This window comes from Enterococcus sp. AZ103 (assembly GCF_051714685.1).
GTDB classification, from domain to species: Bacteria; Bacillota; Bacilli; order Lactobacillales; family Enterococcaceae; genus Enterococcus_A; species Enterococcus_A alishanensis.
Window position 1 is genome coordinate 1149867 of sequence record NZ_JBIOSI010000001.1, and the last position, 57671, is coordinate 1207537.

The window sequence follows — 57671 nt, forward strand, 5'->3', positions numbered from 1 at the left end:
GAAAAGCATAATGATTTAGAAAAATATGCCGACTCTGCCAAAGATTTGTTAGCTACTTATTCACCAGAAGAATTAACTGAATTGCTACTTAAAGTGATGGCTAAAGATCCATCCGATGCTGTTCCAGTTAAAATTACACCAGAACGTCCATTACCAGCCAATAAAAAAGGCGGTGGTGGAAACTATCGTGGCAAACGCAACAATAGTGGTGGTAATCGTAACCGCGGTGGCGGCAGTGGTGGTGGCAACAAAGAAAACTACCGTAAAGATCGCAAAGATGGTTTCAAAGACCGCGATCGCAAAAATAAAAATTATTCAAATCGCAAACCTAAAAGCAACAATAATCGTCCCAACGATAAAAAACGTGGCTTTGTGATTCGAACAAATAACGATTAATCAAGAAGCTGTGCCATTTATTTGGCACAGTTTTTTTTATATAAGTGACACTTTTGTCATAAGTTCAGATTAATTTTGCTAGGAGATTTAATTTGAGGTAAAATGAAACATAGTATTTTAAAGAGTTTTTATGACAGACTAGTGATAACCAGTTAGAAAGGTTAGAATAAATGATTAAAGGTATTGGTATTGATGCTGTCGAATTAGCAAGAATTGAAAAAATTATTGAACGACGGCCGCATTTTATTTCACGAATTTTAACACCAGGAGAAATCGAATTATTTGATGCCCACATTAAACAACGCCAAGTTGAATTTCTGGCCGGTCGTTATGCTTGTAAAGAAGCTTTTTCAAAAGCTTGGGGAACAGGGATTGGTGAAATCAGTTTTCAAGATTTAGAAATTTTAAGAAATCAAAAAGGCTCCCCGATCTTTACTAAATCTCCCCATCCTTTGGATCAAGTCTTTGTGACGTTGACTCATACTGAAGAGATTGCGATTGCGCAAGTTTTATTGGAGAGATAGAAAGAAGGTCAAACAATATGGTAGTCACCTATCATCGGCCAACACGGGCAATTATTCACCGTAAGGCAATTTTTGAAAATATAAAAAAAGAAGTCAAACGATTACCAGCAGGAACCGAGATGTTTGCGGTAGTTAAAGCCAATGGCTACGGACACGGTGCGGTTCCAGTGGCTCAGTCAGCACTGGCAGCTGGCGCGGCAGGTTTTTGTGTCGCAACTTTAGATGAGGCAATTGAATTAAGAGAATCGGGCATTATTGAACCGATCTTAATTTTAAGTGTAGTTTTTCCTAGTTATTTATCGGTGGTTTTAGATTACGATCTATCGATTACCGTAGCGACTAAAGAATGGTTAGTGGATGCTCAAGATATATTAGAAACTTTTGGTGAAAACCATCCTGTTAAAATACATCTAAAAGTTGATAGCGGCATGGGAAGAATTGGTTTTCGTGAAGAGCCTGATTTAAAAGAAGCCATCGACTTGCTAGAATCTTCTGATAAAATGGAATGGGAAGGTATTTTTACTCATTTTGCGACTGCTGATGAAGTTGATCAAAGCTATTTAAAAAAACAAGCCAGTCGTTTTAAAACAATGCTAGAAAATTTAACAAAAATGCCTCGTTACATCCACGCTAGTAACAGTGCCACCACTTTATGGCATGAGGATGAAATGTTGGGTAATGTCATTCGCTATGGGGTAGCAATGTATGGATTAAATCCTTCTGGTGATGTTTTAACGGAACCTTATCATTTGAATCCAGCTTTAGAATTAATTTCTGAAGTGATTCAAGTCAAAGAGTTACCAAAAGATGAAGGTATCGGTTATGGTAAAACATATACGACAAAAGAAAGTGAATGGATTGGTACAGTTCCAATTGGATATGCCGATGGTTGGGTCCGCAAAATGCAAGGATTTTCATTGTTGGTAGATGGTCAAGCTTGCGAAATTGTCGGTCGGGTGTGTATGGATCAATTAATGATTCGTTTGCCAAAGAAATATCCAGTGGGTACAAAAGTAACGTTAATTGGTAAAAATGGCGGTAAAGAAATTACCATGCAACAAGTTGCCGATTATTTAGAAACGATTCATTACGAGGTTGCTTGTCTGCTTTCAGAACGTGTACCGAGGATGTATCGAGAATAGGGGGTTAGGGTTAATGGTTAAACGCGGCGACATTTATTTTGCTGACTTGTCTCCAGTAGTCGGTTCAGAGCAAGGCGGCATTCGTCCAGTATTAGTTATTCAAAATAATTTAGGCAATCATTTTAGTCCGACAATTATTGTCGCGGCAATTACTGCAAAAATGGCTAAACCAAAATTGCCAACACATATCGGCATTGAATCGGATGGTACAGGCATTGAAAGAGATTCAGTCATCTTATTAGAGCAGATTCGGACAATTGATAAATGTCGATTGAAGGAAAAAGTATGTCACTTGGAAAAAGAAGTGATGGAAGAAGTCGATGCAGCATTAAGAATCAGTGTCGGTATTGAAACAATGACAGTTTTACCATAAGAATATATACATAGTTTAAAATAGTGAGATAAAGGAGGGTTTATGTGAAAAATTTATTGAAAACTTCAGCTCAGCGACGCATTTCAATTATTGGTATTTTACGAGATTTTCATGATTGGCAAGATCCTAATCTACTGGCAAATTTATTAGATTGTACACCGAAAACGATTTTGACTGACGTCGATGCGATTAATAGTGATTGGGGCGACAAAATCGGGATTGAATATTCTAAAGCAAAAGGCATTCGTTTGGACAGTACGATGCAAAATAAGATTCGCCCATTGGCCCATGATATCATGGAGGAATCTGAAAGTTTCCAATTTTTAGAAAAAGTATACTTTGAACCGGAACAAGATGCTGAATACTGGATGCGAGAACTATTCGTCAGTGAAGCGACTTTTTATCGAATGATTCGCCAAATTGATGATGTTTTAGAAAAACGAGATTTGGTATTGGAACGCAAACCATTTCGCATTACTGCTAAAGATGAGCGTTGGGTCCGAATTTTTTACACACAAGTTTTTATTGAAAAATATGGCTTGGATAAATTTCCTTTTGACCTAGATATGCTGAAAGTTCTAGATTTTGTTACGGCAGCAAGCGAGACTTTTAATGTGCATTTAAGTGATCGCAAAAAAATGGAGTATGGATTCTTGGCAGCCGTTGGAATTATTCGAACAGCACAAGGCTTTTATAATCAAAACAAAGAAGTATTCACCGATGAAGTAATGTCAGCACTAGAACCACTACGTCCTTTAGCCGAAGCAGCGATCGCAGATTCTCGTTATCATACTGACGATAATTGGTATACAGAGGTCAGCCACTCACTCTTTTTAGATTACTTTATCACTTGTCACGATGGTGGCAGTATGAAAAAAGATGCAGATGCTTTTGTTAATCAATTAGTCGAATTTTTTGGCACACCAATTAGTGAACAAAGCCGCACGAAAATTGTGCAAAGCTTTGCTCAGATAAAGCGCTCTTACGATATATATCCCCATAGTCGAATGATTTTATTTAATGACGATGCTTTCTTTTCAAGAACCGCACAAAACTATTATCCTCACTTTTCAAAATTGGTTCAGCAGTTACTGAGTGACTTAGAAAAAAATACCATTTTTCCATGGTTCACTAGTTTTTATTTTAAAATTTTACGGGTCGTCTTTACCGATTGGGGAGAATTGACCCATCATCTAGATGTTTATGCTACCAAAGCCAAAATTTTAGTGGTTAGCGATTCTGGTAATGAACATGGGCAAATGGTGATGGAATTAATCAAAAGCCGTTTTTATTATCGGGTAGAGCTAAATTTATATGAAGGTTCTGTTTGGGAATTTGCGGAAGAATTGGCAAAAGCTGAAAAATACGATTTAGTTGTTACAAATTTTGTAGTGAAGGATTATCCTTATGAAAATAGCTTGATGGTAGATGATTTTTTAACAGAAGTTGACTTTGAGCAGATTAATGAAGTGATTAAACAGGTGAAATAGCAACAATATTAAAACCGATTATCAATATTATTTAACACTGTAACAAATGGAAATTGATCATAGTCAGAAACCATAAAAATAAAAGGCTTTACAAACATCGAACTGTTTGTAAAGTCTTTTATTTATTCTGCGGGTAATATAACTTCGATATCATTTTCTAAGCAAGCTTTTTCAAGATCTAACGGTAATTTTGCATCGGTTATCAAGACATCTATTTGATTTAATGTTAAAGCTTCACAAAAGAAAGCTGTTGAAAATTTTGAACTATCTACTAATAAAATCGTTTTTGCTGTTTTTTTGTGGAAACTCTTTTTGACTAACGCTTCTGACTCAGTCAAATCGGTGATGCCATGAGTATTTATTCCTTTGCAAGATAAAAAGAGTAAGTCGGCATTGTGTTCTTCAATATATCTTAAAGCGTGATAGCCATTTACACTGGATCTTTTAGAATAGACTTCACCACCCGTTGAAAAAATTCGATTATTGGTTTCTTCAGATAACATGTGAGCAGTCAACAATCCGTTAGTTACAATGGTGAGATTATTGAAATAGCTTAATTTTTGCGCTAAGTAAAAGCAAGTGCTGCTGGAATCTAAGAAAATAATTTGATTTTCAGAAATATAATCCAGTGCCAGTGCAGCGACGATTGCTTTTTTGTCGCCATTATCTAAATTGGTGACGGAAATAGGCCGTTCAAGATGGGCATCTTTTACATAAAAAGCACCTCCGTTGACTCGCTCGACATCTCCTCTTTTTTCTAACTGAGTTAGATCTCTCCGAATAGTTGCTTCACTGGAAAAAAATTGTTTGGCTAAGGAAGAAACAGTTTGAAATTTCTTTTTCGCTAAAACGTCTAGTATTTCTTCTTGTCTTTTGTGTAATTTCATCCGCTAGACCTCTTTTTAAACTATTATCCCAAACCACTTGTTCAATATCAATCAAATAAGCAAATAAAAATGCTCGAATAGCAACTTTACGGGAGGATATTGTTTATATGTTTGCAAAGGATATACTTTATTTGTAAATAAAATTTTGGAGGTAGATACGATGCTTTATACGATGAAAGACTTATTAAAGGTGGCAAAGGAGAATAAATTTGCCGTTCCAGCATTTAATATCAGCAGTTTTGATATTTTAAAATCGATTATTGAAACGGCTGAAGAAACAAATTCTCCGGTGATTTTAGAAATTCATCCGTTGGAGATTGATTATGTTGGCGATAATTTTGTTTCAGTAGTTCAAGAATATGCTTTAAGAAGTCAAGTTCCTGTGGTTATTCATTTAGATCATGGTGCTGATATAGAAAATGTGACACGAGCAATTAAAAATGGTTATACATCTGTGATGATTGATGCTTCCCATGATTCACTTGAAGACAATATTGCAATTACGAAAAAAGTTGTTGAGATGGCGCATTCAGTTAATGTTTCAGTAGAAGCTGAAATTGGAACGATCGGAAATAATGGTAGCTCTGAAGGTGGCAGTTCTGAAATTATTTATACTGATCCAGAACAAGCAATTTATTTTGTGAAAGAAACTGGCATCGATACATTAGCGGTAGCAATAGGGACGGCCCATGGTTTATATCCAAAAGACGTAACGCCAAAATTAAATATTCAATTGTTAAAAGAACTAAATCAAAAACTGGATATTCCATTTGTTTTACATGGTGGATCAGGAAACCCTGACGCAGAAGTTTCTGAATCAGTGAAATACGGGGTTGCAAAAGTAAATATTTCTAGCGACGTCAAAAGTGCTTTCTTTGCTGAATTAAGTAAACAGTTGGTAGAGAATCCAGATGTTTATGAACCATTTGAGGTTTATACTTCTGCCAATGAAGCAGCTAAAAAAGTTGTGAAACATAAATTTACGGTGATGAATACAATTGGTGCAGCAAAATATTATAAATAATCTATGGAGAAGTCTTTTTGCAAAGAGACTTCTTTTTTTGCTCCAAAATGTTCGTAATCGAAAAAATGACCACGCTTTCTTGATTGCCATTCAACATTCGCGCCGTATATTGATTGGCAATGAACAAATATATAAAATCAAACTAGATAAAAACAAGGAGGATTTAAAATAATGCAGAATGAATTTTGGTTTATCGTAGGTAGTGTTGAATTTTACGGCGAAGAAGCCTTATCACATGTTCGCGCTCATGCTGAAGAAATGGTTGATTATTGGAACAGTAATCAAGTTTTTGAATTTCCTGTGAAATTAAAAGAATTAGGTATTTCCTCCAGTAATATTGAGAATCTTGTATTAGAAGCCAATTATCGAAAAGAAGTCAAAGGTGTCATTTTTTGGATGCATACTTTCTCTCCAGCTAAATCTTGGGTGAAAGGCTTAAAAAAATTGCAAAAGCCAATGTTGCATTTAGCTACTCAATATAATGAAGAATTGCCATGGCAAACAATTGATATGGATTTTATGAATTTAAATCAAAGTGCCCATGGTGACCGCGAATTTTCTTTTATCAATAAAAGGTTAGACATGAAAAATAAAATTGTTGTCGGTTATTGGCAGGATGAAACAGTGATTGAACAAATCAATTGTTGGATGAACTTAGCAGAAACGACGGCTGTTTCTGAAAATATTAGAATTGCTCGTTTTGGTGATAATATGCGAAATGTTGCGGACACTGAAGGGGATAAAGTTTCTGCTTTAATCGATCTTGGTTGGGAAGTTGATTATTACGGTGTCGGTGATTTAGTTGCTGAGATGGAGCAAGTATCAACAGCAGAAATCGATCAAGTATATCAAGAATATTTAACAGAATATGAAATATCTGATGAAAATAAGCAGTCTGAATTTTTTGAAGAACATACAAAAGAGCAAGCTAAAATGGAAATTGCTTTAGAAAAATTTCTTATTAAAAATAATTATCAAGGATTTACTTCAAATTTTGAAGATTTACATGGTTTGAAACAATTACCTGGTCTGGCTGTTCAACGATTGATGGTCAAAGGATACGGATTTGCTGGCGAAGGTGATTGGAAAACTGCTGCTTTGACATATTTACTTAAACATTTAGCAAAAAACAATCAAACAGGATTTATGGAAGATTATACTTATAACCTCAATAAAAATAACGAATACATTATGGGAGCCCACATGTTAGAAGTGGATCCAGTGTTAGCAAATGAAAAACCAATTTTGGAAGTGGCACCTTTAGGAATTGGCGGCAAGGAAGACCCTGCTAGATTAGTTTTTGGTGGAAAGGCAGGTTCGGGAACAGTCACTTGCATGATTCACAATGGAAATGAATACGAAATAATTATAAACAAGATTGAAGCAATTAATTGTAAAGCAGCTGATTCCCCTAATTTACCTGTAGCTTGTGTTTTGTGGAAACCATTACCAGATTTCAGCCAAGGAGTTCGAAAATGGTTAGAAGCAGGTGGTGGTCATCATACAGTTTATTCTTTAGCTTTAAATGCAGAGCAAATTACTGACTTATGTGATTTGCTAAATCTTAAATGGACGCTGATTAAATAAAACTGACTAAATAAACGAAGGAGCATGGCAAAATGAAAATTGGTATTGGATCAGATAGTAACGGCATCGCTTATCGTGATGATTTATTAAAATTTGTGAATGAATTAGGACACGAGGCAGAAGTTGTCTTGTTACAAGAAAATGAAGATTATCCAGATGTGGCTGTCGCATCAGGAAAGAAAATATTAAATCAAGAGTTTGATCGTGGCATTTTAATTTGTGGTACTGGGATTGGCATGGCAATTGCCGCAAATAAAGTCCCTGGCATCCGTGCGGCGAATATTACTGATGCTTACTCGGCTGAAAGAGCGGAGTTGAGTAATCATGCACAAATCATTACTTTTGGGCAACAAGTTTTAGGTTTTAATCTAGTAAAAGAATTAGTAAAAATCAATCTAGGTGAAACATTTGTCGATGGTCGATCAACACCAAAAATTGAACGCATCATGACTTATGAAAAAGAATTAAAAAAATATTACGGTTAGCGGGATTAATTAATGACAACATTATGATTGCGTCGTTTAAGAAACCGGTATCAGATGACGGTGACTAATAAATATATCGGTCTGTTGATTGTAAAAAAATTGATATCAATCTGAAAGGATTATCGTTATGAAAAAAATAATGAATCATCCAGAAAACCTTGTGGCTGAAATGATTGAGGGAATTGTTTTATCTTTTCCCTCCGCTTACGAGCGCATTAATGATCAAAATGCGCTGCGTTATATTAACAGAAACGAAAAAAAAGTGAGTATCGTAGTTGGCGGTGGTAGTGGGCATGAACCAATGTTTTTCGGCTTTTTAGGAAAAGGTTTGGCGGATGCAGTAGCTATCGGAAATATGTTTACGGCACCAAATCCGTTGTTAGTTGTTGAAACAGCTAAAGCAGTCGACAATGGTGCAGGGATTCTTTTTCTATATGGTAATCATTCTGGCGATCTTTTAAATTTTGGTATGGCAACTGATTTATTGAGACTTGACGGTGTTGAAGTTGAAAATATCGTCGTTTCTGATGACATCGGCTCTTCCGATAATATGAATAAACAAGAGCGACGGGGCGTTGCTGGAATTGTTTTTGTCATAAAAATTTTAGGTGCCGCAGCTGAAAGAGGTTACAGCTTTTTAGAATGTTTACGTATCGGAAAAAAAGTCAATCAGCGACTTTATTCGTTAGGTGTTGGAATTAATCCGGGCATCAATCCATTGACTGGAAAACCTAATTTTGAAATAGCTGAAGATAAATTGGAATTTGGGATTGGTGTCCACGGTGAACCAGGAAAAAATCTAATCGATCTAATGTCGGCAGAAGAATTAAGCCGGTTGATTGTACAGAATCTTGGAAAAAATGAGGCTTTTAAAGAAAATGCCAAGATTGGAATTTTAATAAATGGGTTAGGTTCGTTCACTTTGATGGAAGAATTGTTGATTTCAAGAACCATTCTTCAAGAAACGCAAAAGATGGGCTTATCAATTGTTGATGTAGTCATTGGAAATTATTTCACGACCAATGATATGAATGGATTTTCGGTTTCAATTCTTGAGATGGATGATGAATTGATTGATCTATACCACGATGACTATTCGATGCCTTTTCAACAAATTGGAGGCAAAAAATGAAAACGATAACAATTAACCAATTAAAAGACATGCAGATATCCGTGGCAGATACAATTATTGAAAATCGAGAATATCTTGGTGAAATTGATCGGAAAATTGGCGATGGCGATCATGGAGAAGGGATGTATGTTGGGTTTTCAGCGGTAAAAAAGATGCTAGCACAAAATAAAAAGTATGAGACGGTTAGTGATTTTTATAAAGACATGGGCATGGCTCTCTTGTCTTCAATGGGCGGAGCTTCCGGCGTTCTTTTTGCCAGTATTTATATTTCTTTAGCAGAAGAAACAAAAGATGCGACACAATTAGAAGTGAATCAACTAATCAAAGGCTATAAAAAAGCGGTTGAATGTATAAAAAAACGTGGGGGTGCCTCAGCGGGCGATAAAACGATGGTTGATGCGTTAGAACCGGCAGTTAAGGCGATGGAAAAGAATTTTTCAAGAGAAGCTGATTTTGTGACGATTCTATCGACGGCAACCACGGCTGCTGAAACGGGGGTTTTGGCGACCAAAGAAATGGTTTCAAAACATGGACGCTCAAAAAATCTCTACGAAAGAACATTAGGCTTTCAAGATGCCGGAGCTACTTCGGTCGCATTAATTTTCGCGACAATGTTGGAATATGTTAGCGAGGTGGAAAATAATCGTGAGTAAGATTTATCTAGGCACTAATCTGAAAATGTTTAAAGGTTATCAAGAAACGCTTGAATACATTAAAAGGGTGAATGAAATCACCCAAAATATTTCCTCGGACATTCAAGTATTTGTGATCCCTTCTTTTTTAACAATTCGTGAAGCTATCGAAAAAACACAACAAAAAAATTGTTGGATTGGTTCGCAAAATATGGCTAGTATAGCAGAAGGTGCGTATACCGGCGAAATTTCGCCAAAACAATTAAAAGAAATTGGCGTCACCATCAATGAATTAGGACATTCGGAAAGAAGACAATTTTTTGGCGAAACCGATCAAGAGTTAGCTAAGAAAGTTAAAGCTTCCGTCGATTTAAAGATGCGTCCACTTTTATGTGTTGGTGAAAATGCATTGGAAAAAGACAGCAATGCTAGCTCTGCCACTGTCTTACGACAATTACAAATTGGTTTGGCAAAACTGACTGTTGAAGAACTAAAAAATGTCATGATTGCTTATGAGCCAGTCTGGGCCATCGGTGAAAATGGTGTACCAGCTGAACCAACGTATGTGGAAGAAATCCATCAAGTAATGCGTGATTGTTTAATGACTTTGGCTGGAGAAATCGGACAGGAAATTCCGTTGCTCTATGGCGGCAGTGTGAATTTAGCGAATTACCAAGAGCTTTTATCTAAAAAAAATGTCGATGGTTTATTTATTGGTCGAACAGCTTGGGAAATTGAAAAATTTAAAGAAATTATTTTATTCGCAAATAAAAATTATGTTTAAAACATAAGGAGGAAAAAAGATGGAATTACATGAAATGACCAGTCAAAAGCTTATTTTAGTCAATCAAAAATTGATCAGTAAAGAGGCAATCTTGAAGGAAATGATCGAGTTGTTTTTTGCTCAAGGAATTGTCGCTGATAAAAAAGCTTTTTTGGATTCAGTCCTGCAAAGAGAAGAAGAATCTGCTACCCGGATGGAAAATGGTTTAGCAATTCCCCACGGAAAAAGTTCAGCAGTTTTAAAACCAGCTTTTGCGGTGATGACTTTAGAAAACCCTTTGACAAATTCTGCTTGGGAATCTGTCAATCAAGAAAATCAAGTTGAAACTATTTTTCTTTTAGCAGTACCGGCAGATAAAGCTGGCAGCACTCATTTAAAATTACTTTCTGAATTATCTGTTCAATTAATGGATCCAAATTTTATCCAATCGATTCATCGAGCAACAACAGCGCAAGGAGTTTACACGATTCTACAAGATCGCGATCAAAAAAAATCTGAAGAAGATGCGGAACCAGTGGTTGCTACGGATAAATTTATTGTCGGTGTAACTGCCTGCACGACGGGTATCGCCCATACGTATATGGCTGCCGAAGCTTTGGAAGAAGCTGGAAAAAAATTAGGCGTCAAAGTGCATATTGAAAAGCAAGGTGCCAGTGGCATTGAAGATAGGTTAACCAAGGAAATGATTGCCCAAGCGGACGGCGTAATTTTTGCGGTAGATACTAACGTAAAAGAAAAAGAACGTTTTGCCGACAAACCTTTTGTTGAAGTAAAAGTTGCGGTGCCGTTAAAAAAAGCCGAATCATTATTAACGGAAGTTTTAGAAAATCCGCAAGGTAAAGTTAAAATTGCCAACAAAGTCACGGACTCCAGTAACGAGTCACAAGAAGAGAGAAAAGGCATCTATACGCACTTTATGACTGGTGTTAATTTTATGTTACCGTTTGTCATTGCCGGTGGAATTATCACAGCGTTAAGTTTTGCATTTGGGATTGAAGCCAGTGATCCAACGAGTGCATCTTATAATGTTTTAGCTGCTGCTTTAAATGAAATCGGTGGCGGAACAGCTTTAGCTTTAATGGTACCAATTTTAGCTGGTGGGGTAGCTTATTCCATTGCCGGACGTCCCGGGATTGCACCAGGTGTGATTGGCGGAATGTTAGCAAGTACAAGTGGCGCAGGATTTTTAGGCGGATTAGTCGGCGGGATGTTCGCTGGTTATCTGACAGCTTTTATTGTAAAACATTTAAAAGTACCAAAATCAATTCAAGCGTTATCAAATCTAATTATTGTCCCGTTACTTTCAGTTTTAATCACCGGACTAGTAATGAAATTTTTAATTGGTCAACCAATTGCAGCCTTAATGAATTTCCTTAATGATTGGTTAAATTCATTAGGTACAACGAATGGCGTACTATTTGGCATATTAATTGGCTGCTTCATGGCGTTTGACATGGGTGGACCGTTAAATAAAGCAATGGCAACATTTGCGATGGGGATGATGGCTAATGGTGTGTACGAACCAATTGCCGCTTGTATGGTGGCAGGAATGACGCCGCCGTTAGGAATTGCTTTGGCAACTGTTTTATTCAAAAAGAAATTCTCGCAAAAAGAAAGAGAAGCAGGAATGTCTTGTTGGATTATGGGTGCGTCATATATTACTGAAGGCGCAATTCCTTTTGCAGTCGCAAATCCCTTCCGAATCATTCCGAGTTTGATGGCGGGTTCAGCAGTCGCGGCAGCTATTTCAATTACTGCAGGTTGTGCTTCAAGAGCACCACATGGTGGAATTTGGGTAATGTTTATTCCAGGTGTAATGAATAATTTATTGATGTATATTGTTGCAATTGTTGCTGGTACGGTTGTAACCGGATTATTAGTAGGATTAGTCACAAAAAATCCTAACAAAGTATAAAAAATAAGTTAAACGATTACCGTAAAAATAAATTCTGTTTATCATAAACTATTCTTCTAAAATTGAAGGGTAGTTTTTTATTTTGTAATTTCTTATTTTAGAGGGAAAATATTAGAATTATGGGCAATAAAAATTTATACTAGGTAAGAAAGTATAATTATTATTTTGAAAGGAAGTGAAGGAATGCTGAAAAAACTATTAGCCAATGTTGGAGAGTATAAAAAACAATCGTTATTAACGCCGTTATATACCTTTGGTGAAGTCTTGATGGATGTAATAATGCCCTTAATTATGGCGGCTTTAATCGACCAAGGAATTCAAAAAAGTAATAGCGGGAAAATACTTGAATTTGGTGGACTTTTATTTGTTTGTGCTATTTTTGCTTTATTTTCGGGAACTTTAGGCGCTCGTTCGGCTGCCAAAGCGTCAGCGGGTTTTGCTAAAAATTTACGCCATACCTTGTTTGAAAGAATTCAAGGCTTTTCATTTTCCAATATTGACCGTTTTTCTGGCTCCAGTTTGATTACACGGATGACCACCGATGTCACCAATGTTCAAAATGCCTATCAAATGATTATTCGAATCTTGGTGCGTTCACCCTTGATTTTGATTTTCTCTTTGATTATGACATTTTATATTAACCGTGATTTATCATTGATTTATGTAGTGGTGGTACCGATTCTAGGGATTGGTTTAGGAATTATTGTCCATTTTGCCCATCCAATTTTTATGAAAGTGTTTCGTACATACGATCGGTTAAATCAAGTGGTTAATGAAAATTTACAAGGCATTCGAGTTGTAAAAGCTTATGTGCGAGAAGATTTTGAAGAAAAGAAATTTAGCGATGTTTCTCAAACGGTTTATAACAATTTTTCGAAAGCGCAAACGATTGTAGCTTTTAATATGCCGTTATTACAAATGGCGATTTACACTTGTATGTTGTTGCTTTCTTGGTTTGGTGCTCGTTTTATTGTAGATGATAGCTCATTTTCTACAGGTGAACTAGTGAGTATGTTCAACTATACGATGCAAATTTTGATGAGTTTAATGATGTTATCAATGACATTTGTTCAATTGATGACGGCGCGTTCTTCTGCTGAACGGATTACCGAAGTGTTGGATGAAGAAAGTGATTTGAAAAATGGTGCCAATCCATTGATGAGTGTCTCAGATGGTTCGGTCGTTTTTAAAGATGTCTGCTTCAGTTATCAAGATGACATGGATAAGCTAGTTTTAGAAAATATTAATTTATCGATTCAATCGGGTGAAGTAATCGGGATCGTCGGTGGAACCGGAAGTTCAAAATCTTCTTTGGTTCAATTAATTCCACGGCTGTATGATGTAACTCAGGGACAGGTCTTAGTTGGCGGAAATGACGTACGGGATTATGATTTGGAAACCTTACGAGATCAAGTTGGCATGGTTCTGCAAAACAATGTTTTATTCTCTGGTACAATTTATGAAAACTTACGCTGGGGAAATCCTCAAGCAACAGATGAAGAGGTCCAAGCTGCAGCTAAAGTTGCCCAAGCCGATGAATTTATCAATGAATTTCCTGATGGCTATAATACGATGATTTCTGAAGGTGGGAATAATGTTTCTGGTGGACAAAAACAGCGTTTGACAATCGCTAGAGCGTTACTGAAAAAACCAAAAATTTTGATTTTGGATGATTCTACTAGCGCAGTAGATACTAAAACAGATCGTGCGATTCGTGATGGCTTGGAAAAAGAAATTCCCGGGACTACTACCTTTATTATTTCTCAACGGATCAGCTCAATTCAAGATGCCAATCGAATCATTGTGCTGGACGACGGTAAGATAAATGGCGTTGGTACCCATGATGAATTGATGGGAAACAATCAAATCTATCAAGAAGTCTTTAATTCTCAAGAGAAAGGGTTTGGTGAAGCACATGAAGAATAAAAAAATGCCCACTAACCCGATGAAAACTTTAAAGCGCTTGTTAGGTATTATGATCAAGCAATATAAATTCCGTTTAATGATTGTTTTTGTCATGATTTTATTTAGTGCTTTTGCTAATGTGCGGGGCTCATTATTCTTACGAGTAGTTATTGACGATTACATCACACCATTGATTGGTTCGAGCAATCCTGATTTTAGTGGTTTGTTAAAAGCAATTTTGACGATGGCTAGTATTTATGTGGTTGGAATTCTAGGAACTTTAGGATACAACTTAATCATGGTGCGGGTTTCTGAAGGTACGCAAAAGAAAATTCGGGATGAGATGTTTGATAAGTTGGAGCAATTACCGTTAAATTATTTTGATTCCAACTCTGACGGCGATATTATGAGTCATTTTACCAATGATACTGATACCTTACGACAAATGATCTCACAAAGTATCCCCAATTTACTGACCGCTTTAGTGACTTTTATTTCTGTCTTTGTTGCGATGATCAGTTTGAGCATTCCATTGACAATATTTGTGATGATTTCAGTTACTGCCATGATGTTTATGATTCGTTTTATTTCTCAAAGAAGTGGGCGTTTCTTTGGTGCGCAGCAAAAAAATATTGGTCTCGTTAATGGTTATATTGAAGAAATGATGCATGGTCAAAAAGTGGTTAAAGTATTTAATCACGAAGCCGCTTCGATTGCTGAATTTGATGAAATTAATGAAAAACTCAAAGAAAGTGCGACAGATGCCAACAGTAATGCCAATATGTTAATGCCCATTATGATGAACTTATTAAATATCCAATATGTTTTGGTAGCAATTATTGGTGGCTTACTAGCGGTTTACAATGTATCTATTTTGACAGTAGGGATGATTGCTTCTTTCTTACAATTAAGTCGTTCATTAAACGGTCCTATCAGCCAAATTTCCCAACAAATTAATTTCGTTATTATGGCGTTAGCTGGTGCGGATCGGATTTTTGAATTGATGGATGAACAGCCAGAAACAGATGATGGTTACGTTACTTTAGTAAACGCCAAAGAAGAAAACGGTGTGATTACTGAAACTACTGATCGGACTGGTATGTGGGCGTGGAAACATCCTCATGAAGACGGCACGATTACTTATATAAAGTTAACTGGTGATGTCCGCTTTGAAAATGTTGACTTTAGTTATGATGGTAAACATGTTGTCTTGCATGATATTAATTTATATGCAGAGCCAGGACAAAAAGTTGCTTTTGTTGGAGCAACGGGTGCTGGTAAGACGACAATTACTAATTTAATCAATCGTTTTTACGATATTCAAGATGGAAAAATCCGTTATGATGGCATCAATATCAAAAAAATCAAAAAAAATTCACTACGAGGCTCTTTAGGAATGGTTTTACAAGATACACATTTATTTACCGGGAGTATCAAAGAAAATATTCGTTACGGTCGTTTAGCAGCGACTGATGAAGAAGTCTATGCAGCTGCAAAATTATCAAATGCTGATATGTTTATTAAACATTTGCCGCAAAAATACGACACGATCATTACAGGTGATGGTGAAGGCTTGTCACAAGGGCAACGCCAATTATTAGCAATTGCTCGCGCTGCAATTGCAGATCCGCCAGTAATGATTATGGATGAAGCGACTTCTAGTATTGATACGCGAACAGAAAGTATCGTTCAATCTGGAATGGATCGATTAATGGAAGGTCGCACCGTTTTCGTGATTGCCCATCGCTTATCTACTATTCAAAATTCTGATGTGATTATGGTAATGGATCACGGTCAAATCATTGAACGGGGAGATCATGACAGCTTATTAGCCGAACATGGGTTATACTATCAACTATACACAGGTAAAGTTGAACTGGATTAAATAAAAAGACAAGACACTGTGTAGTTGCTGCATGGTGTTTTTGTCATTTAAAGAAAGGATGAATCAAATGAAAAGATTTGCAATCAAAGATTATGGAAAAGCTGCTGATGTATTTGAAGAAATTGAGGCGAGTTCCCGAGAAGTTGATGCTACCCATGTCAGAGTGGAAGTGAAAGCTTTTGGCGTAAATCCTTATGATGTGTCGGTTCGTTTAGGAAATATGAAAAGTTTCCGTCCTTTGAAATTTCCTTATGTCTTAGGCAATGATTCGGCTGGGATTGTGACAGAAATTGGTGCAGATATCAAAAATGTGGCGGTAGGAGATGCAGTCATTGCACATTCTGTCGGAGGTGCTAATGGTGAAGAATTAGTTTTACCAGGACATAAATTAATTAAAAAACCTGAAAAAATGTCATTTGCACAAGCTGCTGGTTTTGTGACACCATGGATTACGGCATACAACATGGTGACTCATTTATTAGGAAATCAAATTGGTGAAACAGTCATGGTACAAGGCGCTTCAGGTTCAGTTGGCTCTTTATTGGTTCAATTATTAAAAGCCAACGGTAAAAAAGTTTTGGCAACTGCGTCAAGTCGAAATGAGGCTTATGTGCGTGAATTAGGGGCAGATGAATTTTCTGCTTACGACAAAGAAGATGCCGGTGAAAGATTTGCTGAGACAGCTGACACTGTGATTGACGGAACAAAGGGTGGTCGTAGCAGTGCTTCAGGTGTGAAAATTATGAAAACTGGCGGCAATTATGTGGCCTTAAATCAGTTGCCAGAGGATCAAAGTAAGGCTGGAAACTACTTACATTTTGGTCCTTCAAAAGATTATTCAGATCTAGAAGCCTTAGAAAAATTAGTAGCATTGTATGAAAAAGATGCTATACAAATCAAGATGGCTGATAGTTTACCTTTTACTTTGGCAAGCGTGATTAAAGCCCACGAAATGTTAGAAGGTCATCCACCAGCTGGAAAAATTGTAATTGAAAGGGTGTAAGGGATGAATCAAGAAAAATGGCAGATGGTTTTAGCGAATTTTGATGAGTTGAGTTTTATTGATACCGGCTTCTATCGTATTAGAGAAACCGAAAATGGTTATAAAATTGCTTATTTAGCTCCCGGACCTTGTGGTGAAAAAGTTCAGAATCCCGAAATTTCCCTAGAAAAAAATTCTGATGGAGTCAATCCCGTTAGTCTGATTGATTTGGAAAGTACACCGATTGTTCGCCTGCAAGCAGCCGATCAAGAACAGCTGTTGGTAGCGACTGATGCACTGTTAGATAAATTTTTACAGGCAAAGGCGTTAACTTTTTCTTAATAAAATTTACCAAGAAAAGGTTTTCAATTTTGACAAAATAAAATAATTGTCGCATTTTGGCCTCCAACAAAAGTCGCTAGGATTGAATTGTAGGGAAAAAGCATGCTACATTAAATAAGCGAAATTATGTGAATGGGTGAATGCAATGAAAATTTTACAGTCATTAAAAAATACCTTTAAATTATTTATCTTAGATTGGAAACGAATCGGGAAAAACCCGATTGCCGTATTCTTGATGATTGCACTAATGGTGATTCCATCACTGTATGCGTGGTTTAATATAAAAGCCTTATGGGATCCATATTCTAATACTAGTGAATTGCCGATTGCGGTATACAGTAATGATGCTGGGACAACTTTTCAATCGCAGGATGTAGAAATTGGTCAGCAGGTGATTGAAAATCTGCATCAAAATAAACAACTTGGCTGGCGCTTTGTAGATTCGAAAAAGGAATTAACAGAAGGCGTCAAGTCAGGCAAATATTATGCAGGTATTTATTTACCAAAAGAATTTTCCAGTGATTTAATGAGTTTTACTACTGGTGATATCAAGAAACCAAAAATTGAATATTATCTAAATCAAAAGATTAATGCGATTGCGCCTAAAATTACTGATAAAGGGGCCACCTCCATTCAATCAGAAATCAGTACCGAATTTATCGGAACTGCTAGCGACACCTTGTTGAAGGTTTTCAATCAAGTAGGGTATGACATCGATAGTAATCTGGTATCGATCAATAAAGTCAAAGATCTGATTTTAACAACCAATGATAATTTAGACGAAATTGATAAATACACCCAAGAAGTAGTGGCTCTGCAAGGGAAAATGCCAGAATTAAAAGCTAAACTTGCCAAAGCTAATGAATTGACGGCTTATCTACCTGAAATCGATCAAATGGGACAAAAGCTAGTAAAATTAAATCAACAAATGCCGACGATTCAAAAGCAAGCCGGCGTAATTTTAACGATTCAAGATAAGATTCCGGAAATCCAACAAGCCGCTGGACAATTAAATCAAGTGGACAGTGATTTTGCAAATATTCAACAAACGATGACTGACGGTATTAACGATGCTAAACAAGGATTACAAGTTATCCAACAAGTGCAAGCAATTTTACCGGATGTTGAAAAATTAGGAAACCAAGCTACTGATTTTGCTGATGCCACTAAAAAGGGTGCCGAACAATTACAAGCTGCGATTCCTAATATTTCTAACAGCGTTCAAGTCACGTTGACTTCGATAGGTGAAGTAGCTAATACTACTAGCGCGATTAGTAGCCAAATTTCAACCTATCTAACAGATCACCAATTAACTGATCAAGAAAAAGCAGATATCAATCGATTGATAACCGATTTTCAAAGTAACATTGCGAATCAACAAACTGCAATTGATGGTCTAACCAATTTATTAGATCAATTAAAAACAGCCGCCGATCAAAATGGTTTGACTGAACAAAGCCAAAAGTTGGCTACTCTGATTAGCCAATTAACAAATTTGAAAGATGTATTGACCGATATAAACAATCGTCTGACTTCATTAAACACGGCTGTCCAAAATGGCAATGTTGATGAAGCCACTCAGCTGTTGGATCAAATTACAGCTGCCGCAAATAATATTTCAACCTTAGTTGGTAGTATTGATGTTAATGCTGCTAGCGGTATTGTGGAAAATGTGCTGACAAAACTAATCACTACGATTGATACGGCACAAGGAGTCTTAACCCAAGCCCAACAAATTGATTTTAATTCATTGCTGAACTCAACGGCTAAAACAGTCAATCAAGCTGTGACGATTTTAGAAAAATATCAAGCTCAAATGCCAGCAATTGGCCAAGAAATTCACGATGCCAATACATTGCTAAGTGGTCATATGACTGAAATTGTCGGGGGTATCAATACGGCGGCAGATTTATATCAAAATGAACTGCCAGTGGTAGCAGATAAATTAAACACCGCTGCTAATTTTGTCCAAAACGATTGGCCTGGAGTGAAAAGTGATTTAACTAATGGCTTGAATGTCGCAAATCAAAAATTGCCTGATGTCGAAAATGCGCTAAATCTGGCGACTGATTTAATTAATAATGATTGGCCTAGTTTAAAAGCAGGTATTCAAAAGGCTGCCACCGCCATCAATCAAGGAGAAAAAACAGTTGACTTAGGCGAGATTGTAAAATTACTGAAACTAGATGCAACAAAAGAAAGTGATTTCTTCGCTAGTCCTGTCGAATTGAAAACAAATACTTATTATCCGATTGAAAATAACGGCTCAGCCAGCACACCTTTTTATACAGCATTGTGTTTATGGGTGGGGGCAGTATTATTTTCAAGTGTCACAACCACCAGTTTTGCTTTAGATAAAAAAGATCGCGGGCGTTACACTAAACGAGAACAATATGGTGCACGTTTAGGAACTTATTTAGTTGTTGGCACGATTCAAGCTTTAATTGTAACGCTGGGAAATTTATTTATTCTCGGTGTTTACACAAAAGATCCAGTGGAAAGTGTCATCTTTGCAGTTTTAGTTGCACTGGCCTTTACTATGATTGTATACACCTTGGTTGCGCTATTTGGAACAGTAGGAAAAGGGATTGCGATTATTATTTTAGTACTGTCGATTTCTGGCGGAGGCGGAAATTATCCAATCCAAGTTTCTGGGAAATTTTTCCAAGCGGTAAATCCATGGTTACCTTTTACCCACGCAGTGAATCTATTACGGGAAAGCGCCGGCGGAATTTATTGGCCGAATGCTACACCAGCGATCTGGATTTTGATTGGCTTATTCGTTGGTTTTGGCGTGATCGGAGTATGGATGTATCCGGTGTTAGAACCGCATCTAAAAAAACTTACAAAGGTTGCCCATGAAAGTAAAATTTTCCATTGATAAAGAGTAACGAACGACAGTTATTTTTGACTGAAGTTCGTTGCTTTTTTTTGCTGAAAAAATAACTTATATTTTTTTGAAAATAAGCTTTTTAATGATTGAAAAAAATGATTGACTTTTCACATGGAGGCGAGTAATATTGCGCTTGTTTGCAGTAATTAGAGGAGTGGAAAAAGTGGATTATCTTAAACGTTTATTAGTGGGACGCCCATTAAAATCTTCGGAGGACGAAGGCCAAAGTTTATCCCGTTTTGCAGCACTTGCAATGCTGTCTTCTGATGCATTATCATCAGTCGCTTATGGAACGGAGCAAATTGTTGTTGTGCTGGTCACTTTATCAGCAGCTGCAATTTGGTATTCTTTACCGATTGCTGCAGTCGTTTTAGTTTTATTAACATCTTTAATTTTATCTTATCGACAAATTATTCATGCCTATCCCCATGGCGGTGGCGCTTATGTCGTGAGTAGTGAAAATTTAGGAAAGAACGCCGGTTTAATCGCTGGTGGTTCACTTTTAATAGATTATATGTTGACGGTGGCAGTTTCTGTGTCAGCTGGAGCTGAAGCAATTACTTCAGCCATTCCGTCGCTGTATGCTCACCGAGTCGCAATTTCGATTGTGATTGTTTTGTTAATTATGCTGATGAATTTACGCGGTTTGCGAGAATCAGCTGGATTTTTAATGTTTCCGGTTTATACCTTTATTGCAGTGATTACGATTTTAATTTTATATGGCATCTTTAAAGTTGTTACCGGTATGGATGCTTATCATGCGACAGCTGCACCAGGAGCGCTGGTACCGGGTGTTACGATTGCTTTATTGTTAAGAGCCTTTTCATCTGGTTCTTCTTCTTTAACAGGGGTAGAAGCGATTAGTAATGCTGTTCCATTTTTCAAAAAGCCAAAAGCTAAAAATGCTGCCGGCACTTTAGCGATGATGGGTTTAATCTTAGGATTTTTCTTTACGGGGATTACTTTTTTAAACTACTGGTATGGAATTGTTCCTACAACAGAAGTAACCGTCTTGTCGCAAGTTGGTTCAGCAGTTTTTGGTGGTCAAGGAATCATGTATTATTTGTTACAGTTTTCAACCGCTTTAATTTTAGCAGTTGCAGCCAATACTGGCTTTTCCGCTTTTCCAGTCTTAGCTTATAATCTAGCCAAAGATAAATACTTACCTCATAATTATCAAGACCGAGGTGATCGTTTAGGTTATTCCAACGGGATTATAACTTTGGCATTGGGTTCAATTGTTTTGCTTTTGATATTCCAGGGATCAACAGAACGTTTAATTCCTTTGTACTCAGTCGGCGTATTTATTCCATTTACCTTGTCACAAACAGGGATGGTTTTAAAATGGCGCAAAGAAGGCAAAAATTGGTTTAGAAAATCGATTGCTAATATCATTGGGGCTGCGATTTCTTTTTCAATAGTGGTAATTTTATTTGTTTTCCGCTTGCCTGATATTTGGCCATTCTTTATTATTATGCCTATTCTGATGTATATTTTTTATCGCATTCATACCCATTATAAAAATGTGGCGGAGCAATTACGGATTGCCAATGATGAACCGATAAAAATTCATGAATATGACGGAAATACAGTGGTGGTTTTAGTCGGGAATGTTACCCAAGTGAATGTTGGCGCCTTAAATTATGCTCAGTCAATTGGGGATTATGTGATTGCGATGCATGTCTCGCTAGAGGAAAATGAAGAGAAGGAAAAAGAAATTCGAGCAGAGTTTAAAAAACATTTTCCAGATATCCGTTTCTCTGTTGTTCGATCACCGTATCGTTCAATTATTAATCCAGTTACCCGCTATGTTAAGCGGATTAGTAAAACAGCTAAAGAAAGAAATTATACTACGACGGTCTTAATTCCTGAGTTTGTTCCTAATAAAGCTTGGAAACGTTCGTTGCATAATCAGACGGCGCTACGTTTACGTTTGAAATTAGCTTATCGCGATGATATTATCATCTCAACTTACAATTATCATCTGAAAAAATAAAGAAGACGACTATCAATTTTTTTGATAGTCGCCTTTTTGTTTATCGGTTGGTAGGATCTAGTCTTCTTTCGACAATACCTAATAACCAGTCGGTAATAATTGCCATTAAAGCGGTAGGTAACGCACCAGCTAAAATAATGGACGTGCCATCTGTGGCATTGGTTCCGCGAATAATAATATCGCCTAAACCACCGGCACCAACGAAGGCACCAATCGCAGTAATTCCGATTGCCACGACTAAAGCATTTCGAATCCCTGCCATAATGACTGAAACAGAAAGAGGCAGTTCAATCATGTAAAGTCTTTGCCAAGCGGTCATTCCCATGCCTTTACCAACATCTAGTGCATTGCGATCGACTTGTCGCATACCAGTATAAGTATTTTTGATAATCGGTAACAAAGAATAAAGAAATACTGTCAGAATAACAACATTTACCCCTAAACCTAAGCCCAACATTAAAATAGAAATCATCGCTAGTGAAGGAATCGTTTGAATAATATTTGCAATTCGAATGATCCAGTTGGCTAATTTAAAGTGCTTAGAAATAAATATCCCAATCGGAATCCCCACAAGTGCCGCAAACAACACACCATAAATAGAAATCAAAAAGTGACGAGTGAACTGGGAGAAGACATAAGCACCATTGGTTTGGAAATAGTAGAAAAATTGTTGGAATGTATTCATGTTTTCCATCTCATCACTTCCCTTCAAAGTAGTTGTTTTCTTTTAGAAACTCTTCAGCTACAACAGATGGTTCAAGTAAATCATTATCTGCCCGATAATTTAATTTTTGCATTTGTTCGGTATCAATCGTACCACTTAATTTATTCATGGCTTCTTTTAAATCTGGATGTTCCTTTAATAAACGATCAGTGACCACCGGCGCGGCATCATAAGGTGGAAAGAAACTCAAGTCATCTTCCAGCATCACCAAATCATAACTAGCAATCCGGCCATCAGTCGAATAGCCTAAAACGATATCCATTTTTCCAGCATCCACAGCATCATAAACTAAACCAATCTGCATCGGTAAAATAGAATTAAAGGAAAAGCCATAGGTTTCTTGGAAGCCATCATAGCCATCACCTTCACGGGTAATCCAAGCGGTATCAACACCGGCTTTTAACTCACCAGCCATATTTTTTAAGTCACTTACTTTAGTTAAATTATATTTTTCAGCCGTGTCTTTTCTAACTAGAAAAACGTAGGTATTGTCAAAACCATAAGAAGGAAACCAAGTTTGATCATAGCGTTTTTGAAATTCATCACTGACAATCTCAAAAGCTTTTTTAGGATCTTTTTCAGCTGGTAAACCTAAAGTAGTTGTTACATCGGTTCCAGTATAACGAGCCGCTGAAATAGAGGCATCGCCATTGATCATTGCTTGGTGATTAATCGTTGTGGTAGCTAAATTATTTATGGTAGTTGTATTTAAATCAGTATAATGTTCAACCATACCACTGACAATGCTGGCTAAAATTTGTGCTTCTGAGGTGATGCCACCCGTAATTGCTACTGTATCTTCAGTATTATTAGAGGCTAATCCAGGAAAAGAACAACTGCTAAAAAGTACCAATGAAGCCGTTAAAATGAATAAAAGTTTGATTTTCTTCATTTATTCCACCTCCTGTTTTAAAGCAGTCGGTGTCAATTTGTTTTCCAATAATCCGAGTAGAAAATCAGAAAGCAAAGCAATAATAATAACTGGTACAGTCCCTGCGATAATTAATGGCGGTTGGAAATTATTTAGTCCACTAAAGATTAAGTCTCCCAAGCCACCGGCACCGATATATGAAGCCAAAGTCGCCCAAGCGATAACATAAGTTGCGGCTAAACGAATCCCAGCCATGATGGTTGGCATGGCAATCGGTAATTCGACAGAAAAAATTGATTGTAAATTGGTCATCCCCATACCTTTGGCCACATCACGATAATTCCAATCGACATTTTTCATACCGATATACGTATTACGTAAAATTGGCAATAAAGAATAGATAAATAGCGCAATGACTGCCGGTAATTTACCCACGCCAAAGAAAGGAATCATTAAGGCCAATAAAGCTAAGGAAGGAACCGTCTGTAAAACTGAAGCCAAACCGATCACAAAAGAAGAAATTTTTTGAAATCTAGTTAAAACAATGCCCAACGGTACAGCTACCAAAATTCCTAAAGCTAAGGCCAGTGCAGAAATATAAATATGCTCGGCACTTTTCGTTAGAATTTGTCCGCCGTATTCATTAATAAATGCTTGCACAAGCTACGCCCCCTCTCCATTGGTGGCAACACTTTCGGCAGCTTCAGCAAAGGAATCTTCTTCGCCCCATAAAACATCGTAAATAATATCAACTAGCGATACCCTTGTCAGAATACCCACTAAACGGTCGTCATCGTCAACTACCGGTACGTATTTAACACCACGTTTTAAAATTCTTTGTAAACTATCTCGCACCAAAGCAGATTTCTTCACATAAAATACTTTTGGATTATAAATTTCACCGATACTAATATTTTTGCCAGTTCGACGCATTTTATCAATCGTTTCAACATCGACAAAGCCTTTCAAGACATTGTTTTCATCGACAACCAATAAAGTATCTACCCGTTTTTCTCGCATCAGTGAGATAGCGCTTTGCAAGCTTTTTTCTGATGTGATGGAAATTGCTCGATCGGTCATTAATTCACCAACCGTTGTTGTGTCAGGTTTGGCTTGTAATAAGCGATCTTCGCCGATTAATTCTTCAACAAAAGAATTAGCAGGATGTTGCAAAATATTTTCGGGAGTATCATATTGAATGACTTTTCCGTGATCCATTATTGCAATGCGATTGGCTAATTTTAGCGCTTCATCCATATCGTGGGTAACAAAGACAATTGTTTTTCCAAGACGTTCTTGTAAATCCTTCACCAAGTCTTGAAGTGAATCTCTCGTAATCGGATCCAAGGCACCGAAAGGCTCATCCATTAAAATAATATCTTGATCTGCCGCAAGCGCTCTCACTACACCAATCCGTTGCTGTTGACCACCGGAAAGTTCATTAGGATAACGATCCAGCATTTCTCGAGGCAACTCGACTAAATCAATCATCTCTTCGGCTGTTTTATTACGTGTTGCTTGATCAACTTTTAGTAATTTTTGGACCAAAGTAATATTTTCACGAATAGTCATATGGGGCATTAAGCCAATACTTTGAATCACGTAGCCAATTTGACGGCGTAATTCGACTGGATTTTTTGTTTTGATATCTGCCTCATCAATTGTGATCGTTCCTTTAGTTGGATCAATCATTCGATTAATCATCCGCATCGTTGTTGTTTTACCACTACCACTAGTACCAATAAAACAAACGAATTCACCTTGGTTAATCGTTAAATTAACATCTTCAACGGCAACTTTATTTCCGTTGTAAACTTTTGATACATTCTCAAAATGAATCATTTTTCCACCTCTTTTTTTAATCAAAAATAATGAGTTCATTAAATTAAGTATGAGGTTAATTGGAAAAAAATGCAAATTTGGTGTGAATAATAAAGAAACGACAGCGTTTTTTCAACTATGGAAAGCGATTAAAAGAACAATCTTTTTTTTCAAAAAAACACCTAAAATAAATTGTCATACTACAAAAAAACGACTTGAGTGAATTCAAGTCGTTGACCTTATTTATCTGGATATAAATGAGCCTCAATTTCAGTACGTTGATCAGCTAAAAAAGGAGGCAAAGCCAAAGTTTCGCCTAAATGCTCCAAGTCTTCATCTAAAGTAAATCCTGGTTTCAACGTAGCAAATTCTACACGAATCCCACCAGGCTCACGAATATAGAGACTTTTGAAGTAGCCGCGGGTAATTAATTTTTCTACCTGCCAATTTTGTGAGAGAGCCTTTTGGTGTAAAGCTTCTAACGACTCATCATTTTCTACAGCAAAAGCAATGTGATCGATACTGCCACGACCCATACGGGTTTTTTCAGTCGATTGACTTTGGAGAATCGCAACATAATGATTTGCTTGAGGCTCATAACGATTATCAACAAAAGACCAATCCAATAATTTTTCAAAAAAATCGATTGTTGCTGCTGGATTTTCCACATAAAAATGAATGGCACGAATATCGATGATTTGCCGATCGGCGGGGATCTCATTTAAGACCAATTTATTTTTTTCTAAACTAGATATTTGAGTTTCAGTTAAAGTAATTAAAACATCATCTGGATCATGTAAAATAATCGTATTTTCTTTCGCTTCATACGAGACGCCAAATTTTTCTATTCGTTCTTGCCAATATGACAAACTATTTTTCGGTAGATTCAAACCAATCTCAGCCAAATACTCACGGTTGTCATAGCGATGGCCTAAATGGGGTACGGCAAAAAAAGTGATTACTGAACCGGCAGATCCTTGATAATCGCCGTAAAATAAATGTGGCATTCGATAATTTTCTTGATTAACGGTATTTTTAACGAAACGTAAGCCAAGAATTTCAGTATAAAAGTGAATGTTTTCTTCCTTATGACGCGTTAATAAAGATATATGATGATACAACATAAAATTCTCCTCTTTTCTTATTTAAAGTAAGTATATCTCAAAAGAAAAAGAAGGCAAATAATCAACCTGACTTTAATCAAAAGTCAAAGCGTGATAAGATAGCTGATGGAAAAGAGGAGAAGAAATGCTAACAACAGAAGATTTTGATTTTGATTTACCAGAAGAATTAATTGCCCAAACCCCTCTAGCAAAAAGAGACAGCTCAAAACTATTAATATTAAATCGCGAAACAGGCGAGGTAAAAGACACCCATTTTGATCATATTATTGATGAGTTGCAAGCTGGAGATGCTTTAGTAATGAACGATACACGTGTTTTACCAGCGCGTCTGTATGGAGAGAAACCAGAAACCGGTGGTCATCTGGAAGTTTTACTATTAAACAATATTAATGGTGACGAATGGGAAACGTTAATTAAACCAGCCAAAAGAGCCAAAGTTGGCACAGAAATTTCTTTTGGCGATGGACGCTTAAAAGCAGTCGTGACAAAAGAGTTAGACCATGGTGGGCGTATTGTTGCGTTTTCATATGAAGGCATCTTTTTAGAAAATCTAGAATCCCTAGGTGAAATGCCGCTACCACCTTATATCAAAGAACGCCTAGAAGATCCTGAGCGTTACCAAACAGTTTATGCGAAGGAAAATGGGTCAGCCGCTGCACCGACAGCAGGGCTACATTTTACTCCTGAATTATTAAAAAAAATTGAAGCCAAAGATGTAAATTTAGTGTACTTAACTTTACATGTTGGTTTAGGTACTTTCCGACCAGTCAGTGTCGACAATATTGCGGAACACGAGATGCATAGTGAATTTTACCGTTTAACGGAAGATGCTGCTGAACAATTAAATCAAGTTCGTAATAATGGTGGAAAAATTGTTGCGGTAGGTACCACATCGATCCGTACTTTAGAAACAATCGGTACAAAATTTAATGGTGAAATTAAAGCCGATAGTGGTTGGACCGATATTTTCATTACACCAGGTTACCAATTTAAAGTTGTCCAAGCTTTTTCTACCAACTTCCATTTACCAAAATCAACTTTGGTGATGTTAGTCAGCGCCTTTGCTGGGCGTGAAAACACTTTGGCCGCTTATCAACATGCGATTGATGAAAGATATCGTTTCTTTAGTTTTGGCGATGCAATGTTTGTAAAATAGCACAAGAAAACCCCAGGCGCTCGATTCGCCTGGGGTTTTTAGATATCGGAAGGATAAGATCATTCGAAATGTTATTACTTTGATTATACATGTAAAGTATGACATGAATTTCTTGATGATAAACATAAATATTTGTTTGTTGTTACATTTTCACATAAATCTTCGATACTCTTTACGCATTTTTTTTAATTCTAATTTTGATCAACTACTCAACTGCTAATGCGCATTCACTATTTATAAAATGATACTTCACACATATATTCTATTCAATTTTCGCACTTTGGTGAATCTGGTACTACTAACAATTTTTACTGTTTATAATATTCTACTTCTTACCGAGAAATTCTTCGAATGAACTTTGTTTCCTCCTTCCTTGTATCTATAATATAGCATAATTAGTTAGAAAAAGAAAGCGATTACAATCATAAAATTAAAAAAAATTATTCACCTCTTTTGAGGGAAATACGAATCACATTCTTTGAATCTGTTAGAAAAACTGTGTTATAGTTAAATCATATGATAACTTATCTAACATTTAAAGGAGGAATTTGATGGCAGATTATCGTAAAAATATTGAAGAAGTAGAGGAGGAATTTGCAACAAATATTCAAAGTGGATTAACCGAAACGGAAGTTAACGAACGACTTAAAAATAACGGAAAAAATAAATTTGATGAACCACCTAAGGAATCACTGGTAAAAAAATTCTTAGTTAGTTTTAGTGATTTTACCACCCTCGTTCTAATCGTCGCAGCAATCATCTCGCTTTACACTGCAATCGCCACCGACCACGGAGATTATTTCGAAGCCTTTCTAATTATCGCAATCGTGATTATCAATGCTGTATTAGCAATTGTTCAAGAAGGTAATGCTGAAAAAGCCTTAGCAGCTTTAGAAGATATGAATAAGCAGACTGCAAAAGTCATACGAGATGAGAGAACGATCGATGTAGATGCAGAAGATTTAGTTGTGGGAGATATTTTAGTCTTAGAATCTGGTGCCATGATTGCAGCGGACGCTCGAATTGCAGAAGGCTCACAGTTAAGAGTAGAAGAATCAGCTTTAACTGGTGAAAGTGAGCCAGTTGAAAAAGACCCTGACTTTATTCCAGAAGATGAAGCACCTTTAGGCGATCGATTAAATATGATCTTCAAAGGCTCAACAATTGTTAATGGTCGTGGGAAAGCAATCATTACAGCGGTCGGAATGCAAACTGAAATGGGTAAGATTGCCGGTTTGTTAAATGATGACCATAATCAAAAAACACCTCTGCAAAAACGATTAAATCAGCTTGGTAAAAGAATTAGTTTGATCGCTTTGGCAGCTGCGGCTTTTGTGTTCTTCATTGGTTATTTACAAGGTGAACCTTTATTAGAAATGTTCATTACAGCAATTTCATTAGCTGTAGCGGCTGTTCCAGAAACGTTAGCCGTAATTGTTACCTTAACTTTGGCTTATGGTGTTCAAAAAATGGCGAAGAAAAATGCCATTATCCGTAAATTGCCAGCAGTGGAAACTTTAGGCTCGGCCAATGTCATCTGTTCTGACAAGACGGGTACATTAACTCAAAATAAAATGCGGGTTCGACGTGTTTGGACTCATGGTGATAGTGTTGTTGATACTGAAGAAGGTATGACGGATGAAGCGATGGAAGTATTATCAGTAGCCGCTTTATGTAGTGATGTCTTAGTTGAAAATGATGACAATGAATTAGTTATCAAAGGAAATCCAACGGAAGCTGCAATTGTACGAGCAGTGGAAGAAAATTATCATACCAAAGCTGAATTAGAAGAAAAACATCCCCGAGTGGGAGAAATTCCTTTTGACTCAGAACGTAAAATGATGACGACCATTCACAAATGGGGTAAAAAATATTTATCAATTACTAAAGGCGCTTTTGATGTCCTATTGCCAAAATTCCATTATGGTGATGTTGATCAAGCAGCGATTGTCAATGACCGTTTTGGTAAAAAAGCTTTACGAGTGATCGCTGTCGGGTATCATTTGCATGATGAAATGCCAACTGAAATTACTTCAGAAGCTTTAGAAAAAAATCTAACACTAATGGGCTTAATCGGGATGATTGATCCGCCTCGCCCTGAGTCAAAAGGCGCTATCAAACGAGCGAAAAAAGCCGGAATTAAGACAGTTATGATCACCGGTGACCATGTTGTAACAGCAGGGGCGATTGCCAAAGAATTGGGAATCATGAAATCTCGCAAAGAAGCTATCTCTGGCGCTGAATTACAAAAAATGAGTGACGATGAGTTAGATGGACGCGTAAAAGATTTATCTGTCTATGCTCGGGTAACCCCTGAAGATAAAATTCGGATTGTTCAATCTTGGCAAAGATCAGGTGCCGTTGTGGCTATGACAGGTGATGGTGTCAATGATGCACCCGCACTTAAGGCCAGCGATGTTGGTTGTGCGATGGGTATCGCCGGAACCGATGTAGCTAAAAGTGCAGCGGATATGATTTTAACAGATGATAATTTTGCAACGATTGTTGATGCAGTGGCGCGGGGCCGTTCGGTATATCAAGGGATTCGTAAAGCGATTAATTTCTTATTGAGTTGTAACATCTCAGAAATTTTTATCGTATTAATTGCTATGTTATTAGGCTGGGGTGCACCATTTACCGCCGTTCAACTATTATTTGTTAACGTTGTGGCTGATGGACTTCCAGGTTTTGCATTAGGCCGTGAACCGGCTGAAGCGGGCATTATGGATGAACCACCGATTCCACGGAATGAAAGTATTTTTGCTCGTGGATTATGGCAAAAAATTGGTTTAAATGCGTTGATGTTTACTGTGGTTGCTTTAGCGGCCTTTTACATTGGTGCGTTTGTACCTTCGATTAGTTATTTTGTCCAACCAAGTTTTGAAGTTGCACAAACCTGTGCTTTCTTAGTATTGGCGTTTTCTTCTATCTTACATGTCTTTAATGTCAGAAGTTCTTGCTCAATCTTCCGAGTAAACCTATCTACTAATAAATCATTGGCTCAAATGGCCTGGTTAGCGATTGGAATTACAGCAGCAATTGCGATTATTCCACAGACCCAAGAATTATTTAGTTTAGTGTCTATTAGCTTTAATCACTGGATTATTGTGGTACTACTTTCATTTGTACCGATTATTATTAATGAAATAATTAAATTCCACAAAGCACCAGAAGTTGATCCAGAGGAAATTTAAAAAAATCTAAAAAGAAAACACAAATGACTCGATATCTTTATCGACGCATTTGTGTTTTTATTTTAAGTTGAAATAAATTGATTACGGTATTGAAGCGGAGTAACTTTCATATTAGCAACAAAAAATTTGGAGAAGTAAGAAGGCGATGAAAAGCCCACTTCATAACTAATGTCCGTTATATTTAATGAACTTTTCCTTAACAAGGAACAAGCTTTTTGTAAACGAAGCTGTTGTATATAGTTACTGGGACTGATTGCCTTATGTCTTTGAAAGAGTTTAAAGAGATAGGTTCGATCGATTTTGTGTTCTTCAGCAATTTGCTGGATAGAAATATTTTGGGTGTAATGTTCGTCAATATAGTACAGAATATTTCGAAAAACTTGTTCACTTTGACTTACAATTTGATTGGTTGAGAAGCTTTCTAACAGGTAATCTAATAGGGCATAGGATTTACTCATACTTGAAAATTGATTGCCTTTTTTAAAAGAATCGTAGATCTCTTCAAACAGAATATTTATCTTTGTATCAAAAGAGCCTTTAATTACGCAATGCTGCGTATTGAGATTAATTTGATCTAATAAAGACGCTACCTTACTTCCAGAAAAGCCAATCCAGCGGTAACTCCAAGGATTCTCTTTTTTGGGAAAATACATATTTTTTGAATTCGCTGGAATCATAAATAAGTCTCCAGCAGTAATGTGCTCCTCACTGATTTGAGGAGTAGAAAAATACCCTTCACCAGCGACACAATAATGCAATACCCAGTAATCGATTGGCGAATACTCGGAAGGTTTTGTCGGACGACAACGCTCATAGCCCACTTCATACAAATGAAATTCTTGGCTACTTTTTGCTTCATTTACTAAGATACTCACATCGTTTTTCATTTGGATATCCATAAGGTCACCCCTTTTTGACTATAAGTAAAAAGGAATGAAAAGTCAACATTAGTACAATAAATTGGAAACATCAGTTGTTTTCATTTTTTTGAAAGCGCTATATTATTTAAGCATAGCAATTGCATAAAAACTAACACTTGAAAGGAAGTATCTTATGGATAAATCGAGAGAACGTTTAGGTTCTGTAGCGCTCATGCTAATGACCTTTTCAGCTGTATTTGCCTTTCCCAGTATTGTCAATAACAGTATCCAGATTGGTTTAGCGACAATACCAGGTTATTTGTTCGGAACTATTTTTTACTTTTTACCATTTATTTTAATGATTGCTGAATTTGCTTCAGCCAATTCTAAAAAAGAATCGGGGGTGCATAGTTGGCTCGAATCTGTTTTAGGACCTAAATGGGCTTTTCTAGGCGCCTGGTCATATTTTTTCGTTAACTTATTTTTCTTTTGTTCATTATTACCTAATACCTTAATTTATGGCTCTTATGCTTTTTTAGGTAGAAATGTTTTTGAAGGAAACAATAGTACAATTATCATTGCAATTATTTCGATTGTTTTGTTCTGGATAATGACTTGGGTCTGTATCAAAGGGGTTGCTTGGATCTCTAAAGTGACTAGTTTTGCTGGTAGTGCTCGTTTATTTATGGGTGTTGCCTTTGTGGTACTGGCATTTATCGTTGTCTTCGGATTTGGTCATGAACCAGCACAAGATTTTAACTTTTCATCGATTGCACCTAAGTTTAACTGGACCTTCTTCATGACGATGGCTTGGATCTTACAAGCTGTTGGCGGAGGAGAAAGTATTGGCGTATATATCAAAGACGTAAAGGGTGGTAATAAAACCTTTGTTAAAACAATGATTGGCGCAACAATTATTGTGGGTGTGATGTATATTTTGGGCGCAGTGGCAGTTGGTTTTGTTGTACCAGCTGATGTATTGACTGGTAATTTTTCTAACGGAATTTTTGATATATTCAAGATTTTAGGTAATTTTTTCCATATTCCTAGTGGTGTGATGGTTCGCTTAGTCGGCGTAATTTTATTTATTGGTAGCCTGGGTTCACTGGCATTGTGGACAGCAGCACCGGTAAAAGTGTTTTTCTCTGAGATTCCTGAAGGCGTTTTCGGTAAATGGTTAGTTAAAACAAATGAAGAAGGGAATCCGACAAATGCTTTGTTGGTCCAAGGAGTGATCGTAACGATTTTATTAGTTATTCCTGCCTTGGGAATCGGAAATATGGATAGCTTTTTAGAAACATTGATTAATATGACCGCTTCAACATCATTGTTACCAGTCCTATTCTTATTGATTGCATATATTGGATTACGTTGGAAAAAAGACGATATGGAGCGAAGTTTCAGGTTTGGTAACCGAACTGTGGGTTTAACTGCTGGAATTTTATTATTGGCAATCTTTGTCTTTGTCTTCTTCATGTCCACTGTGCCAGATCCACAATTAATTATCGCTGAATTGAATGGTACTTTGGCAAAAGGGACAGCGAGTCCGATTGGCATGTTGGTTTATAATGTCGCCGGCTTAGTTATTTTCATGGGCTTTGCGTGGCTTTGTTGGGCACGATATGAACGAAAAAATAAAAAAATTATGCAAGATAAGGTGGCTGTAAAATGAAAGTTTGGGAAAATTATCAAGTAGATAGCATCAACCGTTTAGCACCGAGAGCTCATTTTTTGAGTTTTCCATCAATTGAAAAAGCTAATTTAGGCGACAATAAGTATACTCATGCCTTTAAGAATCTAAATGGACAATGGAAGTTTATGTTTTTAGCTGCTCCAGAATATAGTCCAGTAGATTTTTATCAGAAAGATTTTGATACACAGCAGATGGACGATATTACCGTGCCAGGAAACTGGCAAGTTCAAGGATATGGGAAGATGCATTATTCAGATTTATGGTATAACTTTCCAATTAATCCACCTTATGTACCAACTGAAAATCCGACAGGTATCTATAAAAGAACTTTTGAAGTAGATGAAAGTTTTAGAAATCAAAAAATTATTTTACGTTTTTGTGGTGTTGACTCAGCTTATCACGTTTGGGTGAATGGACAAGAAGTTGGCTATAGTAAAGGTGCCCGCAATGAAGCGGAATTTGATATTACTGACTTAGTAGATTTTGATAGTAGCAATGATCTAACAGTCCGTGTTTACCAGTGGTCTGATGGGACTTATTTAGAAGATCAAGATATGTGGTGGCTCAGTGGGATTTTCCGTGATGTTGAACTGATTGGTGTTCCTCAGACTGGGATTGAAGATTTCACAATCGTGGCTGATTTGACGGATGATTATGAAACAGGATTACTAGATGCAAAAATTCGTTTAAGAGAAAACAACGGTCAAAAAGTTTCACTCCAGTTATTAGATGTTGCTGGAAATATTGTTTTCCAAGAACAGCAAACAGCTGAAGCAACCGATATTCATTTTACGAAACAATTGCCAGCTGAAGCAACCGATATTCATTTTACGAAACAATTGCCACAGGTTCGTCACTGGACAGCTGAAACACCGTACCTTTATCAAATAATGATCACTGTGGAGAAAGATGGACAATTAATAGAAGCAATTCCACAAAAGGTTGGTTTTAGAAATATTCGTGTAACTGGAGAAACATTCTTGGTCAATGGTGTGGCAATTAAGTTTAAGGGTGTCAACCGCCACGACTATAATCCTAGAAATGGTCGAGTAGTAACCAAAGAAGAAATCGAGAAAGATATTGTATTAATGAAACAATTCAATATTAATGCAGTTCGAACAAGTCATTATCCAGCATCTTATTACCTATATGAATTATGTGACGAATACGGGATGTATGTCATTGATGAAACGGATTTAGAGTGCCATGGATTTGAATTAACTAACCGCTATGATTGGATTAGCGATGATCCTAAGTGGGAGACAGCTTATGTTACTCGGATGGTACGCATGATTGAACGTGATAAAAATCATCCTTCAATTATTTTCTGGTCACTGGGAAATGAATCTTCCTTTGGTCATAATTTTAGAAAAATGGCTGAGGTAGCCAAACAAATGGATCCAACTCGTTTGGTTCATTATGAAGGAGACTTTGAAGCCGAAGTTACCGATGTTTATTCTACGATGTATACATGGTTAGAGCATCCGACAAGAGAATTATTGATGAAAAATATCATTGAAGATTCGAAAAAACCTCATATTTTATGTGAGTATGCTCATGCAATGGGGAATGGACCAGGTAATTTTAAAGAATATCAAGATTTATTTTATGCTCATGATAAGTTGCAAGGGGGATTTGTTTGGGAATGGTTTGACCACGGCATTGAATCCTATGATGAAAATAATGAAAAGTATTATCGTTATGGTGGCGATTTTGGTGATGACCCTAGCAATAAAGATTTTTGTATTGACGGCATGTTGATGCCTGACCGGACACCTTCCCCAAGTTTATATGAGTTTAAAAAAGTGATTGAACCAGTAGAAACTACTGAAAAAGATTTAGCAAAAGGAGAATTTACTTTATTAAGCCGTTTTGATTTTGCTAATTTAGATCAATTTAAAGTGGTTTACAATTTAATGGAAGATGAAACAATTTTAGTGAGTGGTGAGCAGAATTTACCAAGTATTCCAGCCAGAAATCAAGAAACATTGACATTAGATTATGCTTATCCTGAACAACCTAAAGCAGGTGCACATTATTTCTTAAACTTATCCTATCAGTTGAAGGAAAATACTGAGTATGCTAATGCTGGTCATGAATTAGCGACGGCACAATTTATTTTGCCACTACAAGTTCCTGGTATGACAGTCGTACCTACAGGAAAAATGCGGATTTCAGAAAGTTTAGCCGAGTTGCAGATTACTGGTGCTAATTTCAAAGTTGTTTTCGATACAGTACGCGGCACTATGACAGAACTAGAAAGAGATCACCAAACAATTATTTCTAAAGGACCAAGTTTTACTTTCTGGCGGGCGCCGATTAGTAATGATATGGAAATTATTGATGAGATGAAAAAAGTCCAATTCTTACATTTAGAGCATGATAATGTTAGAAGCTTTAACTATCAAGATCACCAAGACTTTATTCAAGTAGAAGTAGAAGTCATTCACGGTACTACCAATAGTTCTTGGCATTACCAATGCTGCTACCAGTACAAGATTTTCCCAAGTGGCGATATCTTATTTAATCTAAAAGCTACTCCTGGTGGCAAAGTTGATATGGCACCGGATATGTTGCCGCGTTTAGGGGTAACAATGCATTTAGATAAAAATTTAAATCAAGTCAGATATTTGGGACAAGGACCGTTAGAAAATTATGCCGACTCTCGTGAAGCAGCCCAACTAGGAATCTATCAAAGTACAGTGGACAATATGTTTACAAATTATGTCGTACCACAAGCAAATGGGAATCACATGGAGACTGAATGGGTATCTCTAACAAATGATCGCGGCCAAGGATTGTTGGCTTCAACCAATCAAAGTTTTAATTTCAGTACCTCTTATTATGATGAAGCTACTTTAGATGCAGCTAAGCATACGAATGAATTGCACAAGAGCGATCACATCGTGCTAAACATTGATTACAAGCAAAATGCTTTAGGTAGTTATGCTTGTGGACAGTGGCAATTAGAGAAATATCGGACAAAATTTGAAGCCTTTGAATTATCTTTCCGATTAACCGCCTTTAACAATAAAGAAGTCACTGATTTGAATTTAGCAAAAGAGAACATTCAAGTTAGTTCTAAAGACTAATTATTATAGCTAAGTCATAAGTTATCATAACTTTGACTTAGCTTAATTTTTGTTTATCGAAGGCTAAGGAATCTTGCAAAAGCAAATCAAAACAAGTATCATTGTACAAGTTGCAAATATGGCAATATTACATAGAAAAAAAGAAAGTAGGCACGACTTATGACTGAACCAGCGATCAAATATCGTCTGATAAAGAAAGAAAAACATACTGGTGCTCGTCTGGGAGAAATTATTACGCCTCACGGTACGTTTCCGACACCGATGTTCATGCCGGTAGGAACTTTAGCTACGGTTAAAACGATGTCACCAGAAGAATTAAAAACGATGGGTGCAGGGATTATTTTAGCCAATACTTATCACTTATGGTTACGCCCTGGTGAAGATTTGGTGGAAGAAGCCGGTGGATTACATAAATTCATGAATTGGGATCAACCAATTTTAACCGATTCCGGTGGCTTCCAAGTTTTCTCATTGGCTGATATGCGTAATATTGAAGAAGAAGGTGTGCACTTTAAAAATCACATCAATGGTTCAAAAATGTTCTTATCACCAGAAAAAGCCATCAATATCCAAAATAAATTAGGTCCCGATATCATGATGAGTTTCGATGAATGTCCACCTTATGATGAATCCTATGATTATGTTCAAAAATCGGTGGCACGGACTTCTCGTTGGGCAGAACGCGGCTTAAAAGCTCACGCCAATCCAGATCGCCAAGGACTGTTTGGGATTATTCAAGGGGCTGGTTTTGAAGATTTACGTAAACAAAGTGCCAAGGATTTAGTCAGCTTAGATTTCCCTGGTTATTCTATCGGAGGATTATCGGTAGGTGAACCAAAAGCTGAGATGAATCGGGTATTAGAATTCACGACACCTTTGATTCCAGAAAACAAACCACGCTATCTAATGGGTGTAGGCGCTGCAGATTCACTAATCGATGGCGTCATTCGCGGCGTCGACATGTTCGATTGTGTCTTACCAACGCGAATCGCTCGTAATGGGACAGTCATGACTTCGCAAGGTCGTTTAGTAGTGAAAAATGCGAAATTTGCTCGTGATTTCAGACCACTAGATGAAAAATGCGATTGCTACACTTGTAAAAATTATAGTCGGGCGTACATCCGCCATTTGATTCATAGTGATGAAACATTTGGTATTCGCTTAACTTCTTACCATAACTTGTACTTCTTAATTAACTTAATGAAAAATGTTCGTCAAGCAATTATGGACGATAATTTATTAGAATTTCGTCAAGCATTCTTTGAAGAATATGGTTTTAACAAAGAAAACGCAAAAAGTTTCTAATTTTACTAGAAAAGACTAGTTAAACCTATTAATCTTTGTTAGAGTTGATATGGATACTTATAATGTGAGGAGAATTTTAATGGGTAATTTATCGATGATTATTTTATTAGTTGTGATGGTTGGGATGTTCTTTATGATGAACCGTTCTCAAAAGAAACAACAACAACAGCGTCAAAATCTTTTAGATTCTATGAAAGCTGGCGACAATGTCGTGACTATTGGCGGTTTGCACGGTGTGATTTCTGAAATCAACAATGCAGACAAAACAATCACTCTTGATTGTGAAGGCATCTTTTTAGTATTTGATCGCGCGTCAATTAAATCAGTTACACCTGCTGCAGGTGCAACAGTAGCACCGATTGCCTCAGTTGAAGAAGAAGTGACTGTTGTGACACCAGAAGAAACACCAGCTGAGCCAGAAGTAAAAGACACAACTGAAGAAAAATAAAATTTCTAGCCAAACGTGAATGAATGAAGCGTTTGGCTATTTTTTTGTCCTTTTTGTGAATAAAGTTCTAATTAAAAATAACTCATATTTCCATGCTTTAAATGATTGCAAAGGAATATACCAATAATAAGACCTTTATATGAAGGGAAAAATATTTTTTATTTGGTGTGAAAAAAATCACAAAAAAACTATTTACAAATAAAAACCGTTGATGTATGATATGAATGTGAAATGATTAACAAATAATTTTTAGCAAATTTAGGAGGCTAATAATGGTTAAAACAGTAGAAAAGGAAAACACAAAGGAAATCAGTGTTGAAGAAATGATTGATGATTTAGCAGTCAAAGCCAACGTTGCATTAGACGCAATGGCAGACTTCACACAAGAACAAGTTGACCATATCGTACACGAAATGGCAATGGCAGCATTAGATAAACATATGCTTTTAGCAAAAATGGCAGTTGAAGAAACTGGTCGTGGTGTAGTCGAAGATAAAGCGATCAAAAATATGTATGCTTCAGAATATATCTGGAACAACATCAAACATGATAAAACTGTAGGTGTCATCGGCGAAGACAAACAAAAAGGTATCATCGAAGTTGCTGGACCAGTTGGTGTTATCTGTGGGGTTGTACCAACAACTAACCCAACATCAACAACTATTTTTAAAGCGATGATCGCTTTAAAAACAGCGAATTCAATCGTCTTCTCATTCCATCCATCAGCACAAAAATGTTCAATTGAAGCTGCACGTATCGTTCGTGACGCTGCGATTGCTGCTGGTGCTCCTGAAAACTGTATCCAATGGATTGAAACACCATCAATCGAAGCTACTCAAGGTTTGATGAATCATCCAGGCGTAGCCATCGTATTAGCAACTGGTGGACCAGGCATGGTTAAATCTGCTTACTCTACTGGTAAACCTGCTTTAGGTGTAGGTGCTGGTAACGCTCCTGCTTATATCGAAAAAACAGCTAAAATCAAACGTGCAGTTAATGACTTGTTTGTATCAAAAACATTTGATAACGGCATGATCTGTGCTTCTGAACAAGGAATCATTGTTGATAAAGAAATTTATGATGAAGTGAAACGCGAATTCGAAAAGCATCAAGCATACGTTGTGAAAAAAGCTGAATTGAAAAAATTAGAAGACGCTGTAATGAATGAAGGCAAATCTGCTGTTAACCCAGCAATCGTTGGTCATTCAGCAATGGATATTGCACAACGCGCGGGTATCAAAGTTCCTGAAGGGACTAAAATGATAATCGCAGAACTAGATGGCGTTGGCGCAGACTATCCATTATCTCGTGAAAAACTTTCTCCAGTCTTAGCAATGGCTAAAGCAAACAGTCAAGCAGAAGCATTAGATATGTGTCAAATAATGTTAGAACTAGGCGGACTAGGTCACACTGCTGTTATCCATACTGAAGATGAAGACTTGCAAGTGAAATTTGCTTTGCGTATGAAAGCTTGCCGTATCTTAGTAAACACACCATCTGCTGAAGGTGGTATTGGTGATATCTACAACGAAATGATCCCATCATTGACTCTTGGTTGTGGTTCATACGGTAAAAACTCTGTATCTAAGAACGTATCTGCTATTAACTTAATCAATGTTAAAACTATGGCGAAACGGAGAAATAATATGCAATGGTTTAAATTACCACCAAAAATCTTCTTTGAAAAAAATTCATTATTATATCTAACTAAGATGCAAAATGTTGAACGAGTTATGTTAGTTTGTGACCCAGGTATGGTTCAATTCGGTTATGCTGACATCGTTCGTGAAGTATTAGGCCGTCGTAAAAATGACGTGAAAGTTGAAGTATTCTCAGATGTTGAGCCTAACCCTTCAACTGATACTGTTTACAAAGGTTTAGAAGTATTCAATGAATTCCAACCTGATACTGTAATTGCATTAGGTGGTGGTTCTGCAATGGATGCGGCGAAAGGTATGTGGATGTTCTTCGAGAACCCAGACACTTCATTCTTCGGCGCGAAACAAAAATTCTTGGACATCCGCAAACGTACTTACAAAATTGCTGATCCTAAGAAAACACAATTCGTATGTATTCCAACTACTTCTGGTACTGGTTCTGAGGTTACACCATTTGCCGTTATTACAGATAGCGACACTCACGTGAAATACCCATTAGCAGATTACGCATTGACTCCAGATGTAGCGATTATTGACTCTCAATTTGTTATGACTGTGCCACCTTCAGTAACTGCTGATACTGGTATGGACGTATTAACTCACGCAATTGAGTCTTATGTATCTGTAATGGCTTCTGACTACACTCGTGGATTGAGTTTACAAGCAATCAAAATGGTATTTGAAAATCTTGAAAATTCAGTTGAAACTGCTGACCCAGATGCACGTGAAAAAATGCATAATGCATCAGCGATGGCAGGTATGGCCTTTGCCAATGCATTCTTAGGAATTTGTCACTCAATCGCCCATAAAATTGGTGGAGAATATGGTATTCCTCACGGACGTACAAATGCAATTCTATTGCCACACATCATCCGTTACAATGCCAAAGATCCTCAAAAACATGCGATGTTCCCTAAATATGACTACTTCCGTGCAGATGCTGACTACGCAGACATCGCTCGTTACCTAGGATTAAAAGGTAACACTGATGCAGAACTAGTTGAAGCTTTAGCAACAGCTGTTTACGATTTAGGTGTTAAAGTGGGCATCAACATGAACTTGAAAGCTCAAAACTTATCTCAAGCAACTTTAGATGCAACTGTTGATCGCATGGCAGAACTTGCTTACGAAGATCAATGTACAACTGCTAACCCTAAAGAACCATTAATCAGTGAGTTGAAAGAAATCATCATTACAGCTTACGATTACAAAGCTTAGTCACACTAAAAAATGTTATGGGAGTAACCATAAGCAATCTTTTGGCTACTATTAACCATAGTCTTCCTAATTGAACCTCCACTTTTTGTGGAGGTTCTTCTTTTTTTGTTCTGGAAACCATGCATTTCGCTGGTGGTTCTGGGGTCTCTGTAGCATCCAGTCATAAGTATTTTGTTCATGAAATGCCTGGTAATCGTATCGACTGCTAATTATTTGTGTCAGCAACACTTAACAGTGTTAGAGTAATCATTCTGCCCATTGAAGCGTTCTCAATCGTTCCAAGATTGAAAACTTTAGTTGTCACATTATCATCTAATAATGGTTCAATAACGTAAAAACTAAACCAAACGTATGTTAGTTTAGCAAATAAGAATGTTGCAAGAGATTCTAGCAATCTCAACACATTTAATCACTTCTAAAACAGTTTTGTAAGAGGTGATACCAACACCTGAATTGTCTAAGCTAAAATATACTGAAGTCAAGGATTTTGACTTTATTCAGTCGCTTTTGTGTTGCACATAGAGTGCAAATTCAAGTGAAAATAAAAGAGCTAAACTCGCTATTCATAATTAATGAGAAAAAATCAAGCTTGTCATTATGGCATTTGATAAAAGATAAACTGTTATAGCAATTCTAAAAGTCTTATGCTCATGACAAAAAGACCCTAAATAATAGAGAACTGATATTTTTCTATCAGTGTCTGTTATTTAGGGTATCTTCTATATTTATATTCTTTTGTCTGTTTTTGAAGTTTGAAAGCTCACATTAACTATTTTGGAGTAAGCTTTATTTATTCTTCGACTTTATTTTTTTGAATAACCTTTGCTAGTACCAGACAAGCAATAATACAGCCAACAGCCATCACAATTGCATAGATGAACATCATGTTAAAACCTGTTTTACCGCTGTTATTGTCTAACCAACCACCAATCATCGTATACATAAAAACATCTGGTAAATAACCTAAGCAAGAAACGATTCCAGAAACGCGGCCAGTTTTTGAAACCGGGATACCTGCATCATCGATAATCGCAAAATATTGACTACGAATTAAATAGATAAAGAACATACCGGCAACGAAATTTCCTAAAATAATTGTTAACAGACCTTTATCTGCAGGTAAAATTAGGAAAAGTCCGTATGACAGAGCCGTCAAAGTAGCACCACCGACAATCACTTTAATTCGAGAGCCGATTTTGTCAGCTAAAAGTCCACCAATAATTCCGCCGAAAGCTTGAATCACATAACGAGTGCCACCTAATGTAGCACCACCAGCAACTGATAGTCCGTAAATATTGATAGCTAAAGTATTAATATAGCCAAAAATACCATATAAACTATAGCCAAAGAATACGATCATCACTAATAACCAAACACGAGGAATCGCCAGCTGTTTGAAGGTACCGATAATTACTTCAGAGAAAGACTCAGCATTTTCTTCCTTGTCAGTGTCTTCAATAATAAACCAATTTAAAATACCAATAATAATTACAACAATCGCACATGTCCGAATTGCCCAAGCTGTCCCTAAGATTTCATTTGCAAAACGACCATAGACTGCAGTCATTCCAAATACCAAAATAGCATTTAAAATTCCCCGTAAACCTTCTTGTAAACCAAATAATCGACCTTGTTCCGAAGAATCACCTAACATCCGAGTTGCTTTAATCATTGCAGACCAATAGGTAATAATAGTTGAAATTCCCATCAAAACAAAAATTAGTCTAGCTGTATTGAAAGAAGGGAAGGTTGAAAACCAAATACCTAACAAACCAGTTGCCAAAAATGAAATAGTTAACAATTTTCGTGCAGAAAACTTATCGGCCACAATCCCACCAATAAAATAAGAAACAGTCGCCATAGTGGCATAGCCAGAGGATAGCATTCCCATTTGAGCATTACTTAAATTCATCGCTTGCTGAATTGGTACATAGAACGTTTCACGAATATAAGGTAATTGGAAAATGATTCCGGCGCCAGCGGCTAAGAGTAATAGGGTCCCGTATTTTTTAACAGATGCTTTGTTCATTAAATAACCTCCATTTTATCTAATTGTCAAAAATAAGTCCATTGACACACTATTCTCTCTAGTAACGGTTTTAGTGTAAAGGCTTTCTTTAAGCTTGTCAATTACTTTTTATAATAAAAATCTCATGAAAAAATTATCAAATTGACGATTGTATGAATAAAAAATGGAAAATATGGAAAATGAAAAATCTTCTACGAAAATTAAGTAGAAGATTTTTTATTTTGATTTAGCTTCTGAATAATTTCTTCAATAACTAAAAAAAACACTGTTCGAGTTTTTTCGTGTGAATTTAAGGATTCAGACTGATGAGATTTTGTTAAATAGATCGTTTCGTGATTCTCTAAATTAATTTCAGTATTCAGTTCTTCTAGGATTAATAATACCTTAGCCTTTTTCTTTGCAGCTTCTTGGAACAAATAGTCAAATTGCGCAAATTTTCCAGCAACTGAAAATATTAAGAGTAATGTCTTATCACTTATTAAGCTAGGGATAAGCGATTCTTGTGTAGCTAAAATAATATTTTTATCGACAGTATAGTTTAATTTATATTCAAAATATTCCAAGGCAATATGAGTAGGACCATAGCCGAAAAGAATAATTTTATCATAGGTGTCGATAAGTTCAGCAATATATTCAGCATTGTCTTCTTCAAAGTTTTCCATAAAGTCTTGTATTCTAGTGAATTCGTTATTCATTTTTTTTTGCTTAACTAGTTCTTTTCCAGATAAGAAACGTGCATATTCTTTATAACCTGAGAAGCCTAGTTTTTTAACAAACTTAGATATTTTAGAAGGAGATACACCAGCAATTTCGGCAGCTTCCGTAATGGTTAAACTTGAGTGCTCCTTGCTAGCAGCCAGCAAATTTTGATGTATTTTTAGTTCTAAGCTATTTAATCTATCTATATGAACGTGCATATTAAAGCCTCCTAGATTTTATAAGTCAATGATACCATAGCAGAAAAAAAAAACCTATCTCCTGTGGAAAATTTTCCGTTTTTGATTAAAAAAATCAAATTTTATTGGAAAAATTAATCAAATTTTAATGTAAAGTAAAAAAAAACTCTGTATACTCTGAAGCAAGAAAACGTTTTATAAATTTCAAAATGAATGGAGTTATTTCAATGAATTCAGACACCTTAGTTAAAGAGAGTATCATTAATGACGTTAAAAAACTTGTTCCTGCTGCCCAAGTTCTGACTGATTATGAAACTTTGTATGATGCTTCTTCGGATCGCTATCGTAAATATGCAAAAGCAAAAAGAGTTTTGGATAATCCAATACCTACTGCAGTAGTGCTACCTAATAATACTGAAGAAGTCAGAGAATTATTAATGTACGCAAATGATAATGATATTAATGTCATCCCTAGAAGTGGGAAAACGGCGACTGAAGGGGGGCTTGAAAACTGGAAAGATTTGGCTCTAGTGATTGATGGCTCTAAGATGAATCAAATTTTAAAAATTGATTCTTATAATATGCAAGCAACCGTTCAAGCTGGAGTGAGATTGCAAGATCTTGAAGATGAACTAAGAAAAATTGGTTATACCACCGGACATTCACCACAATCAAAACCAATCGCTCAATACGGTGGACTTGTTTCTACTCGTTCAATCGGACAGTTTTCTACTTTATATGGTGGAATTGAAGATATGGTCGTTGGTTTAGAATGTGTCTTTCCTAATGGTCATGTTTCAAGAATTAAAAATGTTTCTCGTCGAGCAGGTGGCCCTGATATTCGTCATATTGTGATTGGGAATGAAGGAACATTATGTTATATCACTGAAGTCACTGTAAAAATCTTTAAATATTATCCTGAGAACAATAAATTCTTTGGCTATTTAGTAGATGATGTTGAGACTGGAATTAAGGTCTTGCGTGAAGTCATGACTAATGGCTATCGTCCATCTGTAGCCAGAACGTATTCACCTGAAGATGCGAGACAACATTTCTATCATTTTTACGAAGAAAAATGCGTCTTGATTTTCATGGCTGAAGGACCAAAAGGCATTGTTGAGGCAACGGGCGTAGGAATTGAAGAAGCGGTTGAAAAATTCAATGAAGGAGTTTATAAACAAGTCGATAGCCAGCTAATCGAAAATTGGTTTAATCAATTAAATTGGACAGAACAAACCATTGATGATGAAGTGCAAGGTATGATCGACAATGACAAACATGATGGTTTCACAACAGAAATTTCTGCCGATTGGGAGACAATTCCTCAAATCTATAATAATGTAATTGATCGGATTCGTAATGAATTTCCGCGGGCTCAGGATTTAACTATGCTAGGAGGACATTCATCCCATAGTTACATTAATGGAACCAATATGTACTTTGTTTACAATTATAATATCAACTGTGAACCAGAGGATGAAATGAAACTTTACCATCACCCTATTCAAGCCATTATTGTTGAAGAAACTTTAAAACTTAATGGTTCTATGTGTCACCACCATGGTATTGGCAAGTATCGCAATGAATGGACAAAAGAGGAACATCAATCAGCTTATTATATGTTAGAAAGCTTGAAAGAAATCTTTGATCCAAAAGGAATTATGAACTTTGGGAATATATATCCAGTGCAAGAGGGATATAAATATCAAAAATAGTCTCATTTATTTAAAGTTAGGATGCGTGAAAAATGAAAATCATTTGTTTAGTCAAATTTGTACCTGATGCTGAAAAATTCGAATATGATGAAATAAATGACCGAATTAATCGAGAAACATCTCGCTTAGTTTTAAATCCTGATGATAAAAATGCTTTAGCCTGGGCCCTTCAAGCAAAGAAGACTGATAAGAATGTGAATGTTGAAGTAGTGTCGATGGGACCTAAAAAAATTGAAAAAGAGTTAAAAGATTTTGTCCGCTTAGGGGCAAACAAAGCCACACTCATTTGTGACAAAGCATACGCTGGGAGTGATTCTCTAGCTACCAGCCGTGTTTTGGCTAAGTATCTTAGTGAACAAAATTATGATTTGCTTTTGACTGGAACCCATACTTTAGATGGTGGGACTGGCCACATCGGTCCCCAAGTCGCTGAATTATTGGCAATTGATCAATTCTCTAATGTTAAAAAAATTGACTGCTTTGATGGCTATACAATTGTAGAAGCATTACAAGACAATCAAATACTCCAGTTAAAAATACCGTTTCCTTGCTTAATTAGTATCATCAGTCAAATCAACGTACGCTTGGGTTTCGTTAGATATGAAAACATCGATAAAAACGTCGATGAACAATTCTCTCTAGTAACAAACGAAACCTTAGCGTTAGATGAACATTTGATTGGGAGAAAAGGTTCACCTACAAAAGTAAGAAAAAATATTTTTATAAAACCTGAAAAAAAAGATCATCAAACTATGCAGGTAGATGATGAAGGAATCGAAACTGTAGTAGCTTTTTTACAAGAGAAAGGATATCTATAATGTTTAAAGCATTAGTACTATTAGATGAAGAACAATTAAACTATTCTCTTGATTTGGTGGAAGTCGCGAGTCAACTAGCTGGTGAAGAAGAAGTTGCGCTTTATGGTCTAGGAATAAACTTATCAAATAAAGAGCTTAAAGGATTGGATTATTTGCTGACAATCGAGACACAAGAATCCCTAAAAGATAGTCGGATTGTCGCAGAATTGATCCAACAGGTTCAGACAACTTATCAATTTGATACGATTATTATCTTAGCAACTGATTTTGGACGAATGGTTGCGCCGAGATTGGCTATGAAACTAGAAGTTGGGTTAGTTGCTGATATTACAGCAATTGAGGTTGATGAAAAAGGCAGAAAACTAATTCGTCCAGCCTTTGCAGGAAATATGTTAGCAAGTATTGTTTGTGACTCGACACCAATTATGGCAAGTGTTCATCCAAATGTTTTTCATCCAGAGCTATTGACTAAAGAACCGAAAGTGATCACATTTTGTCCAGATGAAATGAAAGCGTCTACAATTGAAATAATTAAAATTGAAAATCAACCAGAACTAAAAGATATTCGTGAAGCTAAAGTTCTGGTTTCTGCGGGAGCAGGTTATGAAACGGAAATAGAGAATTTAGTACCTCTGGCTAAACAGTTAGCTGGCTTGGTTTCTGTTTCAAAAGAAGTAGTTGAACGAGGTAAAGCACCACGAGAAATTCAAGTCGGTCAATCCGGTAAAACCGTTAGTCCTGATTTGTACATTTCTTTAGGGATTTATGGATCGATGCAGCATGTTGAAGGATTGAAGAAGGTAAAACACTTAATTTCAGTAAATACAGACAAAGGTGCACCGATGAATTATTTAGCAGATTTAACGGTTATTGGTGACGCGGCAACTTTTGTTGAAAAATTAACTATGCGTTTAAAAAAATAAAAATAAAGAAGGTATAAACATGGAAATTAAAGACTTCAAAATGGATTTATTTAATATTAAGGGCAAAAACGCAATTGTAACTGGTGGGAATACAGGATTAGGTCAAGCATTCTCTTTAGCTCTAGCTGAGGCTGGCGCAAATATTTTTATGGCTTCAATTATGCCTGATGATGAAGCGTTTAACAAAACATTGGAAGAACGTGGCGCGAAAACTTTCTATATGTATGCTGATATTACTCAAGATGGTGTAGCAAAAGAAATTATTGAAAAATGTGTTGCTGAATTAGGTTCAGTTGATATTTTAGTAAACTGTGCTGGTATTTGTCCGGTCGATGATGTTTTAAGTTATGGCAGAGATAAATGGGATCCAACCATCGCGATTAATTTAACGGCGGCCTTTGATTTAAGTCATGAAGCGGCGAAATTTATGATTCCACAAAAGAGCGGAAAAATCATCAATATTTGTTCATTGTTCTCGTTCTTAGGTGGTCAGTGGGCACCAGCATATGCGGCCTCTAAACACGGAATAGCTGGTTTAACTAAAGCATATTGTGATGAGTTGGCGCAATATAACATTCAAGTAAACGGCATCGCGCCAGGTTATTTCAAAACACCAGTTGCAAAAGCTTCTATTGAAGATCCTGAAAGAAATAAATGGATTGTTGATCATACTGCTGAAGGCCGTTGGGGAGATGTGGCAGACTTAATGGGTGCGACAGTCTTTCTAGCATCAGAAGCCTCTCATTTTGTAAACGGTCACATCTTAACTGTTGATGGTGGTTTCTTAGTCCGCTAATTGAAGGAGAACTTTGATGGGAAAAAAATATATTGTAGGTATTGATGGTGGGAGCCAAAGTACAAAAATTGTTGTTTTTGACTTAGAAGGAAATATCATTGCTGAAGGGAGAGAAAATCTACGACCAATGCACCTGGATGATGGCGGTGTCGTTGAACATCCTGGTGATGATTTGTGGGATTCCCTTTGTATTGCGGCAAAAAAAGCCATGGGGCAATTTGGTATTCGGAAAAATGATATTATTGGGATTGGCTTAGGTTCGATTCGTTGTTGTCGGGTACTTTTGAAAAAAGATGGCTCATTAGCACAACCGGTGATTAGTTGGATGGATAAGCGAACAGCTACTCCTTATACTAGAGATAATCCAGAAGTTCAGTATGTAACCTCTACAAATGGTTATTTAACCCACCGCTTAACCGGTGAATTTAAGGATAATATTGGTAATCACTTTGGTCAGTGGCCAGTGGATTACGAAACCTGGGATTGGTCAACTGACGAAAAAGTCTTAGAACAATTCAATTTATCCCGAGATATGTTATTTGATGTTGTTAAACCAGGCGATATTTTAGGTCATATTACTGAAGAAGCCAGTCAAAAAACGGGATTTCCCGTAGGACTTCCGTTAGTTGCGACTACTAGTGATAAAGCAGTGGAAGGTTTAGGGGCTGGATTAATCCATGATTACTCAGCTTTTGTTTCTTTAGGAACTTATATTAGTAGCATGGTCACCGGAAAAGATATGCCAAAAGATTCCACAAATTATTGGGGCATTATGTCTTCAATCCCAGAGAAATACGCCTATGAAGGTTACGGCATCAGACGTGGTATGTGGACAGTTTCTTGGTTTAAAGATTTATTAGGTGAAAAAATTAGTATTCGAGGAAATTATCAAGATATTTCTGAAGAAGAATATTTGAATGAACAAGCACAAAATGTCCCTGCTGGTAGTGATGGCTTAATGACTGTATTGGATTGGCTAGCTAATCCTTGGGAACCTTATAAACGGGGGATGATGATTGGTTTTAATGCCCATCATGATTATCGCTACATGTATCGTTCAATTTTAGAAGGCATTACTTATACAATGAAAAATAATGTGACTAATATGACCAATGAACTTGGTAAGGAAATTAAAGAAGTCATCGTAACTGGTGGCGGTTCAAATAGTGATTTGTTAATGCAAATCTTCGCTGATGTTTTCAATCTGCCAGTAAAAAGAAATGTTGTTAATGGAAGTGCCAGTGTTGGAGCAGCCATTAATACCGCAGTTGGCCTAGGTGTCTATAAATCATATGAAGAAGCCGTTGATAAGATGGTAAAGGTGAAAGATGTATTTACTCCTAAAGCTGATAATGTTGCGATCTATCGCCGGCTAAATGAAGAAGTGTATCAACAAATAGCTACGCATATTGATCCAGTTTTAATGAAGTCTTACGAAATTTTACACCCAGAGAATTAGCAAAAAAAGCCGTTGAAATACACGGCTTTTTAGAGTTTTAACTAAAGTGAGGGAAGACAGATGATTGAATTTACTGAGATAACAAAAAATTATGGCCCTTCAGCAGTTGCCGTCGAGAGACTAAATTTAAAGATTGAAGACCACCAATTTATCTGCGTGATCGGGACAAGTGGCAGTGGTAAAACGACATTATTACGGATGATTAACCGTATGATTGAACCTTCAAGTGGTGATATTGAAATAAATGGCCAATCAATTAACGATCTCGATGGTGATACATTAAGAAGAAAAATAGGTTATGTTATTCAAAATATTGGTCTATTTCCCCACATGACAATTAAAGAAAATATCATGATTGTGCCTAAGCTGTTGAAATGGTCAGAAGAAAAAAAATCCGGTATCGCTGAAAGATTAATTAAGAAGGTGGAACTCCCTCAAGATTATCTGGATCGTAAACCAGCAAATTTATCTGGTGGTCAACAACAAAGAATTGGCGTAATTCGTGCACTAGCGGCAGATCAAGATATTATTTTAATGGACGAACCTTTTGGCGCATTGGATCCAATTACCCGTGACGCTTTGCAGGAAATGATTAAACGCCTACAGCAAGAAATGGGAAAAACAATTGTTTTTGTCACCCATGATATGGATGAAGCGATTAAATTAGCTGACAAAATTATTATTATGGATCATGGCAAGGTCATTCAATATGATACCGCTGATGAAATTTTACGTAATCCTGCCAACGATTTCGTGGAAGAATTGATTGGAAAACGTAAGAAGAACAAACATATCGACAATCAAATTTTTGTTCAAGATTTAATGGAAACTGAGATTGCTAGTATCTCCTTAAGTAAGACGTTAGTTGAGGCGGTTAATCTGATGACTGAAAAAAAAGTGGACTCACTTTTAGTTGTTGATGAAAGTAATCGTTTAAAAGGTTTTATTGATATTAATGATGTCGATTGTGGATTAGATGACTCAGTCAATATTTATGAAATTATGCAGACAGAAACTGCCAGTGTAAATCAGAAGGAAAAAGTGGTTGATGTCATCGATCCATTATTAAATATGGAATTAAAATACTTGCCAGTTGTGAATGATGACAATCACTTAGTGGGAATTATCACACGTTCGTCGTTGGTTTCATTGATTTACAAAGAGTTGAAGTAGGTGAATAATATGATTAATTTTTGGAATCAATATGGTGCGGAAATTCTTTTTAAACTTTGGGAGCATCTGTATATTTCTTTTGCGGCAATTTTTTTAGGGATTGTTGTGGCTGTTCCATTAGGAGCTGGATTAACGAGACTAAAAAAAGGCTCAAACACGATTATTAATATTGTTGGATTTTTTCAAACGATTCCTTCGATGGCGTTGCTGTCGATTATGTTACCGATTTTTGGGATTGGGAAAGTACCAGCAATTATTGCCCTTTTTCTATACTCACTATTGCCTATTTTAAGAAATACATATGTCGGGATTCAATCAGTTGATGCTATTTATTTAGATGCGGCAAAAGGGATGGGGATGTCAAAATGGCAGCAACTTTTTCAAATAGAATTTCTATTAGCAGCTAGTGTCATCATTTCAGGTATCAAGGTTTCTGCTGTTTATGTTATTTCTTGGACAACCTTGGCAGCTTACATCGGGGCTGGTGGCTTAGGAGATTTTATATTTAATGGCCTTACCTTATATCGCATTGATTTGATTATGATGGGAACTATCCCAATTACTTTGTTGGCCTTATTAACAGATGCTGTACTTAGGTTTATTGAGTCACGAGTTACTGTGGGACGGGGTGAGTAGATGAGAAAGAAAATAATTGTTTTAACCATATTTTTTTGTACCTTTCTTGTTTTTGTGGGCTCAACTTTTTCTAAGAAAAATGACACGATTACGGTTTCTGGCGGAGTTACTTCAGAATCACAGATTTTAGGAAATATCGTGGTGCAACTATTAGAACACTACACGGATAAGAAAATTGTTTTTTTCAATAACCTAGGCTCCGCAAATATGATGCAAGCAGCCATGGAGCGAGGAGATTTAGATATTGCTTCTCCACGTTATACTGGAACCGATTTAGTGGGGACTTTAAAACTCGCGCCAGAAAAAGAGCCTGATAAAGCTTTAAAAATCGTTCAAGAAGAGTTTCAAAAACGTTATAATTTTGATTGGTTTCCTAGTTACGGCTTCTCCAATCAATTCACCTTTATGGTGACAAAAGAAACTGCCGAAAAGTATCATTTGAAAAATGTCAGTGATCTAAAACAATATGCAGCTGAATTAACTTTAGGAACCGACCAAACTTGGTATAAACGAGAGGGAGACGGCTATCAAGCCTTTACTGAAGAGTATGGCATGAAATTTCAGCGGGTCTTTCCGATGCAAGTAGGTTTATTGTACGATGCACTGGTAGCAAATGAATTAAATGTCATCCTGGGTTATTCTACCGATGGACGTGTAGGTAGTTATGAATTGGTGATGCTAGAAGATGATCGCCAATTTTTCCCACCCTATACTTGTAGTTTAGTGGCTAGCGATAAAATTTTAAAAGAAAATCCTGGATTAAAGGAAATTTTGAAGAAGTTAGATGGAACCATTGATACAGAAATGATGCAGAAAATGAATGATGCTTCAGATACTGAATTATTAGAACCAGCCTTAATTGCACGTCAGTTTCTAGAAAAAAATAATTATTTTGAGGAGGATAGCAGATGATTGATGGATTAATAAATTATCTCAGTGACAACTCTTCTTATATCATTAGTCAATTATTTACTCACTTATATATTTCGATTGTTAGTGTTGTTCTAACATTCTTAATTGGGTTTCCGATTGGTATTTTTCTTTCAGATAATAAAAAAATCGCGGGTATTGTTATAGGAATCATTAATGTTATTCAAACAATTCCCTCAATCGGTATGTTGACTATCTTGTTAATTCTATTAGGATTGGGCAAAAATACAGTAATTGCCACCGTAATCCTGTACTCCCTCCTACCAATTGTCAGCAATACTTATGTTGGTCTAAATAATGTGGACCCGACGTATGTTGATAGCGCCAAGGGAGTAGGTATGAGCCGCTTCCAAATTTTACTGATGGTAAAGATTCCGTTAGCCTTACCAGTTATTTTGGCCGGTGTCAGAAATGCTTTAGTGATTGCTGTCGGTATCACTACAATTGGTTCATTTGTCGGAGCTGGTGGCTTGGGAGATATTATTTTAAGAGGGATAAATATTACCGAAGGCGGACCGATAATCCTAGTAGGCGCTATATTATGCGCATTTGTTGCTTTATTTTTGGATCGTCTGTTTGCTTGGATCATCAAGTAAAAAGCTGAACTTCTTGAAAACCATAAAATGAACCTCAAATCAAAGACATTTAATGAAAAACCATGTAGAAATATGAAAAGATATGTTTGATGCATCAGAAGTAATAACATGACGCTAAACCTGTACTGAGATAAAGAGTGCAGTTTTTTTCGGATTAGCTTGCAAAATAGTTAGGATTAAGCGCAGCATATGGTTGATTTTGTCTATCGATTGTTGGTGATTTTCATCATTTGGTAGTCTACATAAATTAACAGGTTTATAAGCAATCTGCTAAAACTCTACCAGGTGTTAGTATTCATTAGATAGTATACCGTAAGTACTGATAAAAATTCTTGGCTGATTTCAGAAGGTTGAATAGTAGAAGGTACTAGCTTTTACGGAAAATAAATGAATCAAGCAGGTTTTGAAGTAGAAAAACTTTGAGACCTGCTTTTTTATGTTTGAAATCTTAAGAAATCCACCCGTTTTTGGTGGGTTAGATCGTTGAAGGACACCAGCTGCTGAAAAAGTCTATCTGCTTAGTTAGTTTCTTTGTGCTATTGGAATTATTAGTCTTAAAATTAAAGAAATAATCAATTTCAAATTATTTTTTAGTGGATAAAAATAATGTTTTTTGGAATTGTGCTTATTTGAAGGAGTGAAAAAATGAAAACGGAACAAAAATTTAAGCGGATAAAATGGAATAAGCAACTGATTAGCATAATGACAGGGATATTATTAGTAGTACAACTCGGCTTAGGCAGCTTGCCAGTCTTGGCAGAAACTCATCAGGAAAGCACAGATGAGACCCAAGTGCTGGAAAATTCGTTACTGGCAGCTGATGAAATTTTGGAAGAAGCCAACTGTGTCGAAAAAAACCGCTGAAGTAAAAGAAGTTGTACCAACTGTCGCAGCTCAGGTAGATAGTTTCGGTACCAAGAAGAAAATATTTTTACATGGGACACTTTAGGACCAGTAGCAACAATAACTGGGCTTTTATCAGGTGCTGTACTTGAAGAAAAAGATATCAGGATTCCGGCAGAATATGGTAGTAAACCAGAGAAAATAAACTTGGCAGAAGTTTTTGGCGATCATCTAACTGCAAGTTCTAACTTATGGAAATTAAAAAGCTTCACGATTGAAAACTCTGCTGAGAAAACACCTGTTAAAATTTTAGATGATGATCTGACGGAGTTGTTTGGCCGGTATGACAATGGTGGTGGAAGTGGAAGACCAATTATTTAATCGATTGATTTTGGGAATGTAAATATTGAGAATGTGAAGAGTATGGCGAGACTTTTTTTTGGTTGTTCAAATTTGAAGATGATTAATTTGATCGGGGTAGACACTAAAAATGTCATAAATATGCGTGATATGTTTTACAATGTCAGCAGTTTAGAAAGTTTAAATCTTAGCAATTTCAACACAGCCAAAGTGATAAATATGTATTATATGTTTTCCGGAACCAGCAGCCTAGAAAGTCTAGATTTAAGTAATTTTAAAACAGGTAATGTGCTAGATATGTATTATATGTTTTCCGAAGTCAGCAGTCTAAAAAGTCTAGACCTTAGTAATTTCAAAACAGTCAAAGTGACAAATATGTCTGGTATGTTTAACGGAGTTAGCGCCCTTACCGAATTAAAACTTTCTAGCAATTTCAAATTTAAAGCTCACCTAACCTAAGGACACCAGACGGTACACAAAGATGGATCAATGATACTGAAATATTTGATTATGATACTGCTTTAACCACTTATCATAATGGGCTAACATCTGAGACACCAACAGTGACGTATCAAGTGCTAGATAACCCAGTAAAAATTACTTTTGATGTAAATCAAGGAGAGTAGGATTTTGACCCTGTGGAAGCTATTATCATCAATGGAAGTGAGGGACTAGCAGATCCAAAACTAGTTACCAATAATGGTAATTATGTGCCAACAGGATGGACATATAACAAGGGTGATGGCGATAAAGAAATGGTATTTGGCACAACGATCTTCACTAAAAGTGCGACATTTAAAGTGAAGGATTGGCGCAAACGAAATTATACTGTGATTCGTTATAGCGATGGTAATAAGACAGAGTTACAAGAAAATACGAAAGATTTTGATGAAGAATTACAACTTTCTGGGAATTTTGAAAAAGCTGGCTACACTTTGAGTAGCTGGAAAGATACTGATGGGAAAATTTATCCAATGAATGGACTTTTTTCTGCCGATGGAGTATCTGATGGCGCAACTATCGAACTATTTGCCCAGTGGAAACGTAAGCCTGTCACATTAACCAAAAATAAACTCATAGTATCTTTACCAACCGATAGCTCTTATGATGGACAAAGCCGTTCGGCAAGTGACGGATCCTATCACGATAGCAGCTGAATTAGTTATGGCAATCGCCAATGCGACAGGTGGGACTGAAAGTGATCTTGTGGAGATTATTTTTTGGGATACGATTACTTTAGATAATCCGATTGTCATATCGAAAAGTACGAGTCATGTTTTACTAAAATCCCAGAATAGCAGTACTATTATTAGTCGAAACGCTGAAAATACACAAGAAATTTTTTCGGTAAATGATGATGCCGGCTTAACTTTGGAAAGTATAACGGTGGATGGTGGAAATAATTACACAGTCGAATATGTTTCAGGAAGTTTGACGGTAAATCCAACGACAAATCCAGACCCAGATCCGAATCCCAGTGATCCAGACCGTCTGCCACTTTATCGAGTATATAATAAAAATGATGGGGAACATCTATACACGCTGAGTCGACCAGAAGCACAAGGTCTGATTAATCTAGGTTGGCAAGACGAAGGCATCGGTTGGTATGGTGGGGAAACAACAGGCATTGCAGCTTATCGTCTTTACAACCCGAATTCTGGGGAACATTTTTACACTTTAGATAGAGCCGAATATGATTCGGTGGGACAAGCAGGTTGGAATAAAGAAGGGATTGCTTTTTACGCTGCAGAGAATACTGAGATTCCCATCCATCGCTTGTTCAATCCAAATGCACGAGATGCAGGATCCCATCACTATACTTTGAGTCTAGCGGAGAATGCGCATTTGATTCGTGAGGGATGGCGCTCTGAAGGTGTTGGATTTTTCGGGAAATAAATACGGCTTTAACGAAAACACGTCTCTGCTTATAAAAGAGGAGACGTGTTTTTTCGATAGGTTTGTACAAAAAATAGAAAACCTAGTGCGAGGACAATAAAGAGTAGAATAAAGCCGTTTCTACTCCCAAATACCTCTGGCGTAGCAATGTTTTTTGGTACAGCAATAAATAGATGAGCGACCACGGTGGTGGATACTGCACCGGAAAATTGTTGTAAAGTATTTAAAATACTATTGCCGTCATCTTGTTGGTAGTCGTCTAATTGTGTTAGTGCTAAGGCCATGACATTGCTGACAGCCAAACCAAGTCCTACCATATAAAGAATCGTTAAACCTAGAAATAATGGGATATTATTTTGACCGATCAAAAAGATGAGCAGAAATAGGGCTAATGAAGATAAGAAAAAGCCACTGGCAATTGGTTTAAATGGACCAATTTTGTCCAGTAATATTCCAGCAATCGGTGCAACGACCGCTACTGTAATCGCACCAGGAAACATAAATAGACCAGCTTCTGTAGCAGTTTGCTGCAAACCTAATTGTAAAAAGTTAGGAAAGATAAATGAAATACCCAATGAAGCCGCTTGAAAAGCCAACGATCCATACATGAAATAGAAAAATTTCTTATTTTTAAAAATCGATAAATCCAGTAGATGATTCTGACGGTTAAAATAATAGAAGGTTAGTAAGCTGGCAATCGCTAATATCAACCAGAGCAGTGAAACTCGTTGGATGGCAATCAAGAGACTGGCCAAACCAACAGCTAAACCTAGGAAACTTTTTAAATTGAATTTTTCGTGCTTGCTGACTTTTTCCATCGACATCGCATAATAGCCTAAAACAAAGGAAAGAATAACTAATGGAATCAACAAAAGAAAAATCATACGCCAGCCAAAACTAGTTGCAATTATACCGCCGTAAGTTGGTCCAACTGCTGGAGCTAACGATGTTGTCATGGTGGCTAGTCCAATCAGTGTGCCACGTTTGTTTTTAGGTGCTTTCGTTAACACAATGTGATACATCAAAGGCATGGCGATCCCAGTTCCAGTTCCTTGGAAGATCC

49 protein-coding genes and 1 pseudogene (2 of these 50 cut by a window edge) are annotated in these 57671 nt (G+C 36.6%); 39 read left to right on the plus strand and 11 right to left on the minus strand.

What is annotated here, in order from left to right:
* The 5 genes from cshA to ID741_RS06025 form a co-directional block, all read left to right on the plus strand.
* Window positions 1-396 carry the end of a degradosome RNA helicase CshA gene (gene cshA / locus ID741_RS06005; protein ID WP_438719409.1) on the plus strand. It extends 1170 nt beyond the left edge of the window, so the window shows 396 of its 1566 coding nt (coding positions 1171-1566); its start codon lies beyond the left edge, outside the window; the stop codon is at window positions 394-396.
* Between the two features lie 170 nt (window positions 397-566).
* Window positions 567-920 carry a holo-ACP synthase gene (gene acpS / locus ID741_RS06010; protein ID WP_218326471.1) on the plus strand — a complete coding sequence of 118 codons (354 nt, stop codon included), beginning with the start codon at window positions 567-569 and terminating at the stop codon, window positions 918-920.
* 17 nt (window positions 921-937) lie between these two features.
* The gene (gene alr, locus ID741_RS06015; protein WP_438719410.1) at window positions 938-2062 is read left to right on the plus strand and encodes an alanine racemase; all 1125 of its coding nucleotides are present in this window, start codon (window positions 938-940) and stop codon (window positions 2060-2062) included.
* A 13-nt stretch (window positions 2063-2075) separates the two neighbouring features.
* Entirely contained in the window at window positions 2076-2435 is a 360-nt protein-coding gene (locus ID741_RS06020; protein WP_218326468.1) for a type II toxin-antitoxin system PemK/MazF family toxin, read from the plus strand.
* A 44-nt stretch (window positions 2436-2479) separates the two neighbouring features.
* A complete protein-coding gene (locus tag ID741_RS06025) occupies window positions 2480-3925 on the plus strand; it encodes a helix-turn-helix domain-containing protein (protein ID WP_438719411.1) in 1446 nt (481 codons plus the stop codon).
* A 122-nt stretch (window positions 3926-4047) separates the two neighbouring features.
* Here ID741_RS06025 and ID741_RS06030 read toward each other — a convergent pair whose 3' ends face one another.
* Window positions 4048-4812, minus strand: a complete 765-nt coding sequence (locus ID741_RS06030; RefSeq protein WP_218326465.1) for a DeoR/GlpR family DNA-binding transcription regulator — start codon at window positions 4810-4812, stop codon at window positions 4048-4050.
* A 160-nt stretch (window positions 4813-4972) separates the two neighbouring features.
* Between ID741_RS06030 and ID741_RS06035 the strand changes: the two genes are divergently transcribed.
* The 13 genes from ID741_RS06035 (at window position 4973) to ID741_RS06095 (ending at window position 22374) form a co-directional block, all read left to right on the plus strand.
* Window positions 4973-5836 (plus strand): ketose-bisphosphate aldolase, encoded by an 864-nt coding sequence (locus ID741_RS06035; RefSeq protein WP_218326464.1) that lies wholly within the window; start codon window positions 4973-4975, stop codon window positions 5834-5836.
* Window positions 5837-6007: 171 nt separating this feature from the next.
* On the plus strand, window positions 6008-7423 hold the full coding sequence (gene araA, locus ID741_RS06040) for an L-arabinose isomerase (protein ID WP_218326462.1): 1416 nt from the start codon (window positions 6008-6010) through the stop codon (window positions 7421-7423).
* A 32-nt stretch (window positions 7424-7455) separates the two neighbouring features.
* The gene (locus ID741_RS06045) at window positions 7456-7908 is read left to right on the plus strand and encodes an RpiB/LacA/LacB family sugar-phosphate isomerase (RefSeq protein WP_438719412.1); all 453 of its coding nucleotides are present in this window, start codon (window positions 7456-7458) and stop codon (window positions 7906-7908) included.
* Window positions 7909-8035: 127 nt separating this feature from the next.
* Complete coding sequence (locus tag ID741_RS06050) at window positions 8036-9040, plus strand: dihydroxyacetone kinase subunit DhaK (RefSeq protein ID WP_218326459.1); 1005 nt, start codon at window positions 8036-8038, stop codon at window positions 9038-9040.
* Window positions 9037-9693 (plus strand): dihydroxyacetone kinase subunit DhaL, encoded by a 657-nt coding sequence (dhaL, locus tag ID741_RS06055; RefSeq protein ID WP_218326457.1) that lies wholly within the window; start codon window positions 9037-9039, stop codon window positions 9691-9693. Before ID741_RS06050 ends, dhaL begins: the two co-directional genes overlap by 4 nt.
* The gene (gene tpiA / locus ID741_RS06060) at window positions 9686-10456 is read left to right on the plus strand and encodes a triose-phosphate isomerase (protein ID WP_438719414.1); all 771 of its coding nucleotides are present in this window, start codon (window positions 9686-9688) and stop codon (window positions 10454-10456) included. The genes dhaL and tpiA overlap by 8 nt, the downstream gene beginning before the upstream one ends.
* Before the next feature lie 19 nt (window positions 10457-10475).
* The gene (locus tag ID741_RS06065; RefSeq protein ID WP_438719415.1) at window positions 10476-12371 is read left to right on the plus strand and encodes a PTS fructose transporter subunit IIABC; all 1896 of its coding nucleotides are present in this window, start codon (window positions 10476-10478) and stop codon (window positions 12369-12371) included.
* A gap of 183 nt (window positions 12372-12554) precedes the next feature.
* On the plus strand, window positions 12555-14297 hold the full coding sequence (locus ID741_RS06070; protein ID WP_218326454.1) for an ABC transporter ATP-binding protein: 1743 nt from the start codon (window positions 12555-12557) through the stop codon (window positions 14295-14297).
* Window positions 14287-16161 carry an ABC transporter ATP-binding protein gene (locus tag ID741_RS06075; RefSeq protein WP_438719416.1) on the plus strand — a complete coding sequence of 625 codons (1875 nt, stop codon included), beginning with the start codon at window positions 14287-14289 and terminating at the stop codon, window positions 16159-16161. Before ID741_RS06070 ends, ID741_RS06075 begins: the two co-directional genes overlap by 11 nt.
* Before the next feature lie 67 nt (window positions 16162-16228).
* Window positions 16229-17164, plus strand: a complete 936-nt coding sequence (locus ID741_RS06080; protein ID WP_438719417.1) for an NADP-dependent oxidoreductase — start codon at window positions 16229-16231, stop codon at window positions 17162-17164.
* Between the two features lie 3 nt (window positions 17165-17167).
* Window positions 17168-17485, plus strand: coding sequence for a hypothetical protein (locus ID741_RS06085; RefSeq protein ID WP_438719418.1), 318 nt, complete (start codon window positions 17168-17170; stop codon window positions 17483-17485).
* Window positions 17486-17630: 145 nt separating this feature from the next.
* Window positions 17631-20366, plus strand: coding sequence for a YhgE/Pip domain-containing protein (locus ID741_RS06090; RefSeq protein WP_218326449.1), 2736 nt, complete (start codon window positions 17631-17633; stop codon window positions 20364-20366).
* A gap of 175 nt (window positions 20367-20541) precedes the next feature.
* The gene (locus ID741_RS06095) at window positions 20542-22374 is read left to right on the plus strand and encodes an amino acid permease (RefSeq protein ID WP_218326447.1); all 1833 of its coding nucleotides are present in this window, start codon (window positions 20542-20544) and stop codon (window positions 22372-22374) included.
* Window positions 22375-22414: 40 nt separating this feature from the next.
* On the opposite strand, the gene ID741_RS06100 is transcribed toward ID741_RS06095, so the two are convergent.
* From ID741_RS06100 to ID741_RS06120, 5 genes are all read right to left on the minus strand, one after another.
* The gene (locus tag ID741_RS06100; protein WP_218326446.1) at window positions 22415-23068 is read right to left on the minus strand and encodes an ABC transporter permease; all 654 of its coding nucleotides are present in this window, start codon (window positions 23066-23068) and stop codon (window positions 22415-22417) included.
* 4 nt (window positions 23069-23072) lie between these two features.
* A complete protein-coding gene (locus ID741_RS06105) occupies window positions 23073-23990 on the minus strand; it encodes an osmoprotectant ABC transporter substrate-binding protein (RefSeq protein ID WP_218326445.1) in 918 nt (305 codons plus the stop codon).
* On the minus strand, window positions 23991-24629 hold the full coding sequence (locus ID741_RS06110; RefSeq protein WP_218326443.1) for an ABC transporter permease: 639 nt from the start codon (window positions 24627-24629) through the stop codon (window positions 23991-23993).
* Between the two features lie 3 nt (window positions 24630-24632).
* Window positions 24633-25811 carry a betaine/proline/choline family ABC transporter ATP-binding protein gene (locus tag ID741_RS06115; RefSeq protein ID WP_438719419.1) on the minus strand — a complete coding sequence of 393 codons (1179 nt, stop codon included), beginning with the start codon at window positions 25809-25811 and terminating at the stop codon, window positions 24633-24635.
* Between the two features lie 218 nt (window positions 25812-26029).
* Window positions 26030-26914: a VOC family protein gene (locus ID741_RS06120; protein ID WP_218326441.1), complete on the minus strand. Its 885-nt coding sequence runs from the start codon at window positions 26912-26914 to the stop codon at window positions 26030-26032.
* A gap of 124 nt (window positions 26915-27038) precedes the next feature.
* Between ID741_RS06120 and queA the strand changes: the two genes are divergently transcribed.
* Together queA and ID741_RS06130 are read left to right on the plus strand one after the other, a co-directional pair.
* Window positions 27039-28070: a tRNA preQ1(34) S-adenosylmethionine ribosyltransferase-isomerase QueA gene (gene queA, locus ID741_RS06125; protein WP_438719420.1), complete on the plus strand. Its 1032-nt coding sequence runs from the start codon at window positions 27039-27041 to the stop codon at window positions 28068-28070.
* A 551-nt stretch (window positions 28071-28621) separates the two neighbouring features.
* Window positions 28622-31264 (plus strand): calcium-translocating P-type ATPase, PMCA-type, encoded by a 2643-nt coding sequence (locus ID741_RS06130; protein WP_438719421.1) that lies wholly within the window; start codon window positions 28622-28624, stop codon window positions 31262-31264.
* A 62-nt stretch (window positions 31265-31326) separates the two neighbouring features.
* On the opposite strand, the gene ID741_RS06135 is transcribed toward ID741_RS06130, so the two are convergent.
* Window positions 31327-32163, minus strand: a complete 837-nt coding sequence (locus ID741_RS06135) for an AraC family transcriptional regulator (RefSeq protein ID WP_438719422.1) — start codon at window positions 32161-32163, stop codon at window positions 31327-31329.
* Window positions 32164-32317: 154 nt separating this feature from the next.
* Between ID741_RS06135 and ID741_RS06140 the strand changes: the two genes are divergently transcribed.
* The 5 genes from ID741_RS06140 to adhE all read left to right on the plus strand — a co-directional run bounded on the left by ID741_RS06140 (window position 32318) and on the right by adhE (window position 41538).
* Window positions 32318-33796 (plus strand): amino acid permease, encoded by a 1479-nt coding sequence (locus ID741_RS06140; RefSeq protein ID WP_218326437.1) that lies wholly within the window; start codon window positions 32318-32320, stop codon window positions 33794-33796.
* Entirely contained in the window at window positions 33793-36909 is a 3117-nt protein-coding gene (gene ebgA / locus ID741_RS06145; protein ID WP_438719423.1) for a beta-galactosidase subunit alpha, read from the plus strand. The genes ID741_RS06140 and ebgA overlap by 4 nt, the downstream gene beginning before the upstream one ends.
* Before the next feature lie 159 nt (window positions 36910-37068).
* A complete protein-coding gene (tgt, locus tag ID741_RS06150; protein ID WP_218326434.1) occupies window positions 37069-38214 on the plus strand; it encodes a tRNA guanosine(34) transglycosylase Tgt in 1146 nt (381 codons plus the stop codon).
* A 79-nt stretch (window positions 38215-38293) separates the two neighbouring features.
* Entirely contained in the window at window positions 38294-38662 is a 369-nt protein-coding gene (gene yajC / locus ID741_RS06155; RefSeq protein ID WP_438719424.1) for a preprotein translocase subunit YajC, read from the plus strand.
* A gap of 272 nt (window positions 38663-38934) precedes the next feature.
* Complete coding sequence (gene adhE / locus ID741_RS06160) at window positions 38935-41538, plus strand: bifunctional acetaldehyde-CoA/alcohol dehydrogenase (RefSeq protein WP_218326431.1); 2604 nt, start codon at window positions 38935-38937, stop codon at window positions 41536-41538.
* 217 nt (window positions 41539-41755) lie between these two features.
* Here the strand turns inward: adhE and ID741_RS06165 are convergent.
* From ID741_RS06165 to ID741_RS06175, 3 genes and pseudogenes are all read right to left on the minus strand, one after another.
* Window positions 41756-41869: pseudogene (locus ID741_RS06165) on the minus strand (recombinase family protein); the annotation flags it as partial.
* 459 nt (window positions 41870-42328) lie between these two features.
* Entirely contained in the window at window positions 42329-43567 is a 1239-nt protein-coding gene (locus ID741_RS06170; protein ID WP_218326429.1) for an MFS transporter, read from the minus strand.
* A gap of 200 nt (window positions 43568-43767) precedes the next feature.
* A complete protein-coding gene (locus tag ID741_RS06175) occupies window positions 43768-44484 on the minus strand; it encodes a MurR/RpiR family transcriptional regulator (protein WP_218326427.1) in 717 nt (238 codons plus the stop codon).
* Window positions 44485-44690: 206 nt separating this feature from the next.
* Here ID741_RS06175 and ID741_RS06180 point away from each other — a divergent pair, with 206 nt between their 5' ends.
* The 14 genes from ID741_RS06180 to ID741_RS06245 all read left to right on the plus strand — a co-directional run bounded on the left by ID741_RS06180 (window position 44691) and on the right by ID741_RS06245 (window position 56608).
* The gene (locus ID741_RS06180; protein WP_438719425.1) at window positions 44691-46178 is read left to right on the plus strand and encodes an FAD-binding oxidoreductase; all 1488 of its coding nucleotides are present in this window, start codon (window positions 44691-44693) and stop codon (window positions 46176-46178) included.
* Window positions 46179-46210: 32 nt separating this feature from the next.
* A complete protein-coding gene (locus ID741_RS06185; RefSeq protein ID WP_438719426.1) occupies window positions 46211-46996 on the plus strand; it encodes an electron transfer flavoprotein subunit beta/FixA family protein in 786 nt (261 codons plus the stop codon).
* Window positions 46996-47919 (plus strand): electron transfer flavoprotein subunit alpha/FixB family protein, encoded by a 924-nt coding sequence (locus ID741_RS06190; protein WP_438719428.1) that lies wholly within the window; start codon window positions 46996-46998, stop codon window positions 47917-47919. The genes ID741_RS06185 and ID741_RS06190 overlap by 1 nt, the downstream gene beginning before the upstream one ends.
* A 19-nt stretch (window positions 47920-47938) precedes the next feature.
* On the plus strand, window positions 47939-48715 hold the full coding sequence (locus ID741_RS06195) for an SDR family NAD(P)-dependent oxidoreductase (RefSeq protein ID WP_246601494.1): 777 nt from the start codon (window positions 47939-47941) through the stop codon (window positions 48713-48715).
* A gap of 16 nt (window positions 48716-48731) precedes the next feature.
* Window positions 48732-50174 (plus strand): FGGY-family carbohydrate kinase, encoded by a 1443-nt coding sequence (locus ID741_RS06200; RefSeq protein WP_218326420.1) that lies wholly within the window; start codon window positions 48732-48734, stop codon window positions 50172-50174.
* A gap of 60 nt (window positions 50175-50234) precedes the next feature.
* Entirely contained in the window at window positions 50235-51347 is a 1113-nt protein-coding gene (locus tag ID741_RS06205) for an ABC transporter ATP-binding protein (RefSeq protein WP_438719429.1), read from the plus strand.
* Window positions 51348-51356: 9 nt separating this feature from the next.
* Entirely contained in the window at window positions 51357-51983 is a 627-nt protein-coding gene (locus ID741_RS06210) for an ABC transporter permease (RefSeq protein WP_438719430.1), read from the plus strand.
* Window positions 51984-52895, plus strand: coding sequence for an osmoprotectant ABC transporter substrate-binding protein (locus ID741_RS06215; RefSeq protein ID WP_218326415.1), 912 nt, complete (start codon window positions 51984-51986; stop codon window positions 52893-52895). It begins immediately after the preceding gene.
* On the plus strand, window positions 52892-53509 hold the full coding sequence (locus tag ID741_RS06220) for an ABC transporter permease (RefSeq protein WP_218326414.1): 618 nt from the start codon (window positions 52892-52894) through the stop codon (window positions 53507-53509). Before ID741_RS06215 ends, ID741_RS06220 begins: the two co-directional genes overlap by 4 nt.
* A gap of 645 nt (window positions 53510-54154) precedes the next feature.
* Entirely contained in the window at window positions 54155-54373 is a 219-nt protein-coding gene (locus ID741_RS06225) for a hypothetical protein (RefSeq protein WP_438719431.1), read from the plus strand.
* Window positions 54374-54559: 186 nt separating this feature from the next.
* Complete coding sequence (locus tag ID741_RS06230) at window positions 54560-54733, plus strand: hypothetical protein (protein WP_218326410.1); 174 nt, start codon at window positions 54560-54562, stop codon at window positions 54731-54733.
* A 42-nt stretch (window positions 54734-54775) separates the two neighbouring features.
* The gene (locus ID741_RS06235) at window positions 54776-55171 is read left to right on the plus strand and encodes a BspA family leucine-rich repeat surface protein (RefSeq protein WP_218326408.1); all 396 of its coding nucleotides are present in this window, start codon (window positions 54776-54778) and stop codon (window positions 55169-55171) included.
* Window positions 55172-55350: 179 nt separating this feature from the next.
* Window positions 55351-55869: a hypothetical protein gene (locus ID741_RS06240; protein WP_218326407.1), complete on the plus strand. Its 519-nt coding sequence runs from the start codon at window positions 55351-55353 to the stop codon at window positions 55867-55869.
* Window positions 55820-56608, plus strand: a complete 789-nt coding sequence (locus ID741_RS06245) for a hypothetical protein (protein WP_438719432.1) — start codon at window positions 55820-55822, stop codon at window positions 56606-56608. The genes ID741_RS06240 and ID741_RS06245 overlap by 50 nt, the downstream gene beginning before the upstream one ends.
* A gap of 29 nt (window positions 56609-56637) precedes the next feature.
* On the opposite strand, the gene ID741_RS06250 is transcribed toward ID741_RS06245, so the two are convergent.
* Window positions 56638-57671 carry the 3' portion of an MFS transporter gene (locus ID741_RS06250; RefSeq protein ID WP_438719433.1) on the minus strand. It continues 313 nt past the right edge of the window, so the window shows 1034 of its 1347 coding nt (coding positions 314-1347); its start codon lies off the right edge, out of view; the stop codon is at window positions 56638-56640.

Excerpts from the sequence above, each read along its gene's own strand:
- acpS (WP_218326471.1), top strand. The coding sequence starts at position 567 with ATGATTAAAGGTATTGGTATTGATGCTGTCGAATTAGCAAGAATTGAA.
- alr (WP_438719410.1), top strand. The coding sequence starts at position 938 with ATGGTAGTCACCTATCATCGGCCAACACGGGCAATTATTCACCGTAAG.
- ID741_RS06020 (WP_218326468.1), top strand. The coding sequence starts at position 2,076 with ATGGTTAAACGCGGCGACATTTATTTTGCTGACTTGTCTCCAGTAGTC.
- ID741_RS06030 (WP_218326465.1), bottom strand. The coding sequence starts at position 4,812 with ATGAAATTACACAAAAGACAAGAAGAAATACTAGACGTTTTAGCGAAA.
- ID741_RS06035 (WP_218326464.1), top strand. The coding sequence starts at position 4,973 with ATGCTTTATACGATGAAAGACTTATTAAAGGTGGCAAAGGAGAATAAA.
- araA (WP_218326462.1), top strand. The coding sequence starts at position 6,008 with ATGCAGAATGAATTTTGGTTTATCGTAGGTAGTGTTGAATTTTACGGC.
- ID741_RS06045 (WP_438719412.1), top strand. The coding sequence starts at position 7,456 with ATGAAAATTGGTATTGGATCAGATAGTAACGGCATCGCTTATCGTGAT.
- ID741_RS06050 (WP_218326459.1), top strand. The coding sequence starts at position 8,036 with ATGAAAAAAATAATGAATCATCCAGAAAACCTTGTGGCTGAAATGATT.
- dhaL (WP_218326457.1), top strand. The coding sequence starts at position 9,037 with ATGAAAACGATAACAATTAACCAATTAAAAGACATGCAGATATCCGTG.
- ID741_RS06065 (WP_438719415.1), top strand. The coding sequence starts at position 10,476 with ATGGAATTACATGAAATGACCAGTCAAAAGCTTATTTTAGTCAATCAA.
- ID741_RS06070 (WP_218326454.1), top strand. The coding sequence starts at position 12,555 with ATGCTGAAAAAACTATTAGCCAATGTTGGAGAGTATAAAAAACAATCG.
- ID741_RS06075 (WP_438719416.1), top strand. The coding sequence starts at position 14,287 with ATGAAGAATAAAAAAATGCCCACTAACCCGATGAAAACTTTAAAGCGC.
- ID741_RS06080 (WP_438719417.1), top strand. The coding sequence starts at position 16,229 with ATGAAAAGATTTGCAATCAAAGATTATGGAAAAGCTGCTGATGTATTT.
- ID741_RS06085 (WP_438719418.1), top strand. The coding sequence starts at position 17,168 with ATGAATCAAGAAAAATGGCAGATGGTTTTAGCGAATTTTGATGAGTTG.
- ID741_RS06090 (WP_218326449.1), top strand. The coding sequence starts at position 17,631 with ATGAAAATTTTACAGTCATTAAAAAATACCTTTAAATTATTTATCTTA.
- ID741_RS06100 (WP_218326446.1), bottom strand. The coding sequence starts at position 23,068 with ATGGAAAACATGAATACATTCCAACAATTTTTCTACTATTTCCAAACC.
- ID741_RS06105 (WP_218326445.1), bottom strand. The coding sequence starts at position 23,990 with ATGAAGAAAATCAAACTTTTATTCATTTTAACGGCTTCATTGGTACTT.
- ID741_RS06115 (WP_438719419.1), bottom strand. The coding sequence starts at position 25,811 with ATGATTCATTTTGAGAATGTATCAAAAGTTTACAACGGAAATAAAGTT.
- ID741_RS06120 (WP_218326441.1), bottom strand. The coding sequence starts at position 26,914 with ATGTTGTATCATCATATATCTTTATTAACGCGTCATAAGGAAGAAAAC.
- queA (WP_438719420.1), top strand. The coding sequence starts at position 27,039 with ATGCTAACAACAGAAGATTTTGATTTTGATTTACCAGAAGAATTAATT.
- ID741_RS06130 (WP_438719421.1), top strand. The coding sequence starts at position 28,622 with ATGGCAGATTATCGTAAAAATATTGAAGAAGTAGAGGAGGAATTTGCA.
- ID741_RS06135 (WP_438719422.1), bottom strand. The coding sequence starts at position 32,163 with ATGGATATCCAAATGAAAAACGATGTGAGTATCTTAGTAAATGAAGCA.
- ID741_RS06140 (WP_218326437.1), top strand. The coding sequence starts at position 32,318 with ATGGATAAATCGAGAGAACGTTTAGGTTCTGTAGCGCTCATGCTAATG.
- ebgA (WP_438719423.1), top strand. The coding sequence starts at position 33,793 with ATGAAAGTTTGGGAAAATTATCAAGTAGATAGCATCAACCGTTTAGCA.
- tgt (WP_218326434.1), top strand. The coding sequence starts at position 37,069 with ATGACTGAACCAGCGATCAAATATCGTCTGATAAAGAAAGAAAAACAT.
- yajC (WP_438719424.1), top strand. The coding sequence starts at position 38,294 with ATGGGTAATTTATCGATGATTATTTTATTAGTTGTGATGGTTGGGATG.
- adhE (WP_218326431.1), top strand. The coding sequence starts at position 38,935 with ATGGTTAAAACAGTAGAAAAGGAAAACACAAAGGAAATCAGTGTTGAA.
- ID741_RS06170 (WP_218326429.1), bottom strand. The coding sequence starts at position 43,567 with ATGAACAAAGCATCTGTTAAAAAATACGGGACCCTATTACTCTTAGCC.
- ID741_RS06175 (WP_218326427.1), bottom strand. The coding sequence starts at position 44,484 with ATGCACGTTCATATAGATAGATTAAATAGCTTAGAACTAAAAATACAT.
- ID741_RS06180 (WP_438719425.1), top strand. The coding sequence starts at position 44,691 with ATGAATTCAGACACCTTAGTTAAAGAGAGTATCATTAATGACGTTAAA.
- ID741_RS06185 (WP_438719426.1), top strand. The coding sequence starts at position 46,211 with ATGAAAATCATTTGTTTAGTCAAATTTGTACCTGATGCTGAAAAATTC.
- ID741_RS06190 (WP_438719428.1), top strand. The coding sequence starts at position 46,996 with ATGTTTAAAGCATTAGTACTATTAGATGAAGAACAATTAAACTATTCT.
- ID741_RS06195 (WP_246601494.1), top strand. The coding sequence starts at position 47,939 with ATGGAAATTAAAGACTTCAAAATGGATTTATTTAATATTAAGGGCAAA.
- ID741_RS06200 (WP_218326420.1), top strand. The coding sequence starts at position 48,732 with ATGGGAAAAAAATATATTGTAGGTATTGATGGTGGGAGCCAAAGTACA.
- ID741_RS06205 (WP_438719429.1), top strand. The coding sequence starts at position 50,235 with ATGATTGAATTTACTGAGATAACAAAAAATTATGGCCCTTCAGCAGTT.
- ID741_RS06210 (WP_438719430.1), top strand. The coding sequence starts at position 51,357 with ATGATTAATTTTTGGAATCAATATGGTGCGGAAATTCTTTTTAAACTT.
- ID741_RS06215 (WP_218326415.1), top strand. The coding sequence starts at position 51,984 with ATGAGAAAGAAAATAATTGTTTTAACCATATTTTTTTGTACCTTTCTT.
- ID741_RS06220 (WP_218326414.1), top strand. The coding sequence starts at position 52,892 with ATGATTGATGGATTAATAAATTATCTCAGTGACAACTCTTCTTATATC.
- ID741_RS06225 (WP_438719431.1), top strand. The coding sequence starts at position 54,155 with ATGAAAACGGAACAAAAATTTAAGCGGATAAAATGGAATAAGCAACTG.
- ID741_RS06235 (WP_218326408.1), top strand. The coding sequence starts at position 54,776 with ATGGCGAGACTTTTTTTTGGTTGTTCAAATTTGAAGATGATTAATTTG.
- ID741_RS06245 (WP_438719432.1), top strand. The coding sequence starts at position 55,820 with ATGGACAAAGCCGTTCGGCAAGTGACGGATCCTATCACGATAGCAGCT.